Annotated in this window: 48 protein-coding genes (1 of these 48 cut by a window edge); 37 read left to right on the plus strand and 11 right to left on the minus strand. The window is 35.5% G+C overall.

All coding sequences use genetic code 11. The features are described 5' to 3' along the window. The first annotated feature begins 57 nt into the window (after positions 1-57). Positions 58-4,122, plus strand: a complete 4,065-nt coding sequence (locus DFQ08_RS04165; protein WP_114308517.1) for a T9SS-dependent choice-of-anchor J family protein — start codon at positions 58-60, stop codon at positions 4,120-4,122. 70 nt (positions 4,123-4,192) lie between these two features. Here DFQ08_RS04165 and DFQ08_RS04170 read toward each other — a convergent pair whose 3' ends face one another. From DFQ08_RS04170 to DFQ08_RS04185, 4 genes are all read right to left on the minus strand, one after another. Then, positions 4,193-4,903: a response regulator transcription factor gene (locus DFQ08_RS04170; RefSeq protein ID WP_114308518.1), complete on the minus strand. Its 711-nt coding sequence runs from the start codon at positions 4,901-4,903 to the stop codon at positions 4,193-4,195. Then, positions 4,878-6,281, minus strand: coding sequence for a sensor histidine kinase (locus DFQ08_RS04175; RefSeq protein ID WP_114308519.1), 1,404 nt, complete (start codon positions 6,279-6,281; stop codon positions 4,878-4,880). The genes DFQ08_RS04170 and DFQ08_RS04175 overlap by 26 nt, the downstream gene beginning before the upstream one ends. Before the next feature lie 137 nt (positions 6,282-6,418). Beyond that, complete coding sequence (locus tag DFQ08_RS04180) at positions 6,419-7,102, minus strand: response regulator transcription factor (RefSeq protein ID WP_114308520.1); 684 nt, start codon at positions 7,100-7,102, stop codon at positions 6,419-6,421. After that, entirely contained in the window at positions 7,095-8,633 is a 1,539-nt protein-coding gene (locus tag DFQ08_RS04185) for a sensor histidine kinase (RefSeq protein WP_114308521.1), read from the minus strand. Before DFQ08_RS04185 ends, DFQ08_RS04180 begins: the two co-directional genes overlap by 8 nt. A 212-nt stretch (positions 8,634-8,845) precedes the next feature. On the opposite strand from DFQ08_RS04185, the gene DFQ08_RS04190 reads away from it, so the two are divergent. The 4 genes from DFQ08_RS04190 (at position 8,846) to DFQ08_RS04205 (ending at position 13,858) form a co-directional block, all read left to right on the plus strand. After that, the gene (locus DFQ08_RS04190) at positions 8,846-9,238 is read left to right on the plus strand and encodes a hypothetical protein (RefSeq protein WP_114308522.1); all 393 of its coding nucleotides are present in this window, start codon (positions 8,846-8,848) and stop codon (positions 9,236-9,238) included. Beyond that, positions 9,238-10,086 (plus strand): GLPGLI family protein, encoded by an 849-nt coding sequence (locus DFQ08_RS04195; protein ID WP_114308523.1) that lies wholly within the window; start codon positions 9,238-9,240, stop codon positions 10,084-10,086. The genes DFQ08_RS04190 and DFQ08_RS04195 overlap by 1 nt, the downstream gene beginning before the upstream one ends. 111 nt (positions 10,087-10,197) lie before the next feature. Further along, a complete protein-coding gene (locus DFQ08_RS04200; protein ID WP_114308524.1) occupies positions 10,198-11,049 on the plus strand; it encodes a GLPGLI family protein in 852 nt (283 codons plus the stop codon). 79 nt (positions 11,050-11,128) lie between these two features. Continuing rightward, the gene (locus DFQ08_RS04205; protein WP_114308525.1) at positions 11,129-13,858 is read left to right on the plus strand and encodes a TonB-dependent receptor; all 2,730 of its coding nucleotides are present in this window, start codon (positions 11,129-11,131) and stop codon (positions 13,856-13,858) included. An 83-nt stretch (positions 13,859-13,941) separates the two neighbouring features. On the opposite strand, the gene DFQ08_RS04210 is transcribed toward DFQ08_RS04205, so the two are convergent. Both DFQ08_RS04210 and DFQ08_RS04215 read right to left on the minus strand, forming a co-directional pair. After that, positions 13,942-16,356, minus strand: a complete 2,415-nt coding sequence (locus DFQ08_RS04210) for a sodium-translocating pyrophosphatase (protein WP_114308526.1) — start codon at positions 16,354-16,356, stop codon at positions 13,942-13,944. A 148-nt stretch (positions 16,357-16,504) separates the two neighbouring features. After that, the gene (locus DFQ08_RS04215) at positions 16,505-17,032 is read right to left on the minus strand and encodes an inorganic diphosphatase (protein ID WP_114308527.1); all 528 of its coding nucleotides are present in this window, start codon (positions 17,030-17,032) and stop codon (positions 16,505-16,507) included. 338 nt (positions 17,033-17,370) lie between these two features. Between DFQ08_RS04215 and epsC the strand changes: the two genes are divergently transcribed. Then, complete coding sequence (gene epsC / locus DFQ08_RS04220; protein ID WP_114308528.1) at positions 17,371-18,168, plus strand: serine O-acetyltransferase EpsC; 798 nt, start codon at positions 17,371-17,373, stop codon at positions 18,166-18,168. Next, complete coding sequence (gene cysM, locus DFQ08_RS04225; RefSeq protein ID WP_114308529.1) at positions 18,161-19,039, plus strand: cysteine synthase CysM; 879 nt, start codon at positions 18,161-18,163, stop codon at positions 19,037-19,039. The genes epsC and cysM overlap by 8 nt, the downstream gene beginning before the upstream one ends. 78 nt (positions 19,040-19,117) lie before the next feature. On the opposite strand, the gene DFQ08_RS04230 is transcribed toward cysM, so the two are convergent. Together DFQ08_RS04230 and DFQ08_RS04235 are read right to left on the minus strand one after the other, a co-directional pair. Continuing rightward, entirely contained in the window at positions 19,118-21,628 is a 2,511-nt protein-coding gene (locus DFQ08_RS04230; RefSeq protein WP_245935363.1) for a DUF5686 and carboxypeptidase-like regulatory domain-containing protein, read from the minus strand. An 88-nt stretch (positions 21,629-21,716) separates the two neighbouring features. Further along, the gene (locus DFQ08_RS04235) at positions 21,717-22,694 is read right to left on the minus strand and encodes a pyruvate dehydrogenase complex E1 component subunit beta (RefSeq protein ID WP_114308531.1); all 978 of its coding nucleotides are present in this window, start codon (positions 22,692-22,694) and stop codon (positions 21,717-21,719) included. 118 nt (positions 22,695-22,812) lie between these two features. Between DFQ08_RS04235 and DFQ08_RS04240 the strand changes: the two genes are divergently transcribed. From DFQ08_RS04240 to DFQ08_RS04265, 6 genes are all read left to right on the plus strand, one after another. After that, a complete protein-coding gene (locus tag DFQ08_RS04240) occupies positions 22,813-23,895 on the plus strand; it encodes a T9SS type A sorting domain-containing protein (RefSeq protein WP_114308532.1) in 1,083 nt (360 codons plus the stop codon). A gap of 120 nt (positions 23,896-24,015) precedes the next feature. Next, positions 24,016-24,762, plus strand: a complete 747-nt coding sequence (locus tag DFQ08_RS04245; protein ID WP_114308533.1) for an electron transfer flavoprotein subunit beta/FixA family protein — start codon at positions 24,016-24,018, stop codon at positions 24,760-24,762. Between the two features lie 103 nt (positions 24,763-24,865). Then, on the plus strand, positions 24,866-25,828 hold the full coding sequence (locus DFQ08_RS04250) for an electron transfer flavoprotein subunit alpha/FixB family protein (RefSeq protein ID WP_114308534.1): 963 nt from the start codon (positions 24,866-24,868) through the stop codon (positions 25,826-25,828). Between the two features lie 186 nt (positions 25,829-26,014). After that, positions 26,015-26,632 (plus strand): bifunctional nuclease family protein, encoded by a 618-nt coding sequence (locus DFQ08_RS04255; RefSeq protein WP_114308535.1) that lies wholly within the window; start codon positions 26,015-26,017, stop codon positions 26,630-26,632. Positions 26,633-26,649: 17 nt separating this feature from the next. Further along, on the plus strand, positions 26,650-28,365 hold the full coding sequence (locus tag DFQ08_RS04260; RefSeq protein WP_114308536.1) for a NupC/NupG family nucleoside CNT transporter: 1,716 nt from the start codon (positions 26,650-26,652) through the stop codon (positions 28,363-28,365). 195 nt (positions 28,366-28,560) lie between these two features. Further along, the gene (locus tag DFQ08_RS04265; RefSeq protein WP_114308537.1) at positions 28,561-29,385 is read left to right on the plus strand and encodes a thymidylate synthase; all 825 of its coding nucleotides are present in this window, start codon (positions 28,561-28,563) and stop codon (positions 29,383-29,385) included. A 308-nt stretch (positions 29,386-29,693) separates the two neighbouring features. Here the strand turns inward: DFQ08_RS04265 and DFQ08_RS04270 are convergent, their stop codons facing one another. Next, positions 29,694-29,993 carry an isoamylase early set domain-containing protein gene (locus DFQ08_RS04270; RefSeq protein WP_114308538.1) on the minus strand — a complete coding sequence of 100 codons (300 nt, stop codon included), beginning with the start codon at positions 29,991-29,993 and terminating at the stop codon, positions 29,694-29,696. Between the two features lie 289 nt (positions 29,994-30,282). On the opposite strand from DFQ08_RS04270, the gene DFQ08_RS04275 reads away from it, so the two are divergent. Further along, positions 30,283-31,215 (plus strand): dihydrofolate reductase, encoded by a 933-nt coding sequence (locus tag DFQ08_RS04275; RefSeq protein WP_114308539.1) that lies wholly within the window; start codon positions 30,283-30,285, stop codon positions 31,213-31,215. 83 nt (positions 31,216-31,298) lie between these two features. Here the strand turns inward: DFQ08_RS04275 and metK are convergent, their stop codons facing one another. Then, the gene (gene metK, locus DFQ08_RS04280) at positions 31,299-32,555 is read right to left on the minus strand and encodes a methionine adenosyltransferase (protein ID WP_114308540.1); all 1,257 of its coding nucleotides are present in this window, start codon (positions 32,553-32,555) and stop codon (positions 31,299-31,301) included. Positions 32,556-32,871: 316 nt separating this feature from the next. On the opposite strand from metK, the gene DFQ08_RS04285 reads away from it, so the two are divergent. The 9 genes from DFQ08_RS04285 (at position 32,872) to DFQ08_RS04325 (ending at position 41,068) form a co-directional block, all read left to right on the plus strand. Next, positions 32,872-33,297, plus strand: coding sequence for an RrF2 family transcriptional regulator (locus DFQ08_RS04285; RefSeq protein WP_114308541.1), 426 nt, complete (start codon positions 32,872-32,874; stop codon positions 33,295-33,297). 238 nt (positions 33,298-33,535) lie between these two features. Beyond that, complete coding sequence (locus DFQ08_RS04290; protein WP_245935375.1) at positions 33,536-33,724, plus strand: DUF2061 domain-containing protein; 189 nt, start codon at positions 33,536-33,538, stop codon at positions 33,722-33,724. Further along, positions 33,721-34,341 carry a phosphoadenosine phosphosulfate reductase domain-containing protein gene (locus DFQ08_RS04295; protein WP_114308675.1) on the plus strand — a complete coding sequence of 207 codons (621 nt, stop codon included), beginning with the start codon at positions 33,721-33,723 and terminating at the stop codon, positions 34,339-34,341. The genes DFQ08_RS04290 and DFQ08_RS04295 overlap by 4 nt, the downstream gene beginning before the upstream one ends. 11 nt (positions 34,342-34,352) lie before the next feature. Next, complete coding sequence (locus DFQ08_RS04300; protein WP_114308676.1) at positions 34,353-36,446, plus strand: HEPN domain-containing protein; 2,094 nt, start codon at positions 34,353-34,355, stop codon at positions 36,444-36,446. Between the two features lie 4 nt (positions 36,447-36,450). After that, positions 36,451-37,233, plus strand: coding sequence for a uroporphyrinogen-III C-methyltransferase (gene cobA / locus DFQ08_RS04305; RefSeq protein ID WP_114308543.1), 783 nt, complete (start codon positions 36,451-36,453; stop codon positions 37,231-37,233). Beyond that, positions 37,233-37,811, plus strand: a complete 579-nt coding sequence (locus DFQ08_RS04310) for a precorrin-2 dehydrogenase/sirohydrochlorin ferrochelatase family protein (RefSeq protein WP_114308544.1) — start codon at positions 37,233-37,235, stop codon at positions 37,809-37,811. Before cobA ends, DFQ08_RS04310 begins: the two co-directional genes overlap by 1 nt. A gap of 3 nt (positions 37,812-37,814) precedes the next feature. Beyond that, complete coding sequence (locus DFQ08_RS04315) at positions 37,815-38,864, plus strand: NAD(P)/FAD-dependent oxidoreductase (RefSeq protein WP_114308545.1); 1,050 nt, start codon at positions 37,815-37,817, stop codon at positions 38,862-38,864. Positions 38,865-39,233: 369 nt separating this feature from the next. Further along, positions 39,234-40,325 carry an acyloxyacyl hydrolase gene (locus DFQ08_RS04320; protein ID WP_114308546.1) on the plus strand — a complete coding sequence of 364 codons (1,092 nt, stop codon included), beginning with the start codon at positions 39,234-39,236 and terminating at the stop codon, positions 40,323-40,325. Further along, a complete protein-coding gene (locus DFQ08_RS04325; RefSeq protein WP_114308547.1) occupies positions 40,322-41,068 on the plus strand; it encodes a head GIN domain-containing protein in 747 nt (248 codons plus the stop codon). The genes DFQ08_RS04320 and DFQ08_RS04325 overlap by 4 nt, the downstream gene beginning before the upstream one ends. 16 nt (positions 41,069-41,084) lie before the next feature. Here DFQ08_RS04325 and gldA read toward each other — a convergent pair whose 3' ends face one another. Beyond that, entirely contained in the window at positions 41,085-41,981 is an 897-nt protein-coding gene (gene gldA / locus DFQ08_RS04330; RefSeq protein WP_114308548.1) for a gliding motility-associated ABC transporter ATP-binding subunit GldA, read from the minus strand. A 361-nt stretch (positions 41,982-42,342) separates the two neighbouring features. Here gldA and DFQ08_RS04335 point away from each other — a divergent pair, with 361 nt between their 5' ends. The 14 genes from DFQ08_RS04335 to DFQ08_RS04400 form a co-directional block, all read left to right on the plus strand. Continuing rightward, positions 42,343-43,170: a prephenate dehydratase gene (locus DFQ08_RS04335; RefSeq protein WP_114308549.1), complete on the plus strand. Its 828-nt coding sequence runs from the start codon at positions 42,343-42,345 to the stop codon at positions 43,168-43,170. Further along, positions 43,167-44,309 (plus strand): pyridoxal phosphate-dependent aminotransferase, encoded by a 1,143-nt coding sequence (locus DFQ08_RS04340; RefSeq protein ID WP_114308550.1) that lies wholly within the window; start codon positions 43,167-43,169, stop codon positions 44,307-44,309. The genes DFQ08_RS04335 and DFQ08_RS04340 overlap by 4 nt, the downstream gene beginning before the upstream one ends. 45 nt (positions 44,310-44,354) lie before the next feature. Next, positions 44,355-45,206, plus strand: a complete 852-nt coding sequence (locus tag DFQ08_RS04345; protein ID WP_114308677.1) for a prephenate dehydrogenase — start codon at positions 44,355-44,357, stop codon at positions 45,204-45,206. A gap of 23 nt (positions 45,207-45,229) precedes the next feature. Beyond that, positions 45,230-46,312, plus strand: coding sequence for a bifunctional 3-deoxy-7-phosphoheptulonate synthase/chorismate mutase type II (locus DFQ08_RS04350; protein WP_114308551.1), 1,083 nt, complete (start codon positions 45,230-45,232; stop codon positions 46,310-46,312). Between the two features lie 89 nt (positions 46,313-46,401). Continuing rightward, complete coding sequence (gene rsgA, locus DFQ08_RS04355; protein WP_114308552.1) at positions 46,402-47,352, plus strand: ribosome small subunit-dependent GTPase A; 951 nt, start codon at positions 46,402-46,404, stop codon at positions 47,350-47,352. A 45-nt stretch (positions 47,353-47,397) separates the two neighbouring features. Next, positions 47,398-47,850 carry a D-aminoacyl-tRNA deacylase gene (dtd, locus tag DFQ08_RS04360; RefSeq protein WP_114308553.1) on the plus strand — a complete coding sequence of 151 codons (453 nt, stop codon included), beginning with the start codon at positions 47,398-47,400 and terminating at the stop codon, positions 47,848-47,850. 258 nt (positions 47,851-48,108) lie between these two features. Further along, positions 48,109-49,920, plus strand: coding sequence for a DUF3857 domain-containing protein (locus tag DFQ08_RS04365; protein WP_245935364.1), 1,812 nt, complete (start codon positions 48,109-48,111; stop codon positions 49,918-49,920). Positions 49,921-49,965: 45 nt separating this feature from the next. Beyond that, a complete protein-coding gene (locus DFQ08_RS04370; protein WP_114308555.1) occupies positions 49,966-51,918 on the plus strand; it encodes a transglutaminase domain-containing protein in 1,953 nt (650 codons plus the stop codon). A 1-nt stretch (position 51,919) separates the two neighbouring features. Then, on the plus strand, positions 51,920-52,246 hold the full coding sequence (locus tag DFQ08_RS04375; protein ID WP_114308556.1) for a nucleotide pyrophosphohydrolase: 327 nt from the start codon (positions 51,920-51,922) through the stop codon (positions 52,244-52,246). 33 nt (positions 52,247-52,279) lie between these two features. Next, a complete protein-coding gene (locus DFQ08_RS04380) occupies positions 52,280-53,506 on the plus strand; it encodes a 3-phosphoshikimate 1-carboxyvinyltransferase (protein WP_114308557.1) in 1,227 nt (408 codons plus the stop codon). Positions 53,507-53,731: 225 nt separating this feature from the next. After that, a complete protein-coding gene (gene queA, locus DFQ08_RS04385; RefSeq protein ID WP_114308558.1) occupies positions 53,732-54,781 on the plus strand; it encodes a tRNA preQ1(34) S-adenosylmethionine ribosyltransferase-isomerase QueA in 1,050 nt (349 codons plus the stop codon). 91 nt (positions 54,782-54,872) lie between these two features. Continuing rightward, positions 54,873-55,913, plus strand: coding sequence for a 23S rRNA (adenine(2503)-C(2))-methyltransferase RlmN (gene rlmN / locus DFQ08_RS04390; RefSeq protein WP_114308559.1), 1,041 nt, complete (start codon positions 54,873-54,875; stop codon positions 55,911-55,913). 76 nt (positions 55,914-55,989) lie between these two features. Continuing rightward, a complete protein-coding gene (locus tag DFQ08_RS04395) occupies positions 55,990-57,024 on the plus strand; it encodes a T9SS type A sorting domain-containing protein (RefSeq protein ID WP_114308560.1) in 1,035 nt (344 codons plus the stop codon). Positions 57,025-57,392: 368 nt separating this feature from the next. After that, on the plus strand, positions 57,393-57,671 hold the beginning of the coding sequence (locus tag DFQ08_RS04400; protein WP_114308561.1) for a polyprenyl synthetase family protein. Its footprint extends 699 nt past the window's final position; only the first 279 of its 978 coding nucleotides appear in the window; it begins with the start codon at positions 57,393-57,395; the stop codon falls past the right edge of the window.

Consider the following 57,671-nt stretch of genomic DNA (forward strand, 5'->3'; position numbering starts at 1 on the left):
TAAGCTAGTTAATGAATTAACAAGGCTTATTAAGGTCTAAAAATTAAATTTAAAATCATGAGAAAAAACTACTTACTGCTACTTTTTGTAATGCTTTGCTTAAGTGCAGGTGCTCAAACGGTCTTAATTGATGACGTTACCTTAGGGGTTACTTCTAATTCTTACCAAGAATCTCCCATTGATGCTGATGATAATTATTCTTATTCGCAAAATATCTATTTGCAGTCAGAAATTAATCAAGCCGGTACCATTTCTAAAATTACATTTTATACCAACGGAAATTTAGAAAACTCCAACGATCTTGTGGTGTATATGGCAGAAACGACTAACGATGTGCTAGAGTCGACCTCAGGATGGTTGCCTTTAGAAGACTTAACGCAAGTTTATGCTGGGACAGTAAGCGTATTTAATAATGAGGTGAGTATTATTTTAGATACCCCTTTTGCTTATTCTAATATGGCAAATTTAATGATTGCTGTAGATGAAAACCAAGAGGGTAGTGATACGAACGATTTTATAAGCCATAATTTAGGATATTCTGCAGCATACGGTAGAGTTTTACATTACGGCAATAATACTACCAATCCAGATCCGGCTGCGCCACCAACAGGAGTTTTAGATTATTATAGAGCCAATATAGAGCTCGATTTTAATACAATTTCATGTTTACCACCGAGTGCTATTGAAATCTCAGATCTTACGGCATCTTCTCTAAATGTAAATTGGACGTCTGCCGCAACATCATGGGATTATGTGGTGCAAATTGCAGGAACTGAGAATCCTGATGCTGCAACCACAGTAGAAACCACGTCTAATGCTATTGAAATTACAGGTTTAACCTCTAATACGGCTTATGAATTATATCTAAGAGCAGATTGCGACACTGATGGGGTAAGTGAATGGGTAGGGCCACTTTATTTTAGAACGAGCTGTGGTGTTATTGCTGATTTTAGTGAGAATTTTGATGCCATGCCAGACGATTTAGACACGCCTTACTGTTGGTCTACTATTTCAACGTCTACCGGAACCGCACCATCTATAAAAGTGAATGCAAGTAGTTCACAATCGTATTCTCCAGAAAATTATTATGAAATGGTGTTAAGCGCCGATGATACGGTTTATTTAATTTCTCCAGAGAGCACTACGATTGCCGATGGAACACAACGTGTGGAATTTGCAGCCAAAGTAAACTCTACCAGTTCAGGAGATACGACGTTTAAAGTAGGTTTAATGTCAGACCCTACGGATGCTTCCACCTTTTTAGAATTAAGTTCTTATTTATTGAGTAATTCTTCTGAAAACACTAATAATTACGCACTGTATGCGGTAAACATCCCTTATGACGCTACAAGAACCTATTTGGCTTTTCATCCTGAAACCACATCAACCTATAACAAAACGGTGTATTTAGATAATATCGTACTTACCGCTCAACCAACGTGTTTTGAGTTATTAGATGTTACAGCCTCTAATATTAGTGCTACCGCTTTTGATCTTAATTTAACCTTAGATTCTCAAACCCAAACGGAATGGGAAATTATTGTAAAGCAAACTGATCTAAACTTTAATCCGGCTTTAGAAACAGCACTAGTGAGTAATAGTTTAACAACAAATATTACGGTAGACTCTGATGGTAATGCATTAATCCCTAATAGCCCATACCGTATTTTTGTACGTGCCCAATGTGAGGCTACAGGAAGTGAAGGCTCGGGGTATAGTACCTGGTTTGGACCTTATGATACACGAACCGGTTGTGCAGCATTTACAGCGAATTTTACAGAAGGTTTTGAAGGCTATGAGGATGGCGATTTTCCATTCTGCTGGAATAAAATCACAGACTCTACAGGCTCTGAATTGGCCGAGGTAAACAGCTCTTCATCTTATGCGCATACGGGAGAAAATGCTATAATTTTTAATCCTGGAAACGATGCCAATGCCACGATGTTGTTAATCTTACCAGAATTTCCTGCTGTTAATGATGGGACACGTCGATTAGAGTTTTTTGCAAAACAGAATTCTAGCTCTGCTCCATTTGCCGATTTAATTATTGGTACAATGAGTGATCCAACAGATGCGTCTACGTTTGAAGCAGTTTCAACAGTTTCAATAACCGCAGGAGGATTTAGTTCTGAATTTTTAGAATATGGTGTTAACCTTCCAATGCATTCCGATGCAGATGCCTATGTGGCGATTAAGCATGGTGTTGGTGAAGCGGCTAACAGAACCATTTATATTGATGATGTGGCCATTGTAAGCCAACCAACATGTTTGGAGGTGGTTGATGTTGAGGTGACTAATGTATCCACAATGACAGCAGATGCAACTTGGAGTTTAAATACCGGACAAACCGATTGGCAGTACGTGGTGCAAGCTTCAGGAACAGAAAATCTTGATGCAGCAACACCTGTAGATGTGACGTCAAATTCTATTACTATTTCAGATTTAGATAGTAATACGGCTTATGAATTATTTATAAGAGCAAATTGTGGAACGGATGGATTTAGTGTGTGGTCAGACCCTGTATACTTTAGAACGAGCTGTGGTGTTATTGCTGATTTTAGTGAGAATTTTGATGCCATGCCAGACGATTTAGAAACGCCTTACTGTTGGTCTACTATTGCAACGTCTACCGGAACCGCACCATCTATAAAAGTGAATGCAAGTAGTTCACAATCGTATTCTCCAGAAAATTATTACGAAATGGCCTTAAGTGCAGATGATACCGTTTATTTAATCTCTCCAGAGAGCACTACGATTGCCGATGGAACACAACGTGTGGAATTTGCAGCCAAAGTAAACTCTACCAGTTCAGGAGATACAACGTTTAAAGTAGGTTTAATGTCAGACCCTACGGATGCTTCCACCTTTTTAGAATTAAGTTCTTATTTATTGAGTAATTCTTCTGAAAACACTAATAATTACGCGCTTTATGCGGTAAACATCCCTTATGACGCTACAAGAACCTATTTGGCTTTTCATCCAGAAACCACATCAACCTATAATAAAACGGTGTATTTAGATAATATCGTACTTACCGCTCAACCAACGTGTTTTGAGTTATTAGATGTTACAGCTTCTAATATTAGTGCTACCGCTTTTGATCTTAATTTAACTTTAGACTCTCAAACCCAAACGGAATGGGAAATTATTGTAAAGCAAACTGATCTAAACTTTAATCCGGCTTTAGAAACAGCACTAGTGAGTAATAGTTTAACAACAAATATTACGGTAGACTCTGATGGTAATGCATTAATCCCTAATAGCCCATACCGTATTTTTGTACGTGCCCAATGTGAGGCTACAGGAAGTGAAGGCTCGGGGTATAGTGCCTGGTTTGGACCTTATGATACAAGAACGGGTTGTGCAGCATTTACAGCGAATTTTACAGAAGGTTTTGAAGGCTATGAGGATGGCGATTTTCCATTCTGCTGGAATAAAATCACAGACTCTACAGGCTCTGAATTGGCCGAGGTAAACAGCTCTACATCTTATGCGCATACGGGAGAAAATGCTATAATTTTCAACCCTGGAAACGATGCCAATGCCACGATGTTGTTAATCTTACCAGAATTTCCTGGAATTAATGATGGATCACATAGACTTGAGTTCTTTGCAAAACAGAGTTCTGCTTATGCACCTTTTGCCGATTTAATTATTGGTACAATGAGTGATCCAACAGATGCGTCTACGTTTGAAGCCATTTCAACTGTATCTATTACTTCTGGTGGTGGATATAATGTAGAATTTTTAGAATATGCTGTAGACCTTCCATTACATGCTGATGGTGATGCTTATGTTGCAATTAAGCATGCTGTAGGAGAAGCGTCAAATAGAACAATATATATTGATGATGTTACTATTACCGATGTGAGTTTAGGAGTGAATGATTTTGATCTTAATTCTTCATTAGTACTTTATCCAAATCCTGTTACACACACTTTAAATATTGAAGGAGATCATATTGAAACCCTTACCATAATGGATATTAACGGGAAGCGCATAATGACACAGGCGACTTCAAACAACCGTGTGAATGTTTCAAATTTAGAATCTGGAATGTACTTTTTAAAGGTTACAGATACAAAAGGAAATAGTGTTATTAAAAAGTTTGTTAAGGCGTAAGGATAAATAGCAAATTAATCCGTTCTTAACTTAAAAGCAGCTAATTTATTAGCTGCTTTTTTAATTTTATTTAGTTATAATTATTGTCAATCCGAAATTCTAATCCGGCACCGCGATAACTTTTTATGGAAATGGAAGGGTCGGCTTTTAAATGTTTTCGTATTCTAGAAATAAATACATCCATACTTCGGCCTGAAAAGAAATTACTATGGCCCCAAACCTTCGCTAAAATTTCTTCTCGCGGTATTAAGGTATTCTTATTTTTAAACAAGAAATAAATGAGTTGTGCTTCTTTTTCTGTGATTTTAGAGGTGGTCTCTGCAAGGGTTAAAGTGAGATTAACAACGTCTAATTGAAAGTTAGCAATGCTAATAAGACTTTCGTTTTCGGTATCTAGACGAATTGTTTTTTGCTGTGTGGTTCGTTTTATAATATTATTAATCCGCAGAATAAGTTCTTCAACCTCAAAAGGCTTGGTAATATAGTCGTCGGCGCCCAAACTGAGTCCCTTTATACGGTCTTCTTTAGTTTTTCTGGCCGTAACAAATAGAAAAGGAGTTTCATTGTTAATTTTTGAAATCTTTCTGGAGAGTTGAAACCCATCCATTAAAGGCATCATTACATCTATGATGCAGATATCATAGGTATGCATTTTAAATAATTCTAAAGCCTCTGTGCCATCTTTGGCCCATATAACTTCAAACTTATTCAGTTCTAAATATTTTTTTAAGGCAGCACCAAAATCAATGTCATCATCAGCCAGTAAGATTCTCTTTTCCATGATTAGTAGGGATTTTCAAAAAGAACGTTGAGCCTTGTTTTTCTTTGCTTTCAACATCTATAATTCCATGGTGAGCTTTTATAATCTGACTGCAATAATAAAGCCCTAAACCTAAGCCTTTATAATCATGCTTGTTCTTTTCACTCAACCTATAGAATTTATCAAATATAAGTTTTTTATTCTTTTTTGAAATTCCGATGCCATTATCCGATATGGTTATTACACTGTAGGCTTTTATAGTCTTTAATTCAACCTTAAGCACAGTGCCTTCAAACTTAACCGCGTTATTTAAAACATTGATGATAGCCGTACTGATAAAAAACTTATCAATTAAAATAGGAGTATCGGAAGGTTCTATGACTCGTAAAAGCTGAATTCTTTGGGGTAAGGTTAATGAAAAATCATCACAAACTTCATCTATAAATTCAGAAAGCAATACCGGTTCTAAGTGAAGATTAATATGGTTGTAACCTAAGCTATTATCTACAACCTGATCAATAAGGTTTTGAAGCCGTTTATTTTGTCTGTTAATAGTAGCAATAGCTTCATCTGAAATGGTTTTATCATCTTTAGCGTATTTGTTAGTTAAGGTTTTTGTGGCAATAGATAAGGTGGCCAAAGGCGTTTTAAGCTCGTGAGTAATATTATTAATAAAATCGGTTTTAATCTCCGAGATCCGTTTAATCTTTAAGAGATTTCTAATGGAGTAGCTGACTAAGGTGATAATAAATACAAAGAGTAAAAAAGCAACGAATAAAAGCAGCAGTAGTTTTTTTAGCATGATGCTATCCCAATCAATTATTTTCATGTAGAGGCTTGCTCTGTAGGTAATAACTACGGTTTCTAGATTTCCACTGGCATTGGTAAAGCCTTTATCAAAAGACCAGTTCCATGCGTTAATTAAATAGCCTTCGTCTACAGGGAAATCGGTTCCTAATAAAAAGAGATCAGGGTCTTCGTTTTCGGCTAAAATCGTTTCCTTTTCGCCATTTTCATAGGTAAATAGTATTAAGGAAGCAGACCGTTTAAACAGAACATTTTCATGCAAGCCGAAGTGTTCAGCACCTTCTTTAAAATAGTCTAAGAAACCTTTATTACTTTCATTAGCAGCATTTTTTAAGGTTTGTATAAGTGCTTCTTTATTAATTTGGCCTTTGCGGTACTCGGGGATTTTATCTACAAATTCAGTACGGTAAGCCCATGAAATGGAGTCTACATAAGGGTTTTGTACAATGCTGCCTATTGTCATTCTAGATTCTACGGCAAAACTATTTTTCCTTAGATCATAGGTATTAAAAATTAAATACCCTTGCATGGTCGTTAGGGCTATTAATGTAAAAATAGCTCCAGCAATCAGTGTTTTAGATTTTATTTGCATAGCGACAATGTACCATAAATGCGTAAACTGTGTAAAGCAGCCTTAGGTGTTAACTTATTATTAACCGTAGCCAAAAGACATTATGGTTTTTTAAATGTCGAAGATACCTAAAATATTACAGAGAAGTTTTCAATGGTTTAATCCGTAAGTTTATACCCAAAGCCACGGACATTAATAATCTGTAGGGTGTTATCTTTAGAAAGTTTTTTACGGAGTTTGCTAATAAAAACATCCATACTTCGGGCAGAGAAAAAATCGTCAGTACCCCAAAGTTTGTTTAAAATCACAGAACGCTCTAAAACGCGATTCTTGTTTTTTATCAGATGAAACAAGAGGTGCGCTTCTCTATGGGTGAGTTGGACATGGTCACCCTCTTTAAATTTAAGATGCTGTTTAGGAAAATCGAATGTGTAATTGCCAATAGTAATGACTTCTGAATGTGTTTGAGTTTTTGTTCGACTCACAAGATTATAAACCCTAACAATTAGCTCTTCAATACTAAATGGCTTTTTTAAATAATCGTTTCCACCAATTGAGAAGCCTTCAACCACGTCTGTAGTTTGCGACTTGGCAGTTAAAAATATGATGGGAATCGTATCGTCTATGGCTCTAATTTCTTTAGCTAAGGTAAATCCATCTTTTTTGGGCATCATTACGTCTAGAACTAAAATTTCTGGGGATTCAGATTTATATTTTTCAAAAGCTTTATCGCCGTTTTCGCAAAGAATGACTTCAAAATCTCGTGTTTCTAGACTTTCTTTGAGTATTTGTCCTAATGCCGCTTCATCTTCGGCCAATAGCAATTTGATTTTATCAGCCATTTGGAAGAGAGATTTTAAATGTGGTTAAATTTTCATGAAGTTCTAAGCTTATAGACCCATTGTGCTTGTCAATAATAGTTCTGCTGTAATATAAACCAATACCAAAGCCTTTTACATCATGTGTATTGCCTTTTGGTACGCGATAGAATTTATCGAAAATCTGGTCTTTATTTGCCTTAGTTAAGCTGCTTCCGTTGTCTGAAATTAGAATGTCAAAATTATTGCTCTTTGGCAATAAGTCAATGGTTATAATATCTCCACCATATTTTATAGCATTATCTAACACATTATTTAATGCGTTTTCGATATGAAAAATATCAGCATTAATAACCAAACTTTCAAGCTGTATAGTGTTATTAAATGTTTTATCTGGAAATTGCATTTTATATCTATTAATTAAGGCTTCAAGTAATGTGATAAGTTCAAATTTTTCCTTGTTCAGTTCTAAACTGTCACTATCTAAGGTTGCGGTTTCTAATAGTTTCTCGACCATAATATTCAACTTTCCTAATTGCTCCGAAGACATGTTCAGGTATTTTTTTGTTTTGGCTTTATCGTCAATAGCATTAAAATTGCTAATACTTTCTAATGCTGCACTAATGGTGGCAATTGGGGTTTTAAACTCGTGAGTAATATTACTAATAAGGTCATTTTTAACTTCGGCGAGTTGCTTTTGGTGTTTAATGATTTTTAATAGGTAGAATAGACAACTTATTATGGCTAAAACCAAGAGGGTTGAAATTAAGATGCCTCCGACCATACGATATAAAATAGCTTTGGTGGTGTTGGTAAATAAAATGGTTAAAAATGTGCCTTTTGGAAGGAATCTAGATTTTGTGTCTGTTTGCAAATAATCATCAGACATATGGTTAGGGGTAAATTCTGGTAAGGATCGGTTTACGCTAAAATAATCAACGTCACGTTGGATGTCTTTATAATCTAAATAAAAGTCGACATTGATGCTTTTGCGTTCTAATTCTTCAGCTATTAATCCTTCAACAGCCTTTACGTCAAGTGTGTCATTTTTTATTGAAATCATCACTTTAGAGGTCAGAAATTCGGCATTTTTTAAATTAACGTCTTTATCATCGGTTTTTAAACTATCTATTTTTAATTTAAGTTGATCTATTGATCCGGGATTGTGTATTTTATTGTGAGCTTCTGACATTGAATCGGCCTTATGCCCTCTAAAGATTGTTATCCCTTCAATCGAATTTGTATCCAAAGCATCGAGGTTGGTGAACTCTTTATTAGATTCATCAATGTTTTTTAAAAATTTTTCCAGCTCACCACTATCTTCGAATGCATTTTTTTGTCGGTCGCCTTCAAGAATAAAACCAAAAGTAGTGCGCTCTGCTAAAGCTGTATAATAATCATCTACCGCTTTATCTAAACTAATCTGCACGTCATTGATTAGCTGTTGTTTATTGGTCTGGTAGTTTTTATAGTTCCAATAGACTTGTATCCCAATCGTAGCCATAATTACAGCAATAATGGTGTATAAAATCCATTGGTATCTTTTATTGTTCATGTTTCATGTGTTGATATGTATTGTTTTTTACAGTCGCATGGTACATCCATATTATTACTTCATTAGGTGTCAAAATCTAGATATGGATGTTTCAAATGTATAACGATATTATTTAGTAAAAGTTAACGGTTAACACACGTTAACACTAGTTAACCTAAAAGCCCGTTCTTAGGGGGCATATTTGTAACATATTAATCATAAAACTATAAAAAATGAAATCAAAAATTCGTGACTATTTTAGTCCAAAAAAAGCGTGCACTTATTTAGTATTATTAATTACTGTTGTTGGATATAGTCAGTCTAAAGTTGAGGAAAATACACTAAAAATGGATGGGATTAATATTGAAGTTACAATTGATTCAGTTGAAGACCTCGAATCTACTTTTAAACCGGAGGATATAGATGAGCTATTTAAAATGATGACTAATAATGAAGAATTGAGTCTTACTTTAAACTGTAGTTTTTCAGAGGTTAAGAATAATTTAAAAGGTAGCATGACGTATTCTGTTATAGGACGTACCAATGAAAAAGCAAAATTTCTAAAGAATATTGAAAAAATAAAGGCCACTGCATTGAAATTTTATAATCTTAAAAACAGAAGATAATGACGACAATTACTAGAGTTCTTATTTTAATTTTAATAGGTGCCGTTTCATCTATTAACGCACAAGATTTTCAAGGTGTAGCAACTTACAAAACCCATCGCGATTTTGATATTAAAATGGATAGCACCAAAATGAATGATGCTATGCAGAAGCAAATGATGGAAATGATGAAAAAACAGTTTCAAAAAACGTACCTGTTAACTTTTGATAGATCATCTTCAGTTTACAAGCAAGAGGTTGAGTTAGATAAACCACAGATTGGTGGTGGTTTTCAGATGTCTTTGGGTAATAGTGGTTCTGATGTTTTTTATAAAAATATTAAAGATCAAAGTTATATAGACCAAAAAGAAACTATGGGTAAGAAATTCCTAATAAAAGATTCTATTGCTCCCATTGAATGGCAATTACAATCCAATACTAAGCATATTGGGGAGTACATGTGTTTTAAAGCAACATATACAAAACAGGTTCCTAAAGTGAATTTAAACTTTAATAGTAAGCCAGATATCGAAGATGAAAATGAGGAAGAGAAAGAACCAGAAATGGAAGAGCGAATTATAACAGCTTGGTACACACCTCAGATTCCTGTAAGTAATGGTCCTGCCAAATACCAAGGGCTTCCTGGTTTAATTTTAGAAATACACGATGGAAAACTAACTGTTATCTGTAGTAAAATTGTTATTAATCCTCAGGAAAAATTAGAGATTGAAGAACCTACTAAAGGTAAAGAAGTCTCGCAAAAGGAATATGATGATATTATGGAAAAGAAAACCAAAGAAATGATGGAACGTTACGCTCCAAGTAGAGGATCCAAAGATGGTGCGATTCATATTTCAATAGGTGGTTAATTTTCTTAACATAAGTTTAACAGAGTTGCGTTTAACTTTTCTTCATTTCGAGAGTCTTACGTTGCGTGAGATTAACCAAATTCAATGTTGAGTTTGACTATACTAATAAAGATGAAGAAATTACCGCTAAAGATTACATTATTATTTACTGTATTTATGGCTAGTGCTAGCCTATTTGCGCAAGATTTTCAAGGAAAGGCCTACTATATGTCTAAAACCACTGTAGATTTAGATCAGTTTGGTGGTCAGGATATGAGTGCTGAACGTAAGAAGCAAATTCAAGAACGAATGAAAAGCTTTTTAGAAAAAGAATACACGCTAACCTTTACAAAATCGGAATCTATTTATAAAGAAGAAGAAAAGTTAGAAGCTCCTGGAGCCGGTGGCGGACGTCGTGGATTTGGCGGAAGTTTTACAGGCGGACCTAAATATAAAAACGTTCAAACTAAAGAGGTTATTCAGAATCAAGAGTTTTTCGGAAAACAGTTTTTAATTAAAGACGACTTGAAAAACCTAGAATGGGTCATGGGAACAGAAACCAAAAAAATTGGTCAATATACATGTTTTAAAGCCACAACGACCATTGTACCAACAGGTGTAGATTTTGCAAGTTTTAGAGGTCCTAGAGGTGGTGATAAAGACAAAGAGAAGGATTCTACGGCAAAAGCGCCTAAAACTATAAATGTTGTAGCATGGTATTCGCCTCAAATTCCTGTAAACCAGGGGCCCGATGATTATTGGGGACTACCAGGATTAATTTTAGAAGTTAATGCAGACCGCACAACTATCTTATGTACTAAAATAGTTTTAAATCCTGCTGAAAAAGAAACCATTGATAAACCTAAAAAAGGTGAGGAAGTGACTCAAGCAGAATATACTGAAATCACAACTAAAAAAATGGAAGAAATGCGTGAAATGTATGGTGGTCGTAATGGTCGCGGTGGCAGACGTGGCAGAAACTAATATGAGATAAACATTATTCCTGTGTGGAGCCACATTATATTTCAGCTCTAAACCTAACCAACCTAAGCCAAAACATAATATGAAAAATATTTTAACACTACTATTTTCAATAGTGGTTATGAGTTCTTTTGCCCAAATTAAAATGCAAGGAATTGTAAGAGATAGTATTGGAGAGCCATTAGAATTGGCCAATATTATTGCGATTAATAAATCTTCTAACGCTTTAGAATCTTACGCCATTACAGATGCTAATGGAAAATATATGATCTCCTTAGGAGAAAATGGAAGCTATAGTATTCAAGTGAGTTATATCGGTTTAAAATCTGTAGACGCTTTGGTAGAAACACAAGAGGCTGATATTACAAAAGATTTTGAAATGTTCACCGATAATATGCTAGATGCGGTGGAGTTAACTTACGAAATGCCTGTTACGGTAAAAGGAGATACTTTAATTTATAATGCCGATTCCTTTAAAAGTGGTACCGAACGTAAGCTTGAAGACGTTCTTAAAAAATTACCTGGAGTAGAAATTACGTCTGAAGGAAAAATTGAAGTAGAAGGAAAGGAGGTAACCAAGCTTATGGTGAATGGTAAAGATTTCTTTGATGGCGATTCTAAATTAGCAACTAAAAATATTCCTTCTAATGCGGTAGATAAAATTCAGGTGCTGCGTAATTATGCTGAGGTAGGTCAACTAAGTGGTGTGCAAAACAACCAAGACAACGTAGCTATTAATATTAAACTTAAAGAAGGAAAAGAAAACTTTTGGTTTGGTGATGTCACGGTAGGTAGTGGTGTAGCACCGTCTCCTAATGACGAGTTATACCTTGTGCAACCAAAGCTATTTTATTACAGCCCAAAATACAGTATTAATGTTATTGGCGATTTAAATAACACCGGTGAGGTGGCTTTAACAGGACGTGACATTAGAAATTTTGGAGGTGGCTTTAGAAGCCCAAGTGCTAATAGTGGTACTAGCCTTAATCTTGGTGATAACGGCTTAAGTGGTTTAACCAATGTGGGCGATTCGCAATCTATACAGTCTAAACTTGCCGCTGTTAACTTTAGTTACGCTCCAAATAAGGCCTTAGATTTAAGTGGGTTTTTAATTTATAACGCCAATCGTTTAAATACAAGAGAAGAAAGCTTTGTACGTTATACTAATCCAGAACTTGGAATTCCTGATGAAGAAACGATTCAAACCGGTAGAGAAGCTACCAATCAAGGATTAGCTAAGTTAAGTGCTAGCTATAAACCTAATGCTAATAATCAATTAAACTATGACGTTTTAGGTCGAATTTCTAGCGACTCTGAAACGCAAAATGAATACTCTTCTGTAGTAGGAAATACAAACCAACTTGATGAGGCAAAGCCATTTAGTATCAATCAAAATTTAAACTACTATTACACATTAAACGAAACTAATATTTTTGCTTTAGAAGCACAGCATTTAATAAAAGATGAAGATCCTTTTTATAATGTTATAGGTTTAAAAGACGAAGATACTTTTGAAAGTACAGCAATGAGTTTAGGTTTAGATACGGACCAATCGTATTACAACTTAAATCAAGAGCGTCGTATAAAATCTAACCAATTAGATGCAAAGTTAGACTACTATAATATCTTGAATTCTAAGAGTAACATTAACCTTACCTTAGGAACAATTTTAAGCAAGCAGACTTTTAACTCTAATATTTTTCAGTTCTTAGATGACGGATCCTACTTTGACCCAACGGCGAGTTTAACGGATGAGGAAGGTGAAGTTTTAAGGAATGAAAATGATACGGAATATAACTTCAGTGATATTTACCTTGGTTTTCATTACCGTTTAAAAACAGGGAAGTTTACCATTACGCCAGGATTCTCATTGCATGCTTATGGTAATAAAAATACACAATTTTCTGAGACTTATGAAGATAATTTCTTCAGAATATTACCAGATTTTGAAACGCAAATTCAATTTAAAAAGAGTGAGAGTTTAACCTTCCGCTATAATATGAAAAATGCGTTTACAGATGTTACTAACTTGGCAGAGGGCTTGGTACTAAATAACTATAACAGCCTGCAGTATGGTGAATCTCAATTACAAAACGCTTTATCACACAATTTAAGTTTGCGTTATTTTAGTTTTAACTTATTTAATTATACCAATGTTTTTGCTATACTTAACTATAGTAAAAATATAGACCAAGTAAGATCTTACACTAATTTTGATAACGTTATTAGAACCAATACTTATTTCAATTCTAATTTTGCAGATGAAAGTGTAACGGCTATAGGACGTATACAAAGAACATATGGGAAGTTACGTGCAAGTTTACGTGCTAACTTCAATTATAGCAAGAGTAATCAATTTGTAGAAGATGTAAGGTCTGTAAATGAAACATTCTCTCAGAGCTATACTCCAGAATTAAGGACTAATTTTAGAGAAGCGCCTAATGTAAGTTTAAAATATCAGTTTAGTATCTCAGATACAAAACAGGGAGAAGATAACGATACGCAGTTTATTACCAACGCACCATCTGTAGAGTTTGATGCTTATATATGGAAAGCATTAACTTTTAGAACGGACTATTCATACACAAGTCAGAGTAGTAATGTTGGAGATACACAATCGTATCAGACCTGGAATGCGACTTTAGCATATAGAAAAAATGATGATGCAAAGTGGGAATACCAATTGCAAGCCACCAATTTATTAAATATAGATTCTGAAGTGAATAACGGGTCGAGTAATATTTCGGTTTACAGTTCTGAAACCTTTATTTTACCAAGATTTATAACGTTTAGATTGACGTATACCTTATAAAACGGGATCGTTTCAATTAAAAAAGCCTTCTAATCAAAATTAGAAGGCTTTTTTATCCTTTGAAATAAAAATTTACTAAGCTTTTAATGTTCTTCTTTTTGATCTTGAACATAGGCTTTAGATTTTTGGGTAACATCTTCTAAAGTTCCTTCAAATCTTTTTTTAATACTTACTTTTTTTCCGTTTTCAATTTTGGTTATTGTAACCGTTGCTTTTGCTAAATTTTCAATGCTTTCTCCTTCTTCTTCTTCTTCTTCTTCTGTTTCTATAAAAATGGATTCTGTAACTTCAATAGTATTATTGGTTGATGCCAAAGCTGTTTCTGTGCTGTGAGTCCCTAAAATAGGAGCAATCACCAAACCAATTAAACAGGTTAATTTAATTAGAATATTCATAGATGGTCCTGAAGTATCCTTAAAGGGATCACCAACCGTATCACCAGTTACGGCTGCTTTATGGGCGTCAGAACCTTTAAATGTCATTTCGCCATTGATTTCTACGCCAGCTTCAAAAGATTTTTTAGCATTATCCCAAGCCCCTCCGGCGTTGTTTTGAAAGATGGCCCATAATACACCAGAAACGGTTACGCCGGCCATATAACCGCCTAACATTTCAGCAATAAGTAATCTATTCATTCCAAAAAGAAGGGGCGCAAAAGCAATAATTAAAGGAAATCCTATGGTTAATAACCCGGGAAGCATCATCTCTTTTAAAGAAGCCTTAGTTGAGATGGCTACACATTTATCGTATTCTGGGGTTCCCGTACCTTCCATAATGCCCGGAATATCTCTAAATTGTCGTCGCACTTCGTGGACCATTTCCATCGCTGCTTTACCAACAGCATTCATAGCTAAAGCGGAAAAGACAACGGGAATCATACCGCCAACAAATAGCATTGCTAATACAGGCGCTTTAAAAATATTAATGCCATCAATTCCGGTGAATGTAACATAAGCGGCAAATAGCGCTAAGGATGTTAAAGCAGCAGATGCAATAGCGAAGCCTTTACCTGTTGCAGCGGTGGTGTTTCCTACAGCGTCTAAAATATCCGTACGCTCTCTAACAATAGGATCTTGTTCACTCATTTCAGCAATACCACCGGCATTATCTGCTATAGGACCAAAGGCATCAATAGCCAATTGCATGGCGGTGGTGGCCATCATCGCTGAAGCCGCTAAAGCGACACCATAAAAACCCGCAAATTCATAAGAAGACCAAATGGCTCCAGCGAAAAGCAATACCGATGGAAATGTAGAAATCATTCCGGTAGCCAAACCTGCAATAATATTGGTTCCGGCTCCAGTTGAGGATTGTTGTACAATTTTTAAAATAGGATTTTTACCCAAACCGGTATAATACTCCGTAACGGAAGAGATTACAGCTCCTACAAGCAGTCCAACCAAAGTAGCATAAAAGACGCGCATGGCAGAGATTTCTACTAAACCTTCCCCAAAAAAATGCATTTGCATCTTGGCAGGCAACATCCAATTTACAAGTAAAAAGCATGAGATAGCTACAAGTATGATGGAGGTCCAATTTCCAATATTTAAAGCCCTCATAACTTGGGCTTCCTTAGCGTCGTTAGATTTTATTTTTACCAACATGGTTCCTAGAATCGAAATAATGATACCAACCCCAGCAATAGCCATTGGTAAAAGAATTGGGCCTATACCACCGAAAGCATCATTTATGGCGCCGCCCATATCTTTGATGATATAATTTCCGAGCACCATGGCAGCCAAAACAGTGGCAACATAAGAGCCAAATAAATCGGCCCCCATTCCGGCAACATCACCAACATTATCGCCTACGTTATCAGCAATGGTTGCGGGGTTACGCGGATCGTCTTCAGGAATTCCGGCTTCAACTTTTCCAACCAAATCGGCACCTACATCAGCGGCTTTGGTATAAATGCCGCCCCCAACTCTTGCGAATAAGGCAATGGATTCAGCACCTAAAGAAAAGCCCGCTAAGGTTTCTAAAACCACCGTCATGTCTAAGTTATTGGTCCAAGTACTGTCCATAAAAAACCAAAAGAAGAAAATAAAAAAGGCGGTTAAACCTAGTACGGCTAGCCCTGCAACACCAAGCCCCATAACAGTTCCACCTCCAAAAGAAATTTTAAGCGCTTTTGGTAAACTGGTACGAGCGGCTTGTGTAGTTCTAACATTGGTTTTTGTGGCTATTTTCATTCCTATGTTTCCTGCAAAAGCAGAAAATACCGCCCCGAAGATAAAGGCTACAATAATGAGCCAATGGGTGGTTGGAACTATAATAGAGACTAGCGCTAAAAGTAGGGCAACGATAAAGACAAATACAGCAAGGAGTTTATATTCTGCATTTAAAAATGCCAAGGCGCCTTCGTAGATATGGTCCGCTATTTCTTTCATCTTACCATCCCCTGCGGCCTGTTTCATGACCCAAGATTTTTTTATAAGCATGTAAATTAGGCCCAATAGTGCTAAGACTATAGGCATATAAATCATTGTTACTTCCATAGTATAATAGTTTAATAAGTGTAAGTTACTAGCCTAGTAAAAGTAATGAAAATCAAATATATTTTTACGAAAAAAGCAATATCAATTGCTTGATATTGCTTTTTTAATAATCTAACCTGTTAAAAATAAGGATTCTTAAATCTGTAATTTAGATGGTAAATGTGCCTTTGGCCTTGTGCTCACTCTGATTGTAACGTTCTACACATTCGTGGTAGATCTTAATTGCTTCAGCAGCATCTCCCCATCCACCAGTATCAACTTTTTTCTTCTCTAAGTCTTTATATACTTTGAAGAAATGCTCGATTTCTTTTAATCGGTGCGGATTTAAATCGCTAATGTCTTTGTTGTTGCTCCAAATAGGATCTGAAACAGGAACACAAATAATTTTTTCATCTGGCCCTTTTTCATCCGTCATATGGAATACACCAATAGGTCTAACTTCCATAACCACCATTGGGTAAGTTGGCTGGTGTCCTAAAACTAAAACATCTAAAGGGTCGCTATCTAAGGCTAATGTTTCTGGAATAAAACCATAGTCTCCAGGATACATCATTGACGAAAAAAGCATACGGTCAAACCTAATTTTGTTTAGTTTGAAATCATATTCATATTTATTACGACTTCCTTTAGGTATTTCAATTAATACATCGAAAGTTAATTCTTCTGATTTTGACATGTTTTAAATTGTATTTGGGAGTTCTAACATTCTTAGAACCATTATTATATTCGCTATAAAATATTTAAGTGCAGCAAAGATAATATATTGTTGGAGTTAAGCAATTAAATATGTTTGACTTTACGTATATCGCGGCCTTAGGATGACTTTTCTTTGTTTTGAAGCAGAATAGTTAAGGGACTACTGTTTTAACATCTTCCTCAAGAAACAAATCTACCATGTTAAAACAATGTTTTAATTATAGGGGCATGTTTTTGTTGTTCATATTGTTTCACTAATTTCGTTATATCTGTAATGTTGGGATGTATTATGCGACATTTAAAATCAGGGATTTCACTATGGATATAAACTTAGTTAACGTTATCAATCAGCACAAGGCTTCTATAAAAGTGTCCTTGACCTTAAAAGAAGAATCACAACAGTTCACCAAACTCTTGTTTAAAGCATTTTATGATTGCGATACGGATGCCCATAAGGCTTTACAAGACTTAGAGCATCTTTTTGTTAAGATTAGAAATAGGGCTTGTCCTGAGATTAAAGACAAACCTTGTAAGCGCTGGGAGGATTTTAAAGATAAGATTCCGGACTTGTATGCCAGCTTAAAAATGGATGCTGAAGCAATTTATAACAACGACCCCGCATCGCAGTCTATTGAAGAAATTTACTTGGCCTATCCTGGTTTTTTTGCAATTTCTATCTATCGTATGGCCCGCGTGTTTTATCAACTTAACTTGCCTTTAATTCCAAGATTAATGACGGAATATGCGCATTCCGTTACAGGGATTGATATTCACCCAGGCGCGCAGATAGGCGCTTCATTTTTTATTGATCATGGAACCGGTGTTGTTATTGGTGAGACGACCACTATTAAGGATAGTGTAAAAATTTATCAAGGGGTTACTTTAGGAGCTTTAACGGTTAAAAAACAATATCAAAATACCAAACGTCACCCTACCATTGAAGACCATGTGACCATCTACGCCAATGCTACCATTTTAGGAGGCGATACTGTGATTGGTACAGGGAGTGTAATTGGTGGTAATACTTGGCTTACCAAATCGGTACCAAGTCATTCCGTAGTGACACACAACCATCAGATTGAAATTTTTTCAAAAATTAAAAAAGCAGATGAATAAGACACTTATAGATCAAATAGGAAATACACCTTTGGTAAAGTCAATGGCTTTAAATACCAATCCGAATGTTAATTTATACTTTAAATTAGAAGGTAATAATCCCGGCGGAAGTGTTAAGGATCGAGCGGCTTATAATATGATTAAAACAGCGCTAGAGACCAATCAGATTGATAAGGATTCTAAATTAATTGAAGCCACAAGTGGTAATACAGGGATTGCTTTAGCCATGATTGCAAGTTTATATAAGCTGAATATAGAACTGGTAATGCCTGATACGGCGACTAAAGAACGTGTGCAAACCATGCGCGCTTATGGGGCGAAAGTGACCTTGCATCCCGATGGTATTGAAGGCGCTAGAGATTACGCCATTCAAAAAGTTGAAGTGGAAGGTTATTTTTCATTCAATCAATTTTCTAATCCTTATAACTGGCAAGCACACTATAAAACCACAGGTCCTGAAATTTGGAGAGATACTGAAGGGACGATTACCCATTTTGTATCTTCGATGGGAACAACCGGAACCATTATGGGAACGTCAACCTTCTTAAAGGAACAAAGTGAAGATGTCCAAATTGTAGGCGTACAGCCCACAGATGGTTCTAAAATACCAGGAATTAGAAAATGGCCTGAGGCTTATTTGCCAAAAATATTTGATGCGTCTAAAGTAGACCAAACCATAGAAGTGAGCAGAGAAGAAGCTGTAGAAATGACGCGCCGATTAGCAAAAGAAGAAGGCATCTTAGCCGGAATGAGTAGTGGTGGGGCAACGACGGCAGCTTTAAAATTAGCGCAAACTTTAGAGCATGGAACTATTGTTTGTATTATTTGCGATCGCGGCGATCGGTATTTATCGTCAGATTTATTTGCGTAATAGACGAAGTTTATAAGACATAAAAAAAGCGATTTACAGACTGTAAATCGCTTTTTTTATGAAATGTGTTTTATCGAATTAGAAATAAAATCCGAAACTACCGGTAATTCCGAATGGTCTTGCATCTGGACGGTCTAGATAATTTCCTCTAAAATTAAAATCGAGACGTAAGATTTTAAAGATATTAGCCACACCAAAACTATATTCGTAATACATTCTTGTATTGGGTGCAATCAGTGGGATTTCCATTGGGTTCCCTGTTTGGTTTAAAATTTTGTTTTCATCCGATAACTCACCCCAAACACCTCTTAACCCTAAAATGGCTCTTAAGTTATATTTTTTTAAGAACGGAATTCTTGAAAAAATACGACCGTTAAAGTTGTGTTCTAAATGCACTGAACTATAGGTGTCGGTTACAAATTCATAATAATCTAATTGCGTAAACGTGTTATAGATTGAAAAATAGGATTGGTTTCCGGGTACTACGCTAAGTAATGCTAAAGGTACTTCTCCATAAGTTTTACCAACTTCTACTGAAGTGACTAATCTTCCAAAACCACCAACTTGCCACGGTTGAATGTAGGAGAGTTGTAATTTGGTATAATCGAAATCACTCTCAAACCAGTTTTGATCTCCACGACTCACTTGTGCAAAAAGGCGTGCAAAGTTATCATTCTTATTTTTGCGCTCTACTCCAAAACCGGTCATTTGTCGTTTAGGGAAATACCCTAAAGATAATCGGGTTTCAAATTGTTGTACTTCAGAAGCCACACCAGAAGGCTCATCAGGATCGTTATAGTCTAAACTGAAGGTCGGCGAGGCAGAGCTTAAAGTTCTAAAACTTCCATCAATGCGGACTTCAAAGTTCCGTAACGGTTCTATAGAAGCTCCAAAATTGGTAAGTGTAATATTTGAGAGCTTATCATTAGTCCCTGTTCCAATAACGGCAGAAGAGGCTAAGCTACGGCCTAAAACATCGGAAGAGCTAGTTAAACTAGCGCCAATTTGTTCAATATCGCGTCTGTTTCCACCAAAAACGGTAAGTCGGCTGCGCTTATCTAAGAGCCATTTTCCGGAGATCCCATATTTAAATTTATCATCATTAAAGCCATAAGCTAAAAAGCCTTCTAAACGCCATAAATCGTTAGGTCCGAAATAAGTTCTTCCACCGGTTCGTATACGTACACCTTCAACTTCGTTATATCCAAAGGTTGAAAAAATAGGTCCATAATCTAAATTCACACTCGGAAATTCTATATAACCAGAGGCTAAAATGCTTCCTAAATTGTAAAGACGTTTAAATTTCTTGACCGTTTTTAGGGTGTCTAACATTTTATAAACCCCTTTTTCATCTTTGTTTAGAGCTTCTAAGCGGTTGTTTGTCCAAAACTCATCTTCACGGTTGTACACATCTTGATCATAATTATAAACCACCTCGTCGTAAGATTTTGGATCCTTTGGGATGTTAAATTTATAATTATCATAGATAGTGGTTCGTTTGCCGTAAACCCCTCGAGATTTTTCTTTTTTATTGACCGCAAAATCTGATAAGAAGTAATCGCGCTTAATAAGAAATACCGAATCGTTTAAGACCTCAAATTCTTGTTCAATATAAATTTCTTTAACCCAGTTGATATTGGCACTTTTGGAAGCTTGAAGGTTAATCTCTTTAATAGCATAGGTAGAGTCATTCACCCAAAAGTCGCCTTTAAACGTGAGCTCATTTTTTCGTCTGGGATAGTAGATGATGTTATAACACCATTTATCGTCAATATAAGCACTATCAGATAAGACATAATTATAGGTCTGAACACCGGTTCGACTTAAAGGACTGACAAAACTTTTGTCAAAAAATTTCAGATAGTTATTGTATACGTTATATTCAGAATATAAATCATCTATAAAATCTATAATGATTTGATTGTTACTAAAGCCTGAATTTTTATTTCCAACGAGTTCTTCATGGCGTTTATCAATAAGATTATCACCAGAGATTTTCTTTACCGATTCATTTAGAAATATCGGGAGGTAAGTTTTACCGGTCACATTAGAGGTGTCCACTTCATTAAAAACAAATTCCATACCCTTAAAGAGCTTGCTTTTAATTAAAGCGCTGTCTATGGTATTGAGATCAAATTCAACCTTTTCGTACTGATCGTATTGGTATTGGTTAAATTGGCTAAGACCGTTTTCTCTTTTGCGTTCCCATATTTTTTGAAGAATTCTAATTGCCGGATTTTCAGAGGCCTTTTTAGATTGTTTTCCGGTAACAATTACAACTTCATCTAAAGAGGAGGCTTCTTCTTTTAAAGTAAAAGAAAGGTCGTAGTTAACACGTTTAGGTAATTGAACCTCTAAGGCTTCGAACCCTACAAAAGAAACAATTAACGTTGACCAGTTATTATCAGATTCTAAATAAAACCGACCATCTTCATTGGTAATGGTGCCTTCTGTTGAACCTTTAAATAAGACATTGGCAAAGGGAACAGGAACTTTATTTTCATCGTAAACATAGCCACTGACTTTAGTCTGTGCTAAAGCCGATAAAAATCCGAAAACAACGAAGGTAATAAATAATTTTAGTCTCATATTTAAATAAAAAAACTTCATTAATGCTCCTACTAAACAAAAGTTTGAGGGTCACTAATGAAGTTTATTAAACGCAGAAATCTGCAATTTATTTGTACATAACCTTTTTTACTGCTTTTACGACATCGTTACTGTTAGGTAACCACTCTTCTAGTAAAACAGGAGAATATGGTGCAGGAGTATCTGCAGTGTTTATTTTTACAATTGGAGCATCTAAATAATCAAAGGCTTCCGATTGTACTAAATATGTAATTTCTGTTGCAACGTTTCCAAAAGGCCAAGCTTCTTCTAAGATAACAAGACGATTTGTTTTCTTAACAGATTTTAAAATTGCAGCTCTATCCATAGGGCGTACAGTTCTTAAATCTATAATTTCACAAGAAATACCTTCTTCAGCTAAAGTGTCTGCAGCCTTGTAAGCTTCTTTTATAATTTTTCCGAAAGAAACAATTGTAACATCAGTTCCTTCACGTTTAATATCAGCAACTCCAATAGGCACAGTGTATTCACCTTCTGGCACTTCACCTTTATCACCATACATTTGCTCACTTTCCATAAAAATAACAGGATCGTCATCTCTAATGGCAGCTTTTAATAAGCCTTTAGCATCGTAAGGGTTAGAAGGAACAATAACTTTTAAACCCGGTGTGTTAGCAAACCAATTTTCTAAAGCTTGTGAGTGTGTAGCTCCTAATTGACCTGCAGATGCAGTAGGTCCTCTAAAAACTATAGGACATTTAAATTGCCCTCCAGACATTTGTCTAATCTTAGCGGCGTTATTGATAATTTGGTCAATTCCAACTAAAGAGAAGTTAAACGTCATGTATTCTACAATAGGACGGTTTCCTGTCATTGTAGATCCAATAGCGATACCAGCAAAACCAAGTTCTGCAATAGGGGTATCAATTACACGTTTTGCTCCAAATTCGTCTAACATCCCTTTTGATGCTTTGTAAGCACCATTATATTCTGCTACTTCTTCGCCCATAAGATAAACACTCTCATCTCTGCGCATTTCTTCGCTCATGGCTTCGCAAATAGCTTCTCTAAATTGAATTGTCTTCATTTTCTTATTTTTAATCGTGTAGCAAAAATAATAATTCTTGTCTATATAATACCACTAAATGTGTATCGAATAATGAAAAAAAATGTAACTTTATTTACAAATAAATTATTTAAATTCTATGAATGGTAAGAATTGCGTTTTTCTGTGTTTAATAGGACTCATTTCTCATTTTGTTTTGGCTCAAGAAACAATTTTGTGTCCCTTGCAGTCGGACATGGTTATAATTGATGATACTAATAATAATCCGACAATCTCCTACAATACTGATGAGACCATTTCTTTAACATTTCCGGATCAATATATAACGGATATTTTTGCCAATTATAGTATCTATGATTTTTACCAAACCTTCCCGGAGTCTAATGGGGTTTTATTAAAGTACTATACGATACGTCATGGTAATAAAGATCTGATTAATGAAATCCATGAGTCGGTACCACAAGATGTTATTCATATTGAAAATGATTATCCTTCAGCGCCCATCAATAATACTATTATTAGTTTAGTAGATGGTAAAACGTTTAGGGTTATCAAAACTTGTAGTAATATTCCTGAAGTTGGTCAGTATTGTCCGTCCACGGAAGTTGTCGTACCAGAGTCTCTAGACATCACTATTACGTTTAGTTATGATGATTTAAATGATTTGATGACTATTGAAACGGCAGATACCACTTCGCCTTGCGGTAATTCTTTTTCGGCGGATTATAAAGGGCTTCAAAACGGTGTTCAGTTATGGTATTCCAATCCTGGTGTAACTTCATCATCTTATTCCACGCAAGCGTGTCATAGTTTTGAAGAAAAACTATATCAAGTACTAGGGGTTGAATGTAGTGGTTATAATATTGGTGGTTTAGGAATTTATTCTGAAGTAGATACCGGTCATTTAGTTTTAGAAAGGGAGACAGCGGTGTTTTCTTCAGATTTGCTAGTTTTAGAAGAGTATAATCTGTCAATAGCTGAGAATCATTTAGAGGAAATCGATCTTTTTGAAATTAAAGGGAATCCGTATCTGCAAGTCCGCAACCTAAATGATCAGTCTTTAAAGGTTTGTGTCTATAACACAGCAGGAAAACAAATTATCACAGCAGATCACTTAGAAGAAAATAGCTTCAATATTTCAAATCTATCTACGGGGTTATATTTTATTCAACTAATTAACCTAGATAATCAGCAGAAAATCTTTAAATTTTTGAAAAATTGATAGTTTTAACGAATAAAAATGATTTTATGAAAATTTTATTATGCACGCATAATAAAAATTCGAATAATTATTTTTATATTCGTCAGGAATAAATAGACGTTTAAAATAAATCATTTCTATATGAAAATATTAGTATGTATTAGCCATGTGCCAGATACAACCTCAAAAATTAACTTTACAGATGGAGATACTAAGTTTGACACTAATGGTGTACAATTTGTAATTAACCCAAACGACGAATTCGGTCTTACACGTGCCATGTGGTTTAAAGAAAAACAAGGCGCTAGTGTAGATGTAGTGAATGTTGGTGGACCAGAAACAGAACCGACCTTAAGAAAAGCTTTAGCTATCGGGGCCGATTCAGCCATTAGAGTTAACGCTGAAGCTACAGATGGTTTTGCTGTAGCAAAACAATTGGCAAAAGTAGTCAATGATGGGGGCTATGACTTGGTTATTGCAGGTAGAGAATCTATCGATTACAATGGCGCTATGGTGCCAGGAATGTTAGCCGCTATGGTTAACGCTAATTTTGTAACCAACTGTATTAGTTTAGAGGTTGAGGGCTCTGATGCCACAGCAGTAAGAGAAATTGACGGAGGTAAGGAAACTGTAAAAACGGCATTACCTTTAGTTATTGGAGGACAAAAAGGATTGGTTGAAGAAAGTGACCTGCGTATTCCTAATATGAGAGGGATTATGATGGCGCGTAAAAAACCTTTAAATGTGGTTGAACCAACGGATGTAACTGCAGAAACTAAAGCTGTACGTTTTGAAAAACCAGCTCCAAAAGGAGCCGTGAAATTAGTAGACGCGGATAATTTAGATGCCTTAGTGACTTTACTTCATACCGAAGCTAAAGTGATTTAGTGAAATTACAGGGTTCCGAACTTATCTCGGGATCTCATGAGTTAAAGGAAGTAGTAATAAGTTCCTGAATTAGGTTCAGGAAGAATTTTATAATTAAAAATTTATGTCAATTCTAGTATATACAGAATCCGAAAACGGAAAATTAAAAAAAGCAGCATTAGAAGTGGTGTCTTACGCAAAAGCTATTGCAGACCAAATGGGGACGTCAGTTACCGCCCTTGCTGTTAATGCAGAAAACGTTGAAACGCTTGGAAATTACGGCGCTTCTAAAGTTCTTCTAGTGAATAACGAGGCTTTAAAAGAATTTAATGCCAAAACATATAGTGCCACTTTACAACAAGCGGCAAAAAAGGAAGGCGCCCAAGTGGTGGTCTTAAGTTCTAGTGCAAACAGTAAATATTTGGCACCTCTTTTAGCCGTAGGTTTAGAAGCGGGCTATGTGTCAAATGTGGTTGAAGCACCATCTAGCGTATCACCATTTACCGTAAAGCACTCTGCGTTTACCAATAAAGCCTTTGCGAACACTGAAATTAATACTGAGGTTAAGATTGTAGGGCTTTCCAACAATTCTTTTGGACTTGTAGAAGCTGATGGTAGTGCTACAGTAGAAGATTTTTCTCCTAGTTTACCTGATTCTGGAGTCACTGTAACTTCTGTAGATAAAGCCACAGATAAAGTAAGTATTGCTGATGCAGAAATTGTAGTTTCAGGAGGAAGAGGGCTTAAAGGCCCAGAAAATTGGGGTATGATTGAAGACTTAGCTGAAGTGTTAGGAGCGGCAACAGCATGTTCTAAACCGGTTTCAGATTTAGGTTGGAGGCCCCATAGCGAGCACGTTGGGCAAACCGGAAAACCAGTAGCCTCTAACCTTTATATTGCAATAGGGATTTCAGGAGCTATTCAGCATTTAGCCGGAATTAATGCTTCTAAAGTAAAAGTGGTAATTAACACGGATCCGGAAGCGCCATTTTTTAAAGCGGCAGACTACGGTGTTGTAGGAGATGCGTTTGAGGTTGTACCTAAATTGGTTGAAAAATTAAAAGCTTTTAAAGCTGCAAACGCATAATTTTATTACCTTGTAATATGCAATACCTTGCGTAAATGATTAAGGAGGTATTAATTAAGGGCTGTTTAAATTTAGATTTCTCTGCTTTAGGTGCATTTTACTTAAAGGATCGGGAAAATTTATCCAAATGTGTAAAAAGCAGTTGGTAAAGTCCAAATTTAAACAGTTCTTTGTGTTTTATAAATTATGAGTTTAGTTCGTTTAAATATCAAAGGCATTTCATACAGTCAAACCCAGAATGGTGCCTACGCTTTAATTCTTAATGAGGTTGATGGTGACCGAAAATTGCCAATAGTAATCGGTGCTTTTGAAGCCCAATCTATCGCTATTGCTTTAGAAAAAGAAATCCGTCCGCCACGTCCTCTTACTCACGATTTATTTAAAAATTTTGCAGACCGTTTTGATATTACGGTCAAACAAGTCATTATACATAAATTGGTGGATGGCGTTTTTTACTCGAGTCTTATTTGCGAACGCGATAAAATTGAAGAAATTATCGATGCCAGAACAAGCGATGCCATTGCCTTAGCATTACGTTTTCAAGCCCCAATATTTACTTATAAAAATATTTTAGACAAAGCCGGAATCTATCTTAAAGTCAATCCTAAAAAGGAAGACGAACAAGATCAAGATAGCATTCTTGTAGATGATCTTATTGTAGAAGAAATTGAAACCGCATCTGTTGAGCAAGAAGGTTTTAAAAATAAATCTCTTGAAGAGTTAAATCAACTCTTAGAAGAAGCCGTAAATAATGAAGATTACGAAAAGGCTGCCCATATTAGAGACGAAATATCTAAACGCTAATTAACATCTTATTATTTATGAATTATTTTTTCAAGGCATTTATTGCTTTATTTCTTGGACTTTCATCAATAACAGCACAAGAACTTGAAAAAACATGGGAGTTGAACCCTACGGAAAGTGAGTATCACACGTTAGAATTTCTGGAAGGTGAATTTAAATTTTCTTCTCACGAGGGGGCAAATCTAGATGGCGATTACATGTTTCAAAATAACCTTTTGGTACTCTACCAAAACGATTCTCTGAATTCCATTCAGCGTTATAAAATCACAGAGTTAACCGATTCTACCTTAGTTTTAAAAGGTAAAGCCAAAAGTTTTAACCTCGTTTCTAATGTTGAAGACAACGCCGAGGAAAATGCGCTAGTGACACAAACAGAAATTATACCCAATCAAGGGTTTTCTTTTACAAGCTTATGGCGTGGGGCATTAGGGATGGTATCTCTAATTTTTATCGCCTTCTTATTCAGTAGTAATCGTAAAGCTATCAATTGGAAAACCGTAGGCTTAGGCTTATTATTTCAACTTATTATAGCAGTAGGGGTATTAAAAATAGCCTTTATAAAAACAGCTTTTGAATTCATAGGTCAAGGCTTTATTGAAGTGCTTAAGTTCACCCAAGCAGGAAGTGAATTCCTTTTTGGAGGGATGTTAGATATTGAGTCTTTCGGCTTTATTTTTGCATTTCAAGTCTTACCAACCATTATATTCTTTTCAGCCTTAACCTCAGTATTATTTTATTTAGGTTTAATTCAGAAGGTTGTAAAAGGTATGGGATGGCTACTGTCTAAAGTACTAGGAATTTCTGGTGCTGAAAGTTTAAGTGTGGCGGGAAATATCTTCTTAGGGCAAACTGAAGCACCTTTATTGATAAAAGCGTATTTAGAACGCATGAATAAGTCTGAAATCCTTCTCGTTATGATTGGAGGGATGGCCACAGTTGCTGGAGCCGTATTAGCTGCTTATATCGGGTTTTTAGGTGGTGATGATATCGAATTGCAATTATTTTATGCAAAACACTTATTAGCCGCTTCTGTTATGGCAGCTCCGGGAGCCATTGTAATTTCAAAAATCTTATTTCCTCAAACCGAAGACGTCAATACAGATGTTACAGTATCACAAGAAAAAATTGGCTCTAATATTTTAGAAGCTATAGCTAACGGAACTACTGAAGGTTTAAAATTAGCCGTTAATGTAGGGGCGATGTTATTAGTCTTTGTCGCTTTTATTGCAATGATTAATGGAATCTTAGGAGGTATAGCAGGATTTGATGGCATTACAAGTGAGGCTTTAAATCTTGATTGGAAATTTACCTCTCTAAATACTATAATTGCTGAAAACACACCATACGAAAGTCTTTCTTTAGAATTTCTTTTAGGCTATTTATTTGCACCCTTAATGTGGCTTATTGGTGTCGCTTCAGAGGATATGGCCTTAATGGGACAATTATTAGGTATTAAGTTAGCCGCGAGTGAGTTTATTGGCTATATTCAGTTAGCAGATTTAAAAAATGCAGCGAGCGCTACACATCTAACTTATGAGAAGTCAATTATCATGGCAACATACATGCTTTGTGGTTTTGCTAATTTTGCCTCTATTGGTATTCAAATTGGAGGTATTGGTTCTTTAGCTCCAGGACAGCGTACACAACTATCTAAATTTGGAATGAAAGCCTTAATAGGAGGGACAATTGCCTCTTTAATTTCAGCAACTATTGCTGGGATGATTATTGGCTAGTCAATTCCTGAGAAATCCAAAATTTGAAATTATATAGTTAATAACTACTCATAGATACTCAAGCATCAAAAAATATAATATTTGATGCTTTTTTTTTTATTTTCGCTTAACGTCATGCTGAAGTTATTTTCAGTATCCAATGACATCGATATTTTAGTTTAACTTAAAGAAATTCCCACTGTTGTGGGAAATATTATGAAACAATACCACGACTTAGTAAAACACGTTTTAGAAGAAGGGAATGAAAAAGGAGACCGTACAGGAACCGGAACAAAAAGTGTTTTTGGGTATCAGATGCGTTTCGATTTAAGTGAAGGTTTCCCTATGGTAACCACTAAAAAACTGCATCTTAAATCCATTATTTATGAGCTGCTTTGGTTTCTAAAAGGCGACACAAATATTAATTACCTTAATGAAAACGGGGTACGCATATGGAATGAATGGGCAGATGAAAATGGCGATTTAGGTCCGGTGTATGGCCATCAATGGCGCAATTGGGCGAATGAAGAAATTGACCAAATAAAAGAGGTTATTGAGGCTTTAAAAAACAATCCGAACAGTCGTAGAATGTTAGTTTCGGCTTGGAATCCTTCAGTACTTCCAGACACCTCAAAATCGTTCTCTGAAAATGTGGCAAACGGAAAAGCAGCGTTACCACCATGCCATGCCTTCTTTCAGTTTTATGTGGCTAATGGTAAATTATCTTGCCAATTATACCAGCGTAGTGCCGATATCTTTTTAGGAGTCCCTTTTAATATAGCCTCTTATGCTTTATTTACCATGATGATGGCTCAAGTTTGTGGTTACGAAGCCGGAGATTTTATTCATACGTTTGGTGATGCTCATATTTATATCAATCATAAGGAGCAATTAGAATTACAGTTATCCAGAGATCTAAGACCTTTGCCAAAAATGATTTTAAATCCTGAAATTAAAGATATTTTCGATTTTAAATTTGAGGACTTTACCTTGGTCGATTACAATCCGCACCCACACATTAAAGGGAAAGTAGCAATCTAATATCTTGAGGAAAAGCTAAGCTTTGGGTGTTCTGAAGTAGGGGTTCTGAAGTAGGGGTTCTGAAGTTGTAATTTTGAAGTCATACGAGATGCCCTTCAGACAAAATAAGAGAAAGCTTCTGGACAAAAGCACAGCATAGCGATTACTACATGTTGAGTTTAGGTTGAAGCCTAAAAGGGCTGTGACTTAAAACAAAAAAAACAGTTCCATCAGGAGATAATAGCCTCATGACGGTACGGTATTTAAGCTAAATAAAAAGCATCTTGATAAAGCATCAAGATGCTTTTTATTTGTTTTATAATCGGGTTTTAGACGTTAAGAACGCCATTTTCTGCATCGGCATAGGCATTCCAAGCAAATCCATCGGCCTCTTCATCATTGATGTAAGCCTGGCCGTCCACAAGATATCTAAATTCATAAGAAGCGTCACTCGGTAAATTTACGGTGCCTTTAAAAGATCCGTTTTTTAATTTCTTTAAAGTTGTAGCTTCACTATCCCACGCGTTAAAGCTTCCTACAACGGCGATACTTTGAGCGTCTTCTGCAGGAACAGAAAATGTGACCTTACAAACTGGTTTCGATTTTAAATATTGCTTCTTGATGGCCATAATATTAGATTTTGAATAATTAATTATAAACAAAAATATAAAAGTGGCATCGATATTAATATCTTTAAGTGTCTAAAAACTAAAGATTTATTGTTTTGTTAATATTGTAATCCTTTTAATTTCAAGGCTGTAAAATAAAGGTCTATATTTTGCTAATAAGTAAATTTAGTGGGTCTTATTTGTTTGATAATCAATCTGATGTTGGTTGTTGTTGAAAAACTTTAAAATTTTGGGTTGGCCTAATCATATTAATCAAAATAAAGTATCTTTATCTTATTAAATTACAATTATGTTTGGCAGTAAAAAACAAGTTTCTACAATAGATAAAGAGCAATTAGAACTCATTGAGAATGCTCAAAAACGAATAAAACAAAAAAAGCGTTTGTATATTCACTTCGTGATTTTTGTAATCGGTGCGGTATTTCTAATCGTAGCGAATACCGTTTTAGGTATCGGGGAGACTTTTGCTCCGGCAGGTATAGATTGGTTTGTCTATGCTATTTTTGCCTGGTTGTTTTTCTTCGTATATCATTTTATAAGTGTTTTTATTACTCATAAATTTATGGGGAAAGATTGGGAAAAGCAGCAATTAGAAAAGTTGGTACATCAGCAAGAAGCCCGAATTACAAAACTAAAAGAAGGTTTAGCTAAAGAGGAACAGAAAATTGCGAAGGCTCAGGTTAAAGATGAAGCCAAAGCCATCGTCGGAACTAAAGCTGCAAAAAAGACTTCAGAATTAACCATTATTGTCGCGGAAGGTGAGGATAATGCCATTGGTAAGGACAATGACCTTATTTGGCATTTAAGTGACGATCTTAAACGGTTTAAGGCCTTAACAAACGGGCATCATATTATTATGGGACGAAAAACGTTTGAAAGTTTTCCGAAGCCACTACCTAATAGAACCCATATTGTTATTACAAGACAAAAAGATTATAAAGCGCCGGTAGGTGTTATTATTGTAAATTCTCTAGAAGATGCTTTAGATGCGGCGCGCTATGATAAGCAACCCTTTGTTATTGGTGGCGGAGAAATTTATAAACAAGCATTGCCTTTAGTAGATAAACTAGAAATTACAAGAGTTCATGCCACTTTTGATAATGCCGATACTTTCTTTCCTCAGATTAATCTTTCTCAATGGAAAGAAGTGAATAGAACACGTCATGAGGCCGATGAAAAACATGCTTATGCCTTTTCATTTATTACCTATGCGCGTCAATAAAAGATCTTCTATTGAAGACTAAAAAAAATCCCCTAATCAATTAAAGTGATTAGGGGATTTTTAGGTCTATGGTCATTTAATGTTTAGATGCCAAAGGCTTCTTTAACTTGGTCTACATAATTTAAAAGTTCCCAAGTAAATAATTCTACCTCTACAGTTTTAGGTTCACCGTTAGGTTGGTGAAACGTTTTGGTTACGCTTTGTGGTTGTCTTCCCATATGACCATAAGCTGCTGTTTCGCTGTACATAGGCTGACGTAATTTTAGACGTTCTTCTATAGCTGCAGGACGCATATCAAAAAGTTTTTCAACCTTTTTGGCGATAGCCCCATCGGTTAAATCTGGAAGTTTACAAGTTCCGTAGGTATCTATAAAAATTCCCATAGGTTTAGCAACACCAATAGCGTAAGAGACTTGTACTAGGACTTGATCACATAATCCCGCTGCTACTAAATTTTTAGCAATATGGCGGGTCGCATAAGCGGCACTACGGTCTACCTTACTTGGATCTTTTCCCGAAAATGCACCACCACCATGAGCACCCTTTCCACCGTAAGTATCTACAATAATCTTACGTCCGGTTAAACCGGTATCTCCATGAGGACCTCCAATAACAAATTTCCCTGTAGGGTTAATATGGTAAGTAATATCGTCGTTAAATAAGGCTTGGATATGTGCTGGTAATTTAGCAATAACTCTTGGGATTAAAATCTCTTTGATATCGCTATAAATCTTAGCTAACATAGCATCGTCAGCATCAAATTCATCATGCTGTGTAGAGACTACAATGGCATCAATACGTTGTGGCACATTATCATCGCTATATTCAATAGTTACCTGACTTTTAGAATCGGGCCTTAAATAGGTGATGTCTGCATTCTCACGACGTAGTTCAGCCAATTCCTTTAAGATACGATGCGATAAATCTAAAGCCAACGGCATAAAGTTTTCCGTTTCGTTTGTGGCATAACCAAACATCATTCCTTGGTCACCAGCACCTTGTTCTTCTTTAGAAGCTCTATCAACACCTTGGTTAATTTCTTCAGATTGCTCATGTATCGCTGAAAGAACACCACAAGAATTGCCATCAAACATATAAGCACTTTTGGTGTATCCTATTTTGTTAATGGTATCTCTTGCAATTTTCTGTACATCTAGATAGGTCTTAGACTTTACTTCACCTGCAAGTATAACTTGGCCTGTAGTGACTAAAGTTTCGCAGGCCACCTTAGATTCAGGGTCAAAGGCTAAAAAATGGTCTATTAAAGCGTCACTTATTTGGTCAGCAACTTTATCGGGGTGTCCTTCAGAAACACTTTCTGAAGTGAATAAATATGGCATAAATCTAATGATTAAAATATAATAATTCAGTTATGAAAAACCGTTCGATTACAGGGTCGCTAGAGAAGTAGAAAACTTACTGCTTTAGCATTTTTTATTCTGAAGTGATTTCAGAATCTGTTCTTAATGAACAGGTACTGAAAAGGTTTCAGTACTAGAGGTTGCAATCAGACAAATTTTTCCTCTTTTAATTTCATGGCAAAAGTACGTATTAAAATTTATACAGAAGACCTTATTATCTAAAGAAAACCTTAAAAATTGAAATTGAGAAGGCTTTAACTTTTTATGATGATTAAAATTGTCTTAGATTTACACTATGCTTTCAAAGAAAACAAAATACGGAATTAAAGCCTTAGTGCACTTAGCTAGGCAGGAAGATCGGATGCCGGTGCAGATCTCTACGATCTCGAAATCGGAAAATATTTCGCAAAAATTTTTAGAAAGTATCTTGTTAACCTTGAAAAAAAACGGACTCTTAGGCTCTAAAAAAGGTAAAGGAGGTGGGTATTACCTTCTTAAAAACCCTAAAGAGATTCCTATGACTACCGTTATGCGACTGCTTGAAGGTCCCATTGCTATGGTGCCTTGTGTAAGCCTTAATTTTTATGAAAAGTGTGCCGATTGTCCGGATGAAGATACCTGCGCCGTAAATAAAATTATGCTTAAAGTTCGTGATAATACCCTAGAAATCTTTAGAAATACAAGCTTAGCAGATTTATCCAATTCTAAAGTGACATTGTAAGCATAGCCTAGGCTAAATGCGGCTAACCTTATGGGAGTTAGGGCATTTCTAAAACCTTCATTTATATTTTTTTCTTAAAAGAACGACCTAAGTAAAAAATAATATCTATGTTTGTATTATCCTAGTAAGTCTATAGGATAATAGATTTTTGAATTAATTAGATATTATGAACAGTATATTTCATGCTCATTCTCACTTAAAAAAGGTTGAAAATGAGTCCGATACAAGTCAAGAGAAAATGAAGCGAAGTGTGGCTAAAACCATCAGTTGGCGCATTGTAGGAACCTTAGATACCGTTATTATTTCATATTTAATAACCGGAACTCTAGCCTTGGCCGTTTCTATAGGAGGAGTGGAATTAGTAACTAAAATGTTGCTTTACTTTTTTCATGAACGCACTTGGAATAACATAAAATGGGGAAAATGATAGATATAGATATTAACGTTTGGAATAAAAAATTACGCGATAAAACGCCAATAGAAATCGCAAAATGGGCTTTAGCCTTGTCTGAAAATAGAATTGTAACCACTAGTTTTGGAATTTACTCTTCCGTTTTATTAAGCACCATGTCTAAACTAGATAAGGACATTAGAGTGGTGTGGTGCGATACACTTTATAACCAACCGAGCACCTATGCACATGCTTCAGAATTAATTGATACCTATACACTAAATATCAAAAGGTACCAGAGTTTATATACTAAGGAAGAAATTGATAACACTATTGGTTTGCCAAGTCTTGAAGATGATAATCACGAATTATTTTCTGAAGCCGTAAAATTAGAACCCTTCAGGCGAGCGCTAAAAGAACAAAATCCAGAGGTATGGTTTACTAATATCAGAATTAGACAAACCGAGTTTAGAGACAAAAAAGATATTTTAAGTTATAGTAAAGACGGTATTTTAAAAGTGAGTCCGTTTTACTATTGGAGTGATGCCGACTTAGATCAATATATCGCCGAAAACAATTTGGCGAAAAACGACCAGTATTTTGATCCAATAAAAGCACTCCTTAACCGAGAATGTGGCATACATTTTCAGTAAACCTAACACCGATGCAAAGTTTTAGAACCGAATTAGAAAATCCTGTAGTTGAAAAGGATATCCTTGAATTAGCAAGAAAAATTGAGCTATTTAAAGAGGGTAAGATAGACGAAGAAAAGTTTCGTAGCCTGCGTTTAGCACGTGGTGTTTACGGACAACGACAAGAAGGCGTACAGATGATAAGAATTAAACTGCCTTACGGTAAAGTGCGCAGTCATCAATTGCGTCGTATTGCAGAAGTTTCTGATGAGTATTCTAGAAGCCGTTTGCATATTACGACGCGTCAAGACATTCAAATTCATTATGTAGATCTAAACAGAACACCAGAACTTTGGGCGGAGTTAGAGCGCGATAATGTGACCTTAAGAGAAGCTTGTGGAAATACGGTAAGAAATGTGACAGCGAGTGAAACCGCTGGGATTGATGTTAATGAACCTTTCGATGTGTCCCCATATGCCGATGCCTTGTTTAAATTCTTTCTAAGAAACCCAATCTGCCAAGAAATGGGTCGGAAATTTAAAGTGTCTTTTTCCGCTTCCGATGAAGATACCGGCTTGTCTTACATGCACGATTTAGGGTTTATTGCCAAAATTGAAAATGGTGTAAAAGGTTTTAAAGTGATGTTAGGTGGAGGCTTAGGATCGCAACCAAGATATGCAGATTTGTTTTACGAGTTTTTAGCGGCCGATAAAATTATTCCTTTAATGGAAGGGGTTTTACGTGTTTTTGACCGCTATGGTGAACGAAAAAGTAGAGCCAAAGCCCGTATGAAATTCTTATTAAAAGATATCGGTTTAGAGGCCTTCAAAGGTTTGGTAGAAGAAGAACAAACGGCCATTGAGTTTAAAACAGTGCCTATTGATACGTCTAATTATGAGACGTCACAACCTGTAGATACTGATTTTCCAGCGGTCAACATTACAAATGAAGCGGCTTACAAATTATGGAAGTCGACCAACGTTATTCCGCAAAAACAAAACGGGTATGTGGCTATTGGTATTAAAGTTCTTTTAGGAGATTTCTATACGGATAAGGCCCGATTATTAGCCGATTTGGTAGAACAGTATGCGGCAGGGGAAATAAGATTAAGCTTGCGTCAGAATATTTTAATTCCTTTTGTAAAAGAAGAAGGACTTCCCTTTTTCTATTCAGAATTAGAGAAACTTGGTTTTGTAGAAGCGGGTTATAATAAAGCCGTAGATATCACAGCTTGCCCCGGAACCGATACGTGTAACTTGGGGATAGCAAGTAGCACAGGAATTGCAGAAGAGTTAGAGCGCGTTATTAAGGCGGAATATCCTCAATATTTAGAAAACGGGGACTTAGTAATTAAAATTAGTGGCTGTATGAATGCCTGTGGTCAACATAATATGGCCAATATTGGTTTTCAAGGGATGTCTATAAGAACTAAAGATAAATTAGTGGCACCAGCATTACAGGTGCTTTTAGGAGGAGGAAATTTAGGTGATGGTAAGGCCTTTTTTGCAGATAAAGTGGTTAAAATTCCAAGCCGAAGAGGTCCTGAAGCCCTACGTAGAATCTTAGATGATTATGAAGCGCATGCCAATGGAGCTCCATTTGTAGACTATTATAAAGCGCAAGGAGAAAAATACTTTTACCAACTCTTAACTGATCTTTCGCGTATAGATAATCTTACCCAAGACGATTTTATTGATTGGGGAACCGAGGAAGCTTATGTTAAAGCGATAGGAATTGGAGAATGTGCCGGAGTGGTTATCGATTTAATAGCGACTTTATTCTTAGAAAGCGACGAAAAAATTGAAGAGGCCGAAGCCGCTTATGCTAATAAGGTGTATTCGGGAGCTATTTATGAGGCCTATCGTTCTATGGTGAATTCAGCAAAAGCCATTTTACTTTCAGAAAATATAAAGACCAATACACAAGCGGGAATCATCAAACAGTTTGATGAGTATTTTGTAGAAACCAAGCAGATTGATTTAGGAACTTCGTTTTCAGATCTGATTTATCAAATAAAGGCTTATCCGCCTTCAGAAGCATTTGCGAGTAATTATATTAAAACAGCACAACAGTTCTTAGAAACTGTGAGAGCGTTTAGAGCGCGTCAGGTGGCTGAAAAAAACTAAAACTATGACACCAAAATTAACCATAGTCGGAGCAGGACCGGGAGATGTAGATCTTATTACCGTTAAGGCTATTAAAGCCATAAAGGCTGCTGATGTTATTTTATATGACGCCCTTGTTAATAACGAGTTGTTAAGCTATGCGTCTCCAAATGCAGAATTAATTTTTGTGGGGAAACGTCGCGGATGTTACGCCTATCAGCAAAATCAAATTAACGAGCTTATCATTGAGCGCGCGTTACGCTGCGGTCATGTGGTGCGTTTAAAGGGAGGCGATCCTTTTATTTTTGGTCGTGGTGCCGAAGAATTAGAGTTTGCTAAAGATTATGCTATTGAGGTCGCTGTAGTGCCAGGAATTTCATCTTGTGCTGCTGTGCCGGCGTACCAAGGTATTCCGTTAACCAAAAGGCATGCTTCCGAAAGTTTTTGGGTGATAACAGGAACCACAAAGTCGCATCAAATCTCGGGAGATATCGTTTTAGCAGCAAAGTCTACCGCTACGGTGGTGATCTTAATGGGGATGAGTAAACTCTCTGAAATTGTTCAAATATTTACGGCGGAAGGGAAATCTGAAACCGCGATTGCGATTATTCAAAATGGGACACGGGTTAATGAAAAAGTGGGCATAGGGAAAATAGCAACAATTGAATCGATAGTTGAAGAAAAGCATTTGGCTAATCCGGCAATCATCATAATTGGTGAAGTGGTGAATCAACGGGTGGATCTCTCAGGGATTTATAAGGAAGCAGATGTTATAAAACACACCGCTCAAAATAGAATAGCCTCATAATGGAACGTAACAATTTATATCCCATTTTTTTAAAAGCAAGTCAACTTAAGGTCCTCATTATAGGTGGTGGCTATGTGGCAGAAGAAAAACTCACTTTTTTATTAAAGTCAAGTCCTGATGCTTCGGTAACCATGGTGGCGCCTATGTTTAGAGAAGGAACCCTTGCTATTGCGCGTACAGGAGATGTTCAGACCATCACAGATAGCTATAACAGTCATTATTTAAAAGGGCACCAAATTGTTATTGCGACTACTGATGTACCAGAAGTTAATATCGAAATTTATAAAGATTGTAGAGCGCAAGATAAATTAATCAATGTAGCGGATAACCCACCCTACTGCGATTTCTATATGGGAGGAATTGTCACTAAAGGCCATGTTAAAGTGGCAATTTCGACCAATGGAAAATCCCCAACTACCGCAAAGCGATTACGTCAATTTTTTGAAGACGTTATCCCTGAAAATATTGACGATTTGGTAAAGAATCTCAATATATATAGAAAAACAATTAAAGGTGACTTTGAGCAGAAAGTCGAAAAATTAAATGAATTCACTAAAGGTTTAGTAGAGAAATTATAGATTATGATTAAAACAGATATACTTATCATAGGCGCAGGACCAACAGGTTTATTTACCGTATTTGAAGCGGGATTATTAAAAATGAAATGTCATTTAATTGATGCACTGCCACAAGCTGGTGGTCAATGTTCAGAATTGTATCCTAAAAAACCCATTTATGATATTCCAGGATTTCCAGAAATATTAGCAGGAGACCTTACCTCTAATTTATTAGAACAAGGAAAGCAGTTTCAACCCGGATTTACTTTAGGAGAACGTGCTGAAACGATTGAAAAATTAGAAGACGGTAGCTTTATTGTAACCACTAATAAAGGGACTCAACACCACGCGCCGGTCATTGCTATTGCCGGTGGTTTAGGAAGTTTTGAGCCACGGAAACCGGTCTTAGAGGCTATTGAAAATTACGAGGATAAAGGCTTAGCGTATTTTATTAAAGACCCTGAAGTGTATCGCGATAAAAAAGTGGTTATTGCGGGAGGAGGAGATTCTGCATTAGATTGGAGTATTTTCTTAGCCGATGTGGCGTCAGAAGTCACTTTGGTACACCGACGTAATGAGTTTAGAGGCGCTTTAGATTCTGTAGAACGTGTACAGGAACTTAAATTGCTGAATAAAATAAATATCATCACGCCAGCTGAAATTACAGCCTTGCATGGCGAAAACCAATTAGAAGGAGTTTCTGTGACTAAAGATGGTGAAACGCAAATCCTAGAAGCCGATGCTTTTATTCCGTTATTTGGACTGTCTCCAAAATTAGGACCTATTGGTAATTGGGGATTAGAGATTGAAAAAAATGCTATTAAAGTCGATACTTTAGATTACCAAACTAATATTCCTGGCATTTACGCCATTGGTGATGTAAATACCTATGAAGGGAAATTAAAACTCATACTTTGTGGTTTTCATGAAGCTACCCTGATGTGTCAATCGGCTTATAAAAGATTGAACCCAGGGAAGAAATTTGTTTTAAAATATACCACTGTGAGTGGAATTAATGGCTTTGATGGGTCTAGAAAAGAATCGCCTAAAGCCGTAGTGAAAGCCATTATGTAAGGTTTTGTAATGGAGGTAGCTTTTTATCGCCTTAATTTTTAGACGAGGGTAATATTGCGCAATTTTTTGCCAATGTTACCCTCGTTTTAATTAGATAACTATTTCTTAGATTTTAATTAACAAAGGGCTGTTTTTTTAATTCGATATTTGTAATGTATTAATACCAATAGAGACTATAGCACTTTATTTTGGTAAAACTTAAAATGATGAAATTGATAAATAAATATAAGTCAGATTTTAGATTTGTGTTACAGCTTTTGTTGTTAACGGCTATTTCACTGCTTGCTACACTATTTGTATAGCAGACTTTGTGTGGTCTACAGGTCAAAATTGTAATTATTGATTACTTTAGCGGCTTAATCCTTAGCAATGCGAAATTTTTTTAGTGCCGTTTTAATAGTCTTGTCCCTAGCGATTTTTGGACAAGAAAAAAAACAGTACAGTTATGTCGACTTTAATTATTTCGGCGGAAATATAGCACTGCACAACAACGACATTCTTCACCTTATTACTGGGCATCCTGAAGGGGTTTTGCTAAGTTATAACCAACAAACTTTTGGTGAGAAAGTTTGGCAACAGCGCTATAATTATCCAGATTATGGGGCGTCATTTATGTATCAGGATTTTAAGAACAATACCTTAGGTAAAAGTTATGGCCTTTACGCGCACTATAATTTTTACTTTTTTAAACGGCATATGATGCTGCGTTTGGCTCAAGGATTAGCCTACAATACCAATCCTTACGATAAGATTAGTAATCCTAAGAATATAGCCTTCGGTTCTGATGTTTTAAGCTCTACCTACCTGATGCTTAATTATAAAAAAGACCGCATTTTTAAACTCTTTGGTTTACAAGCCGGCCTTTCTCTTATTCATTATTCCAACGCTAATGTAAGAGCACCTAATACAAGTGTGAATACTATAGCCTTCAATGTGGGGATGACTTACCAGATGCATCAAAATACGCCTGATTATATAAAAAATGAAGACGAAGAGAAATTTACAGAATCGGTAAAGTATAATGTGGTCTTTCGTTCAGGTATTAATGAGAGTGATGTTATTGGTAGCGGACAATTTCCCTTCTATGTTGTCTCTGCTTATGCCGATAAACGTTTAAGTGCTTTGAGTGCAATTCAGTTTGGTGCCGATGTGTTTTTCTCTCAATTTCTGAAAGAATTGATCTACTACCAATCGGTATCGTTCCCTGAAGAAAATGTTCAAGGAGATGAAGATTATAAGCGCGTCGGACTTTTTTTAGGACATGAGTTGTTTATTAATAAAATGTCAGTCATTACCCAATTGGGATATTACGTATACTACCCTTATGATTTTGAAGGCCGAACCTATTTTAGAGTGGGCTTAAAACGTTATTTTGGTCAACGTGTTTTTGGCGCTATTACTTTAAAATCTCATGGAGCAAAAGCAGAAGCTGTAGAATTTGGAATCGGTTTAAGATTATGAAAAAACTAATCTACATATTAGGAATTGTGTTGTGCTTTGCTTGTAATAGTGAGGAGGTAAACGACTGCTTTCAAACTTCAGGAGATTTGGTACAACAGGAAATTACAGTACCGAGTTTTGAAGGTATTATAGTGCATAGAGATGTTGAAGTTGTTATAAAACATGCCGAAAATTACAAAGTTACTGTAGAAACAGGTGAGAATTTAATGGCCGATATTAATGTTGAGGTGGTGGATAATCAATTGATCTTAACAGATAATAATACCTGTAATTACTTTAGGACTTACGGTTTAACAAAAGTGTTTGTTGAAGCTCCAGATTTGAAAACCATAAGATCTTCAACACAGTATGATATTTCTTCAGATGGTCTATTGCAATATGAAGAATTGAATTTGATCTCTGAAAGTTATAACGTTGAAAGTGAATTTACAATAGGCGATTTTAGATTGGAAATTAATTCAGAACAACTCAATATTATCTCCAATAATTTAGCCTTTTTTTATATGGAAGGAACTGTTGAAAATTTGGATATCGGTTTTTTTTCCGGCGCAGGTCGTTTTGAAGGGGCTAATTTAGTAGCACAGCATGTTAACGTTTACCATCGTGGAAGTAATGATATGATTGTAAATTCGCAGTTGTCCTTAACAGGTCAATTAAAAGGAACCGGGCATTTAATTGCTGTAAACGAACCTTTAGAGGTTGATGTAGAACGTTTTTACACCGGTCAGTTATTTATAGAGTAGGGCCTAATCCTTAGTGTTATGACTTCGTTAAATCTTGAAATAAGCTTTCTAAAGTGGCATTCTTCTGATTCAGTTGTAATATTTTCAACTCATTATCATGGGCAAAATCAAAGACATGAGAACGCATGTCTTCTTTTGTGTTAAAGGTAATTTCATAAACAAAGCCATAGGTGTTGGTTACAGACTTTACCTTTGGTAATCTTAATAAAAAAGCATCTTCCACTCTAAAATCAAACTCCACAATGACCACTTGTTCTTGACCATCTCTAAGATCTTTTAAGTATTTGTCGGCAACAACTTCACCTTTATTTATAATAATCACACGGTCGCACATAGCTTCCACCTCTTGCATAATATGCGTAGATAAGAAAACCGTTTTCTCTTTCCCAATCGTTCTAATTAAGTTTCTAATGTCTATAAGTTGGTTAGGATCTAACCCTGTTGTGGGTTCATCTAAAATTAAAACTTCAGGGTCGTGCAATAAGGCATTGGCCAAACCAACCCGTTGTCGATAACCTTTAGAAAGCTGGGCAATTTTTTTATGAGCTTCTGGTTCTAATCCTGTTAATTTAATAACCTCGTCTATTCTAGATTTCGGAGCACCATACACATTGGCGTTAAAGTTTAAATACTCCTTAACGTAAAGTTCGGTGTAAAGCGGATTGTGTTCTGGGAGATAACCAACGCTTGCCTGAACCTCTTTTTTAGCCGTGTTAACATCAAAACCATTAACCTTAGCAGTACCTTCAGAGGCCTGTATATAGGTGGTTAAGATTTTCATCATGGTCGATTTTCCAGCACCATTTGGTCCTAAAAAACCAACAATTTCAGCATCTTTTACCTTGAAAGAGACTTCGTTAAGTGCTTTCTGATCTTTGTAGAATTTCGTGATGTTTGAGACTTCAATAGACATAGAAATAGAATTTATTCAAAAGTAGTTATTTCCGAATATTGTAATGCAATTATTGTTAAATCTTTAAAATATTAAATTTATTCAGAAAAAAACAATACAACAATTTTGATTTGTAAAAATAATAATTACATTAGCCTTATAATTAAAATTGTCCACCTAAGTGGACCCTTAAGATGAACATATCTAGAGCATATTATAACTGGTTTTATTTCTTTTTTAGCTAAAGGAACGAGACTGAGTATGTTTTATTTAAAATATAGTATTTAAAGTCTCGATCTAATCGAGACTTTTTTTGTTTAAAACCTTTTTGAAGTGAAAGCCTCCTAAATTTTTTAAGCCTGTAGAATTAAAAAAAATAATTGTGAAAAAACCAATCGCCATACAAGGAGTAAAAGGATCATTTCATCATGAAGTGGTTTGTAACTATTTTGATAATCAGTCTGATGTTGTGGAGTGTATGACCTTTGATACGGTGATTAAAACTTTATTAGATGAGGATTCAGATGAAATTGTAATGGCTTTAGAAAACTCTATAGCAGGATCTATTATTCCAAATTATGCTTTAATTGATAACAACCATTTAAGTATTGTTGGTGAGTATTATTTAGATATTCAGCATCAGCTAATGGCGCTTAATAATCAGGCTATCGAAGATATTAAAGAAGTGCATTCGCACCCAATGGCCTTATTACAATGTAAGGCTTTTTTTAAAGCGCATTCGCATATAAAATTGGTAGAAGCTAAAGATACGGCAGAGGTTGCAAGACAAATTTCAGAGCAACAATTAAAAGGAATTGCCGCTATAGCAAGTAAAACGGCGGCAGCGCTTTACGGCTTAAATATTTTAGCGCAGAGTATCCAAACCATAAAAGAAAATGAAACACGCTTTGTTATTGTAAAGCGGGTTCAGGATAATAACAACCAAGCGCTTATTAATAAAGCGTCTTTTAAGTTTGAATTAGAACACAAACGTGGCAGTTTGGCGAGCTTACTCAATGTATTAAGTGATTGCCAACTGAACCTTACTAAAATTCAATCTTTACCAAAAATTGATACACCATGGAAGTATGCGTTTTTTGTAGATGTGACTTTTGACGCGTATAAAAATTACGAAAAAGCAAAGTCCATAATGACCATTATGGCTGAGAATTTTAAAGTACTAGGAGAATATAAAAATGCAAAACGATGATTGAAGTTGCAAAACGTTTACAAAAAGTTGAAGAATACTACTTTTCTAAAAAGCTAAAAGAAGTTGCATTTTTAAAATCACAAGGGAAGCCTATAATTAATTTAGGAATTGGAAGTCCAGATTTAGAACCTCCATTTAAAGCTTCAATGATGCTTCAAGATAGTTTAATGGAGCCTGAAGCGCATCAGTATCAGAGTTATCAGGGCTTGCCAGAATTAAGAGATGCTATTGCTAGTTTTTATAATAAGCACTTTCAAGTGCACTTAAGTGGGCAAACAGAGGTATTACCTTTAATGGGAAGCAAAGAGGGGATTATGCATATCTCTATGGCGTTTTTAAACAAAGGAGATAAGGTTTTAATTCCTAATCCAGGCTACCCAACTTATGCGGCAGTAACAAAATTGTTAGAAGCAAAACCGGTCATGTATGATTTAAAAGCCGATCGTAATTGGGAACCCGACTTTGGTGCTTTAGAACGTTTAGACCTTAGCCGTGTTAAAATTATGTGGATCAATTATCCGCATATGCCAACTGGAGCTAATGCAACTAATAAGTTTTATGATAAGGTGATTGCCTTTGGTAAACGTCACGATATTTTAATTGTAAATGATAATCCTTACAGCTTTATACTTAATGACAAACCCAATAGCATTATGAGGTACAGAGATGCTAAAGACGTTTGTTTAGAGTTAAACTCCTTAAGTAAAACCTTTAATATGGCCGGATGGCGTGTTGGAATGTTAGTGGGGAAATACGATTTTGTAAATGCCGTATTACGAGTAAAAAGTAATATGGATTCTGGAATGTTCTTCGGAATACAAAAAGGGGCTATTGAAGCTTTAAAATGTTCTGATATCTGGTTTAAAAGTTTAAATAGTGTCTATCAAAGACGAAGAGCTTTAGTCTATAAATTGGCACAAGCTTTAAATTGTACCTATGATGACCAAGCCACAGGGATGTTTGTGTGGGCAAAATTGCCACCTCATATAAAATCTGAAGAATTTACAGATTTAGTCTTAAAAGAACATTCTTTATTTATAACACCAGGAACCGTCTTTGGAAGCAATGGAGAAGGTTATGTGCGGTTTTCATTATGTGCGGAAGAAGACCTTATTGAAGAGGCTATTTCAAGAGTATAAGGATCTAAAGGTCATGTGACCTTAGGACGAAACAAAGAAAAAAAAGTGAAAAATATATTTATAATAGGAACCGGTTTAATTGGAGGAAGTTTTGCTTTAGATATAAAAGCATTACACCCTGATTGTAAGGTTTTCGGAATTGATACAACTGAAGCACATCTTGATGAAGCTTTAGCTTTAGGAATCATCGATGAGAAAGCAGATTTTGAGGCGCTACATAAAGCAGATGTCGTTATTATTGCTATTCCTGTAGATGCAACCTTAAAAGTTTTACCAGAGGTTTTAGATCAGGTTTCAGATGATGCCATCGTTTTTGATGCGGGCTCTACCAAAGAAGATATTTGTGCGGTGGTAAAATCGCATCCTAAACGTCGTAATTATTTAGCGGTGCATCCTATTGCAGGTACGGAGCATTCTGGCCCTAAAGCGGCCATAAAAGACTTGTATAAAAACAAGACCAATATTATTTGTGAAGTAGAAGTGACGGCCTTTAAGTTGCAAGAAAAAGCCTTAAAGTTGTTTTCAGATTTGGGTATGCGTATTCGTTATATGAATCCCAAGGCTCACGATAAGCATATAGCTTATGTGTCGCATTTATCGCATATAAGTGCGTTTATGTTAGGTAAAACGGTTATTGATAAAGAGCGTAATGAACGCGATATTTTTGATATGGCCGGTAGTGGATTTGCAAGTACGGTGCGTTTAGCAAAAAGTTCGCCCGCGATGTGGTCGCCAATTTTTAACCAAAATAAAACCAATGTGATTGAAGCTTTAGATGAATATATTAATAATTTAAAGCATTTTAAAGAACTTATGGAAGCCCAAGATTTTAACGAGGTTTTTAATGAGATGGAAAAAACAAATTATATTAAAGAGATATTAAAAGGAATTCAATAGTAATTAGATTAAAAAAAGCAAAAATGGAAAACACGAAAGAAATGAGAACATGGTTAGATGATATGAAGTTAAATCATCCCTTGGTTATTGCCGGGCCATGCAGTGCGGAAACAGAAGAGCAAGTCTTAAAAATAGCTCATGAGCTAAAAGATACAGATGTTAATTACTATAGAGCAGGAATTTGGAAACCAAGAACGCGTCCAGGAAACTTTGAAGGTGTTGGAGCCTTAGGTTTAAAATGGTTGCAAAAGGTAAAGGCAGAAACAGGATTAAAAACAGCAACGGAAGTGGCTAATAGAAATCATGTAGAGCTTGCTTTAGAACACGATGTAGATTTATTGTGGATTGGTGCCCGTTCTACTGTAAGTCCTTTTATTATGCAAGAAATTGCTGATGCTTTAAAAGGAACTGATAAGGTGGTTTTAGTTAAAAATCCTGTAAATCCAGACTTAGCCTTATGGTTAGGAGGTATTGAAAGATTACATAGTGCCGGAATCAAAAATTTAGGTGCTATTCACAGAGGGTTTTCAACCTATGAAAAATCAAAATATAGAAATATTCCAGAATGGCAGTTGGCTATTGAATTTCAGAATAGGTTCCCAGACTTACCTTTAATTAATGACCCATCGCATATTACAGGAAAGCGAGATATGATTTTAGATGTTTCTCAAACGGCCTTAGATCTTAATTTTGATGGCTTAATGATAGAAACGCATTTCGACCCGGATAACGCTTGGAGTGATGCTGCACAGCAAGTAACGCCTAAGAGCCTCGTGCAGATTATGAACGACTTAAAGATTAGAAAAGAGTCAGATCCGGAAGCTGAGTATAATTCAGAATTAAATAATCTTAGAGCACAAATTGATGTGGTTGATAATCAGATTATTGATTTGTTAGGAAAACGTATGAAAGTTGCTGATGGTATTGGGAAACTTAAAAAGCAGAAAAACGTGGCGGTTTTACAAAATAAGCGTTGGAATGAAATTTTAGGAAATATGGTTCTAGAAGGCGAATCTAGAGGCTTAAGCGAAGAATTTGTTTTACGTATGTTTAAAGCCATTCACCAAGAATCAATAAACCACCAAGAGAAAATCGTAAAAGATTAATTCAAAATTTTTTAATTTAAAGAAGGGTTCGCAAATTTTGCGAGCCTTTTTTTTACGATATTAAAACAATATTATTCATCTTTGTAGTAATGACAGGAACAGTATATAAATCTACGGGCAGTTGGTACACTGTAAAAACTTTAAATGGTAAATTCTATGAATGTAGAATTAAAGGCCGTTTCAGATTGGAGGGTATTAAAAGTACCAACCCAATTGCTGTTGGTGATAAAGTCGCCTTTACTCTAGAGACTAAGAATAATACAGAAACAGGAGTCATTAATCGTATTGAAGAACGTAAAAACTATATTGTTCGTAAGTCGGTTAACCTCTCTAAGCAAACCCATATTATTGCCTCTAATATTGATCAAGTATTTTTATTAGTTACTATAGATAGTCCACCAACATCGACCAGTTTTATAGATCGTTTTTTGGTTACTGCAGAAGCGTATTCTATTAAAACCGTTTTGTTGTTTAATAAAGTAGATACCTACTCTGAGGAGACATTATTCGAAGTGAAATACTTGGCGAGTATATACCGTGCTATTGGCTACGAGTGCATTGGTATTTCTGCAGCCACAGGGAAAAATATAGATAAGGTAAAAACCTTGATGGAAGGTAAGGTCAGTATGTTTGCTGGGCATTCTGGCGTTGGGAAATCAACCTTAGTTAATGCTATAGAGCCCACTTTAGATTTAAAAACCAAAGCCATTTCAGAACAACATAAGCAAGGGCAGCATACCACGACCTTTGCAGAGATGTTCGATTTAGGCTTCGATGCCAAAATTATAGATACTCCGGGGATTAAAGGTTTTGGTGTTGTAGATATGGAGAAAGAAGAGGTTGGGGATTATTTTCCTGAGTTTTTCGCCCTTAAACAAGACTGTAAGTTCAATAATTGTATCCATCTTAATGAACCTAAATGTGCCGTAAAGGATGCTTTAGAAAACGATGTAATCTCCTATTCAAGATACCGTAGTTACCTTCAAATTTTAGAAGGTGAAGATGAGCATTACCGAACCGATAATTGGGACGAGGCCTAGTATAGCCTAAAACAGTGTTCCCCGTAAGAAAAACTTGTTTTATTTATGAAAATAGTGATACAGAGAGTTTCTGAAGCTTCAGTAGTTATCAATACAAAAGAAGTAGCGGCCATACAAAACGGACTTTTGGTGCTTCTAGGTATTGAAAATGAAGATACACAGGAGGATATCGATTGGCTGTGTAATAAAATTATTAATCTTCGTGTTTTTCCAGATGAGAATGCTGTGATGAATAAATCGCTTAAAGCAGTCGATGGCGATGTTATTGTGGTGAGTCAGTTCACACTGCATGCTAGCACCAAAAAAGGCAACCGTCCAAGTTATATAAAAGCAGCCAAACCCGATGTTGCCATTCCTTTATACCAGGCTTTTGTTAAAACACTTCAGAATGGATTAGAAAAAACTGTGCAAACCGGAGCGTTTGGTGCCGATATGAAGGTGTATTTGGTTAATGATGGTCCGGTAACACTTATTATAGATTCTAAGCATAGAGTATAGCTAAACTATTTCGGAACTTTAGTGACAAGGCAGAATAGGTAAGATTTATTAAGACTCTTTTTAGATTACCTCATGTATATTTAAATTTTCTATGGATAATTTGAGAGTTGTAATAACATTCTTATATTGTGCTTCTAAATACTTCAAAATCAACTCATGCTTACTATCCGCTTAAAGTCCCAATCGCTTTTCTTATTTTTAATATTTACATCTTATTTCGCTTTTTCGCAGTCCGAGAGTGTTTATAACGCCTCAGCTGTGTCATTAGACTTAATTGAAGACGCTAATGCTATAGTGCGTTATGATAAGCAATTAATAGAAATTAATGCCATTGATGAAATGGTGGTTCACACCAAACGTATTGTCACAGTTTTTAATAAATACGGTGATTCTCATGCAAATTCTTTGGAGTTTTATAGCGATAATGCAAGTATTAAAAGTATTGAAGCTAGAATTTATGACAGTAGAGGAGAAGAAATTAAGAAAATTAAAAAAAGTGATTTTATAGATCATAGTGCCGTAAGTGGTGGAACCTTGTATTCTGATAGTCGTATAAAATATTATGATTATACGCCGGTAAGTTACCCGTATACTATTGAGTATAGTTCTGAAGTTAAGCATTCAAGTACTGCTTTTATTCCCCAATGGCGCCCAATTGATGGTTATTATTTAGGGATTGAATATGCCGAATATCAGATTGAGAATAATTCACAAATTCCACTACGCTTAAAGAAGCAAAATTTTGAAGGTAATAAAGTGAATGAGGTGTCTGAATTTCATTTTAAAATAGAAGATTTGCCAGCAATTGACTACGAAGCTTATAGTCCGTCTTTAGTCACATTTACACCCAACATAAAACCAGCCCTTACAAAGTTTAATATGAATGGCGTAGAAGGGGTGAATAATAACTGGAAAGATTTTGGAAAATGGGTTTATGGAGCGCTTTTAACCGGAACGGATGAGTTACCTCAAGAAGCTATTGATGATGTTAAAAAACTTACGGAAGGTGTAGAAGATAAAGTAGAACGCGCCAAATTGGTCTATAAATATATGCAAGACAGAACCCGTTATATCAGTGTTCAGATTGGTATTGGAGGGTGGAAACCAATGATGGCCGATGATGTTAATGACCTTGGTTATGGCGATTGTAAAGGGTTAACCAATTATACCAAAGCCTTATTAGAAGCTGTAGATGTACCGGCCTATTATACCTTAGTATACGGGAGTCGTGATATCTTAAACATTGACCGTGAATTTTCATCAGCTCAAGGAAACCATGCGATACTTTGTGTGCCTAATGGCGAAGAAAATATCTTTTTAGAATGTACCAGCCAAACTAATCCTTTCGGATTTTCAGCAGGATGGACCGATGATAGAGATGTGCTATTGGTAAAGCCTGAAGGTGGAGAAATTGTACGAACTAAAGCCTACGATGCGGATGATAGTGTACAGCATACCGCTGCAACCATAGACTTAGATGGCCAAGGCGGATTTACAGCGCAGGTGGCTATTACTTCTACCGGTTATCAATACGGTAGACACGAGGGTATAGGAGAAAAATCAGTGAGAGATCAGCACATCTATTATAAAGAATATTGGGGCGATATTAACAACCTTAGTATAGATGCAATTAATATCAGTAATGATAAAACCAACGTGGTATATACTGAAGACTTAAATCTATCGGCTAGTAATTATGCCTCTATAAGTGGAACGCGCCTTATTTTACAACCTAATTTTTTTAATAAAGTTACGGGGATTCCACCGCGCTATAGAGAACGCACTTTAGAATTTGAAATTGATCGCTCATTTAAAGATACGGACGAGTTTATTATTCAATTGCCAGAAGGGTTAAAAGTAGAAGCCATGACGGACTCTAAAGAAGTAACAAGCAAATTTGGGACCTACAGTTTTAAACTTGAAATTTTAGATGCCAATAGACTAAAGTACACAAGAACCTTCTCTTTATTAAAAGGAAAGTACCAAAAAGACGATTATAAAGCCTTTAGAGATTTCAGGAAACAGATCGTGAAACTCGATAAAAGTAAAATAGTGCTGACTAAAGCCTAAACCCAAACAAAACACAAACTCCAAAAACCAACCAAACTAAACAACATGAAGCAAGTATTAACGGCCCTGATATTTATAATGAGCTTAACCTATAGCAATGCTCAAGATTATGATTTTGGCGAAATTTCTAAAGCAGAACTACAAGAAAAATTTCATCCTAAAGATTCAGCGGCACCTGCAGCTATTTTATATCGTAAAGAAGAGATTCGCTTTTTTTATTCCAATAATGAAGGGTTTATACAAGAGCGTGAGATGCATATGCGTATTAAGGTTTATAATAAAGATGGATTTGATTGGGCCACTAAAAAAGTCTATTTGTATCAAGGGACAAATCAGCGTGAACAAATTACAGGGATAAAAGGTGTTAGTTATAACCTTGTTAATGGAAAAATTGAAAAGGAAAAGCTAAAAAGTGATGGTAAATTTGAAGAAGATTATAATGACTACACAAAAATAAGTTCTTTTACTATGCCTAGCGTTAAGGAAGGGACTGTTATAGAATATAAGTATAAAGTGTCATCGCCAAGAATTAGTATTGATGATATTCTTTTTCAGTTTTCAGTACCTGTTAACAAATTAGAAGTAACTGTGGGTACACCAGAATATTATGTGTATAACAAGCAGCTTAATCTAAGAGCTAAGTTTGTGCCTCAAATAGAGGAGACCTTTAAAAATACGAAAGTACCATTTGAATACAGGATTAATATTTTAGCTATAAATGAAGACAATATTCCGGCTATTAGAGAAGAGGCTTTTTCGGGGAGCATCAGCAATTATAGAAGTAAAATGGCTTTAGAGCTTACGGCGACTTTAAATAATATGAAACAATTAACCCGATCTTATACGACGAGCTGGGAAGATGTATCTAAAACCATTTATGAAAGCGATCATTTTGGGGGACAATTGGGGAAATTCAGCATTTATAAAGAGGACTTAGATAAGGCACTTGCAGGGATAGAAGGTGATTTTGAAAAGGCTTTTGCTGTGGAGAAATTAGTAAAATCTAAAGTGAAATGGAATGAAGGCTATGGTAAATACACTTCAAAAGGGGTAAGAGTCGCATATAAAGAAGGTGAAGGTAATAGTGCCGATATTAACCTTATGATGGTCTCTATGTTACGATCTCAAGGTGTAAATGCCAATCCGGTATTAGTAAGTACAAGAAATAATGGTATTCCGCTATTTCCAACGCGAGAAGGTTTTAATTATGTCATTTGTAGTGTGCAAAGTGGTGACGCGCAATTATTGTTAGATGCTACTGAAGAGTACAGCACGGAAAACGTGTTACCAACACGTGTATTAAATTGGCAAGGACGCTTAATTGAAAACAATAAAGTGTCTCGTTGGATTCCTTTACAGCCTAAAAAAATGTCGGTAATGGCAGCGATGCTTAATGTTTCTATTAACGACGATTTTTCTATTTCAGGAAAACTATCTAAGCAACTTACAAATTACAACGCGTATTTCTACAGAAATAGATATGCGAAAATTACGAGTGAAGACCATATGAAGTCTTTAGAAAAAGATAAAGGAGATATTGAGATTAATGCACTTACTTTTAATAATGCCGATGACGTATCAAAGCCGGTTAAAATAGGTTATGAATACGAACTTTCTGATGGTATTGATGAAGTAGGTAATAAGCTATATTTTTCACCATTATTCTTCTTAGCCACCAAAGAGAATCCGTTTAAATTAGATGAACGTGAGTATCCTGTAGATTTCGTGATTCCTAATTCAGATAAATACTTGGTCAACATTATGTTGCCAAAAGGTTATAATGTAGAGTCTTTACCAAATTCTGAAGTTATTGCGTTTAAAGATGCTAATGTTAAGTTTTCTTACCTCGTAAAACAAAATGGAAATTTTATTCAGCTTAAAGCCCAATTAGATATCGTTAATCCTTTAATTTTGCCTTCAGACTACAAAGATTTTAAAGCCTTTTATGGTAAAATTGTAGAAAAGCAAACAGAACAAATTGTATTAACTAAAGTTTAAAATGGATATAAAAAACGCACAAAAGGAAGTTGATGATTGGATTAAGGCTCATGGAGTAAGGTACTTTAATGAGCTTACCAATATGGCACAACTCACAGAAGAAGTTGGGGAAGTGGCTAGGATTATTGCGAGACGTTACGGTGAGCAAAGCGAAAAAGAAAGCGATAAAAATAAAGATCTAGGAGAGGAACTTTCCGATGTTTTATTTGTGGTTTTATGCTTAGCCAACCAAACCGGAATTGATTTACAAGCAGCTTTTGATAAAAAATTAGATTTAAAAACCAAACGAGATCATAACAGACACCATAATAATGATAAATTAAAGTAGTTTTGTAGCTTCAATTTATTATTACAATTTACTATGGACATCAGTATCCAAAAATCAAAGCTAAAGAACCATCAAACCGTTCAAATTACAGGATCTAAAAGCGAGTCTAATCGTCTTTTATTGCTTCAAGCCTTATATCCTCAAATTCGTATTGAAAATTTATCGAATTCAGATGACTCTGAGGTCATGCAAAAAGCTTTGGTTTCTGAAGACACATGTATTGATATTCATCATGCCGGAACCGCAATGCGATTTTTAACAGCTTACTTTTCAATTCAGAAGGGAAGAGAAACCGTTATTACAGGATCTCAAAGGATGAAAGAACGTCCAATACAAATATTAGTCGAGGCTTTAAAAACCTTAGGTGCTGATATAAGTTATCTTGAAAATGAAGGTGTGCCGCCATTAAAAATTATTGGTAAAGAACTGACAAAAAGTAAGGTGGCCTTAGAAGCTAATGTAAGTAGTCAGTACATTTCGGCTTTAATGCTTATTGCTTCAAAATTAGAAAATGGTTTAGAGTTAACTTTAAATGGTAAGATTACTTCTGTACCTTATATTAATATGACGTTGAGCTTACTAAATAGTATAGGAATACAGACAACCTTTAAAGATCAGGTAATAACCGTGCAACCGGCACCAAAAACCATTGCAGAACAAACCTTAACGGTAGAGTCAGATTGGTCTTCGGCATCATATTTTTATAGCCTTATTGCCTTAAGTGATGTGGGGACAGAAATTACAATAGCCTCTTATACGCAAGAAAGTTTACAAGGCGATTCAGTCTTAGCAGATATTTATACTAGTTTTGGGGTAAGCACGCAATTTAAAGGGCATGCTATAACGTTAAAGAAGGAAAGCGTTGTAGAGGCTAGCGTTAAAATAGAACGTGATCTTAAAAATGCACCAGATATTGCGCAAACTATTGCCGTTACAGCCTTTGGCTTAGGTTTAGAATGTTTTATGGAAGGCTTACATACTTTAAAAATTAAAGAAACCGATCGTTTAGTGGCGCTTAAAACAGAATTAGAAAAGTTAGGTGCGGAGATCAATATTACGGATAAAACCTTGCATCTAAAAGCTTCTGAGAGCATCAATGCTAATGTGAAAATACCAACCTATAACGATCATAGAATGGCTATGGCTTTTGCGCCTTTAGGATTAAAAGTACCATTAGTTATTGAGGATGCCAATGTAGTGAGTAAATCCTATCCAGAATTTTGGAAAGATTTAGAAACTATTGGCTTTCAATGGGCCTAAAAAAGCATAAGAATTTAGGCTGCTTTTAGACGTTGCTATAGCAGTAAGACTCTTGTTGTAAAGTAAAATAAACCTTTATTTACTTGACAAGGCCTATGTTGAGATTGTATATTTGCAGTTCGAGATAAAATTACAGATTTGAAACCTAAAGCAGGGGAGAAGCAAAGTCTTCTTATATGCCTATCTAAGTTTCATTTTATTCAATTAATCTATTAAAACTAATACATGAAATTATCCCACTTTAATTTTGAGCTTCCAGATGAATTATTAGCAGAACACCCTGCAGAACACAGAGATGAAGCAAGATTGATGGTGTTAAATAGAGCAGAACAAACTATTGAACACAAACAATTTAAAGATATTATAGATTATTTTGATGAAGGTGATGTAATGATCATGAATGATACCAAGGTGTTTCCAGCACGTTTATTTGGTAACAAAGAAAAAACTGGTGCGCGTATTGAGGTTTTCTTATTGCGTGAGCTTAACCAAGAACAACGTCTTTGGGATGTGTTAGTAGATCCAGCACGTAAAATTAGAATAGGAAATAAGCTTTACTTTGGTGATGACGAAACTTTAGTTGCTGAGGTCATAGATAACACAACCTCTAGAGGTAGAACTTTACGTTTCTTATACGATGGATCTTATGCTGATTTTAGAGCGAAATTAACGGAACTTGGAGAAACACCATTACCTAAGTATATTAACAGGGAAGTAGAGCCGGAAGACGAAGAGCGCTACCAAACAATATATGCTAAAAATGAAGGTGCAGTAGCCGCGCCAACCGCAGGAATGCACTTTTCTAAACATTTATTAAAGCGTTTAGAAATTAAAGGTATAAAAACTGCAGAGGTGACTTTACATGTGGGGTTAGGAACGTTTAATCCTGTTGAAGTAGAAGATTTGTCTAAACATAAAATGGACAGTGAAGAAATAATTATTAACAAGCAAGCTGCAGAGATTGTTAATGATGCTATTGAAAATAAAAAACGCGTGTGTGCCGTGGGTACAACATCGATGCGAACCATAGAAAGTTCGGTATCTTCTAACGGGCGCTTAAATGAGTTTGAAGGCTGGACCAACAAGTTTATCTTCCCGCCTTACGACTTTAGCATTGCCAATTGTATGATCACCAATTTTCATACGCCAAAATCTACTTTATTGATGATGACTTCAGCCTTTGCGGGTCACGATTTTATAAAGAGAGCCTATGAAGAAGCGGTAAAAGAAAAATATAAGTTCTACTCTTACGGTGATGCCATGTTAATCATCTAATCGTAGTTATTAGAATCATAAAAAAGTCTCTTCATTGAGGCTTTTTTTATTTATAACAAAATCAAAATTCATTTAAGTACTTTTGCATAAGATGGAAGTAAAAAAGAAAGATATACGCGCCTTAACAAAAGAACAACTCAGAGAATTCTTTGTAAAACAAGGAGATAAGGCTTTTAGAGGCAATCAGGTTTACGAGTGGCTATGGCAAAAATCGGCTTATAGTTTTGAAGATATGACTAACATATCTTTAGAAACACGGCAAATGCTAGAAGCTAATTTTGTAATTAATCATATTAAGGTAGATCAGATGCAACGTAGCGCTGATGGTACTATTAAGAACGCTGTAAGACTTCACGATGATTTAATTGTAGAATCTGTGCTTATACCAACAGCAACCCGGACAACAGCTTGTGTGTCGTCTCAAGTAGGTTGTAGTTTAGATTGCAGGTTTTGTGCAACCTCGCGTTTAAAACGTATGCGCAATCTGAATCCAGATGAGATTTACGACCAAGTCGTTGCTATAGACAACGAAAGTAGATTATACCATAACAGGTCATTAAGTAATATCGTTTTTATGGGAATGGGTGAGCCGCTTATGAACTATAATAACGTTCTTAAAGCCATCGATAAAATTACGTCTCCTGAAGGTTTAGGCATGTCTCCAAAACGAATTGTGGTCTCAACCTCTGGAGTGCCAAAAATGATTAAGAAAATGGCAGATGATAAGGTGAAATTTAAGTTAGCCGTTTCACTGCATTCTGCGATAGACGAGATTCGTACATCTATAATGCCATTTAACGCTACGTTTCCATTAAATGATTTAAGAGAGGCTTTGCAATACTGGTACGCTGCAACAAAAAATAGAATTACGTACGAGTATGTGGTTTGGGATGCTATTAACGATAAACGTAAAGATGCAGAAGCTTTAGTGGAGTTTTGCAAATTTGCACCAAGTAAAGTGAATCTCATTGAATATAATCCAATAGATGATGGTGAATTTCAACAAGCCAGTTCAAAAGCTATTGACATGTATGTTTCGGTACTAGAAGCTAATAACATTACAGTTACAGTAAGACGTAGTAGAGGTAAGGATATTGATGCTGCTTGTGGGCAATTGGCTAATAAAAGTTAAAGTTGTAGTATTTTTATTGCATATTATAAATTTATTTTACCTTTAGTTCTAATTTTAAAAAAAACACACATATATTATGAGAACAAAATTACTTTATTTATTATTTATCGTTCCATTTCTTTCATTTGGGCAAACTATTGAATCTGAAGATTTTGATGGATTAGCTTTAGGGAGTATTTCAGGACAAGGTAGTTGGCAAAGCCTAATTAGCAATGGTGATGGCTCGACGACCAACATGACCGAAGCTAATTTAGCTGTAACAACAGGAGGTGTTGCTTCCACTAACGGTTTTACTATTACAGGACCAAATGGTGATTCTGGATCAGCATTTGTCTGGAATGATGGATTTGCAGGCGCTTGGGCGTCAAGAACAATAGGTAACGATATAGTTGAAGTGGAAGTTTCAGTTAATCCTGGAGCGATTGGAGGAACTTCAAAAAATACTTTTGGTGTTTATATTTATAACGCTGACTATACTAAAGTATTAGCTGGTTTTATTGTCGACGCTGATACTAATACTTTATCAGTTATAGCATATAGTCTCCCTACAGGTGAGCTATCGCCAGCTAATTTTACCTATAGTTTGGCAGCAGCTCCAGGTTTGGCGTTAGCATCTAATACTTGGTCTAAAGTTGGTGTTAGTTATAACACAATTACTGGACAGGTTTTAATTGATAGCGATGCAATAACGGATGGTCCTTTAGGTCTTTCAACGAATGTTGCGGTTGACACACCGGCAGAAGTAGATTTTGTTGTTTCCCCAGGAGGTTCTACAGCTGGAGGTGCAAACACAGCTTCTACCACTATGATTTTTGATAATTATGAGGCTAGAGCAACAGCAAGTAATACTTTATTGAATACGGAAGAGTTTGAATTGAATTCAGTTGGTCTTTATCCAAATCCAGCAAAAGAGTCAATTACTCTAGCTTCAGATATTTCAATTAAAAATGTTGAAATTTTTAATAGCCTAGGTCAAGTGGTTCTTACTAAAAATTCTGATTTTAGTAATACGAATGTATTTGATATTTCTAATCTAACTTCAGGGGTTTATATTATGACTATCAACTCAATTGATGGTGCTTCACAAACAAAGAAATTTATTAAAGAATAACATTATTACTATTTTTTCTTATTAATTATATATCAGAGGACTTAATTTATTAAGTCCTCTGTGGTTTTAAAGAATGCATAGATTATAATTAAAAGAAACAGTCGTTTTTAAAACTAGTTATAGTTTTTTATAAATTTAATTGTCTTGAAGTTTACTTTAAAATAATATCCGTTTTTGTTAAGTGGATATCATCATTTGGAGAAGAAACATCTATGTGTTTCTTTTAATTTTTCGAAATATTATGATTAATATGTTTGAAATCAGATGTTTTGTAATAAAATTCAGATAGATTTAGTATTATTTTTTTATTGATAATATTCAAGCATTATTCTTTGTAATATTGCAACAGTAGCGTTTATCATATTTTAATGAAAATAACCGAACAAATAAAACTTCCTATTGCCTACGAGATGGATCTTTTTGAACAAAAGTTTCAACTTTCTATGGCGAGTAAGGTGGCGCTTCTTAATCGTATTACGCATTATATTGTAAACCGTAAAGGGAAACAAATGCGACCTATGTTTGTGTTTTTGGTCGCTAAAATGATGAATAATGGTGAGGTAAGCGAACGGACTTACAGAGGGGCTTCCGTTATTGAGCTTATTCATACGGCAACTTTGGTTCACGATGATGTGGTGGATGATAGT

Source organism: Winogradskyella arenosi (genome assembly GCF_003337305.1).
Taxonomy (GTDB): domain Bacteria; phylum Bacteroidota; class Bacteroidia; order Flavobacteriales; family Flavobacteriaceae; genus Winogradskyella; species Winogradskyella arenosi.

Excerpts from the sequence above, each read along its gene's own strand:
- DFQ08_RS04165 (WP_114308517.1), top strand. The coding sequence starts at position 58 with ATGAGAAAAAACTACTTACTGCTACTTTTTGTAATGCTTTGCTTAAGT.
- DFQ08_RS04170 (WP_114308518.1), bottom strand. The coding sequence starts at position 4,903 with ATGGAAAAGAGAATCTTACTGGCTGATGATGACATTGATTTTGGTGCT.
- DFQ08_RS04175 (WP_114308519.1), bottom strand. The coding sequence starts at position 6,281 with ATGCAAATAAAATCTAAAACACTGATTGCTGGAGCTATTTTTACATTA.
- DFQ08_RS04180 (WP_114308520.1), bottom strand. The coding sequence starts at position 7,102 with ATGGCTGATAAAATCAAATTGCTATTGGCCGAAGATGAAGCGGCATTA.
- DFQ08_RS04185 (WP_114308521.1), bottom strand. The coding sequence starts at position 8,633 with ATGAACAATAAAAGATACCAATGGATTTTATACACCATTATTGCTGTA.
- DFQ08_RS04190 (WP_114308522.1), top strand. The coding sequence starts at position 8,846 with ATGAAATCAAAAATTCGTGACTATTTTAGTCCAAAAAAAGCGTGCACT.
- DFQ08_RS04195 (WP_114308523.1), top strand. The coding sequence starts at position 9,238 with ATGACGACAATTACTAGAGTTCTTATTTTAATTTTAATAGGTGCCGTT.
- DFQ08_RS04200 (WP_114308524.1), top strand. The coding sequence starts at position 10,198 with ATGAAGAAATTACCGCTAAAGATTACATTATTATTTACTGTATTTATG.
- DFQ08_RS04205 (WP_114308525.1), top strand. The coding sequence starts at position 11,129 with ATGAAAAATATTTTAACACTACTATTTTCAATAGTGGTTATGAGTTCT.
- DFQ08_RS04210 (WP_114308526.1), bottom strand. The coding sequence starts at position 16,356 with ATGGAAGTAACAATGATTTATATGCCTATAGTCTTAGCACTATTGGGC.
- DFQ08_RS04215 (WP_114308527.1), bottom strand. The coding sequence starts at position 17,032 with ATGTCAAAATCAGAAGAATTAACTTTCGATGTATTAATTGAAATACCT.
- epsC (WP_114308528.1), top strand. The coding sequence starts at position 17,371 with ATGGATATAAACTTAGTTAACGTTATCAATCAGCACAAGGCTTCTATA.
- cysM (WP_114308529.1), top strand. The coding sequence starts at position 18,161 with ATGAATAAGACACTTATAGATCAAATAGGAAATACACCTTTGGTAAAG.
- DFQ08_RS04230 (WP_245935363.1), bottom strand. The coding sequence starts at position 21,628 with ATGAGACTAAAATTATTTATTACCTTCGTTGTTTTCGGATTTTTATCG.
- DFQ08_RS04235 (WP_114308531.1), bottom strand. The coding sequence starts at position 22,694 with ATGAAGACAATTCAATTTAGAGAAGCTATTTGCGAAGCCATGAGCGAA.
- DFQ08_RS04240 (WP_114308532.1), top strand. The coding sequence starts at position 22,813 with ATGAATGGTAAGAATTGCGTTTTTCTGTGTTTAATAGGACTCATTTCT.
- DFQ08_RS04245 (WP_114308533.1), top strand. The coding sequence starts at position 24,016 with ATGAAAATATTAGTATGTATTAGCCATGTGCCAGATACAACCTCAAAA.
- DFQ08_RS04250 (WP_114308534.1), top strand. The coding sequence starts at position 24,866 with ATGTCAATTCTAGTATATACAGAATCCGAAAACGGAAAATTAAAAAAA.
- DFQ08_RS04255 (WP_114308535.1), top strand. The coding sequence starts at position 26,015 with ATGAGTTTAGTTCGTTTAAATATCAAAGGCATTTCATACAGTCAAACC.
- DFQ08_RS04260 (WP_114308536.1), top strand. The coding sequence starts at position 26,650 with ATGAATTATTTTTTCAAGGCATTTATTGCTTTATTTCTTGGACTTTCA.
- DFQ08_RS04265 (WP_114308537.1), top strand. The coding sequence starts at position 28,561 with ATGAAACAATACCACGACTTAGTAAAACACGTTTTAGAAGAAGGGAAT.
- DFQ08_RS04270 (WP_114308538.1), bottom strand. The coding sequence starts at position 29,993 with ATGGCCATCAAGAAGCAATATTTAAAATCGAAACCAGTTTGTAAGGTC.
- DFQ08_RS04275 (WP_114308539.1), top strand. The coding sequence starts at position 30,283 with ATGTTTGGCAGTAAAAAACAAGTTTCTACAATAGATAAAGAGCAATTA.
- metK (WP_114308540.1), bottom strand. The coding sequence starts at position 32,555 with ATGCCATATTTATTCACTTCAGAAAGTGTTTCTGAAGGACACCCCGAT.
- DFQ08_RS04285 (WP_114308541.1), top strand. The coding sequence starts at position 32,872 with ATGCTTTCAAAGAAAACAAAATACGGAATTAAAGCCTTAGTGCACTTA.
- DFQ08_RS04290 (WP_245935375.1), top strand. The coding sequence starts at position 33,536 with ATGAAGCGAAGTGTGGCTAAAACCATCAGTTGGCGCATTGTAGGAACC.
- DFQ08_RS04295 (WP_114308675.1), top strand. The coding sequence starts at position 33,721 with ATGATAGATATAGATATTAACGTTTGGAATAAAAAATTACGCGATAAA.
- DFQ08_RS04300 (WP_114308676.1), top strand. The coding sequence starts at position 34,353 with ATGCAAAGTTTTAGAACCGAATTAGAAAATCCTGTAGTTGAAAAGGAT.
- cobA (WP_114308543.1), top strand. The coding sequence starts at position 36,451 with ATGACACCAAAATTAACCATAGTCGGAGCAGGACCGGGAGATGTAGAT.
- DFQ08_RS04310 (WP_114308544.1), top strand. The coding sequence starts at position 37,233 with ATGGAACGTAACAATTTATATCCCATTTTTTTAAAAGCAAGTCAACTT.
- DFQ08_RS04315 (WP_114308545.1), top strand. The coding sequence starts at position 37,815 with ATGATTAAAACAGATATACTTATCATAGGCGCAGGACCAACAGGTTTA.
- DFQ08_RS04320 (WP_114308546.1), top strand. The coding sequence starts at position 39,234 with ATGCGAAATTTTTTTAGTGCCGTTTTAATAGTCTTGTCCCTAGCGATT.
- DFQ08_RS04325 (WP_114308547.1), top strand. The coding sequence starts at position 40,322 with ATGAAAAAACTAATCTACATATTAGGAATTGTGTTGTGCTTTGCTTGT.
- gldA (WP_114308548.1), bottom strand. The coding sequence starts at position 41,981 with ATGTCTATTGAAGTCTCAAACATCACGAAATTCTACAAAGATCAGAAA.
- DFQ08_RS04340 (WP_114308550.1), top strand. The coding sequence starts at position 43,167 with ATGATTGAAGTTGCAAAACGTTTACAAAAAGTTGAAGAATACTACTTT.
- DFQ08_RS04350 (WP_114308551.1), top strand. The coding sequence starts at position 45,230 with ATGGAAAACACGAAAGAAATGAGAACATGGTTAGATGATATGAAGTTA.
- rsgA (WP_114308552.1), top strand. The coding sequence starts at position 46,402 with ATGACAGGAACAGTATATAAATCTACGGGCAGTTGGTACACTGTAAAA.
- dtd (WP_114308553.1), top strand. The coding sequence starts at position 47,398 with ATGAAAATAGTGATACAGAGAGTTTCTGAAGCTTCAGTAGTTATCAAT.
- DFQ08_RS04370 (WP_114308555.1), top strand. The coding sequence starts at position 49,966 with ATGAAGCAAGTATTAACGGCCCTGATATTTATAATGAGCTTAACCTAT.
- DFQ08_RS04375 (WP_114308556.1), top strand. The coding sequence starts at position 51,920 with ATGGATATAAAAAACGCACAAAAGGAAGTTGATGATTGGATTAAGGCT.
- DFQ08_RS04380 (WP_114308557.1), top strand. The coding sequence starts at position 52,280 with ATGGACATCAGTATCCAAAAATCAAAGCTAAAGAACCATCAAACCGTT.
- queA (WP_114308558.1), top strand. The coding sequence starts at position 53,732 with ATGAAATTATCCCACTTTAATTTTGAGCTTCCAGATGAATTATTAGCA.
- rlmN (WP_114308559.1), top strand. The coding sequence starts at position 54,873 with ATGGAAGTAAAAAAGAAAGATATACGCGCCTTAACAAAAGAACAACTC.
- DFQ08_RS04395 (WP_114308560.1), top strand. The coding sequence starts at position 55,990 with ATGAGAACAAAATTACTTTATTTATTATTTATCGTTCCATTTCTTTCA.